The sequence below is a fragment of the Sulfurisphaera sp. genome, from assembly GCF_059755235.1.
Window position 1 is genome coordinate 55,510 of record NZ_DBPRYF010000031.1, and the last position, 44,767, is coordinate 100,276.

A 44,767-nucleotide genomic window follows, 5' to 3' on the forward strand; every position below is an offset into this window, starting at 1 on the left:
TAGTCCAGTATCCTATGCCGGGGTAATCAAATATGCTCTCTACAACTACAGTACCACCTAATAATGAAGCTATTGTATAGCCATAGAGGGTCAATACTGGAATTAGTGCATTTCTTCTGGCATGCAAATTTATCACTACTTTTTCTGGAACTCCTTTTGCTCTAGCTAACCTAACGTAATCTTGATCTAGGACTTCTAACATCGATGACCTTAAGATCCTTATTATTCCTGCAACAATTGCTAAAGCCAAGGTTAATGAGGGAAGTATTGCGTGGAGTAAAGCGTTCCAGAATACTGCAAGATCCCCGTGAATTAAAGCGTCTATAAGTACAATGTGCGTCGGATAAGATATTCCATGTTTGTACCATGGCAGGGTAGAGGCTAAAAGAGGATTTACAGGGTATGAATATGGGAGGATTTTTAATTCTACGCCAAAGATGATTATAAGGATAAACGCTATTAAATAAATTGGCATAGAATATAAAGTAAAAGAGAAGACTCTAACCGAATGGTCTAAAGCGCTATCTCTTCTTACCGCAGAATAAACACCTAGTGGAATCCCTATTATCCACACTAAGATTGCTGCTATAATTGTAAGCGTTATTGTATTAGGTAAGAATAATAAAATTGCTGAAGTCACTGGCCCGCTATATATTGGAGTATTAGTGTAACCTAAATTTCCAGAAAAAAGTGCTTCTAACCAGTAGAAGTATTGTATATAGATCGGGGCATTTAAATGAAACTTTTCTGTTAGCTCTTTTATCATCTCTTCTTTAGCAGGCCCATTAAGTCTAGGATTAAGATAAGCTGATAATAATAAATTATTTCCTCCTACGTGCAGCAAAGCAAATACTATAAAGGTAATTCCAATAATTGTGACAAAAGCAAAGATAAGCCTTTTCAAAATAAATACCCAAAGCTTCATACAATCACCTTATGCTTTAGATTCGAACAAGTCTTATATAAATATAAAAAAAATTATCCCTTTACCCACCAGTAGTATATAGAGTCTCCAGCTCCACCAATCATTGGATTCTCCTCATAAGCTATGTTATTATTATAGCCATGCATGTAAGGCTTAATTATCCAGAATGCATTCGGCTGTTGTGTGTAGACATACATGTATAGTTGCAAAGCAAGATTAGTTACATTTGCATATAACTGCTGAGCTAATACTGGGTTAGTTGCGGAATCTGCTTCAAGTATTAACTGGTTAAGGTTTGCATACATTTGAGCTTCTTGAGTATATCCTAATTGCTCTAGGTAAGATACATACCAACCATCTGCCGCTGGGTAAGTTCCATTCTCCAAGTACATAGCGTTTACAAAGTCTGAAGGATATGGATAATCAGCTATCCAACCTAGATAGAAGATTGGCATTGGATTTGCCCCAGGGACCATATAACCTATTATCTGAGAGAATGGCATATACATTGGTTGGGCGTTAATGTTTGGATCCATTTCATGCAAAGCTTGTGCCCACATCTCTGCAGCTGCATAGTCAACAGTGTCACCAGAAGACACAATTATTGGGAAGGATACCGAGACATTATACATTCCGGACTTTATCATTAATTCTCTAGCATAAGTCAAGTTGAATGTGGGAACTAAAGATGATGGTGGAGGAGTGTAATAAGGTAAACCTGGTATAATAACTCCAGCATAAGGACTGGCAAAGTCTAATCCATATTTTACATTTCCTACTATGTTATCTATATAATTAGTATAGTTAAAGGCATAAGCAAATGCTTCTCTTACGTATAAGTTTGCGAAATAGTTTGGAGGTATATTATAGCTTGGATTGATCTGCTTTAATCCATTAACACTAATGTTTAGATTAAATACGAAGAAGAACTCTGATAGTGTTGGGAATTGATACATTAAAGCTTGACCTTGAGCTATATAAGGCTTCAATGCAGCAATATAGTTCGTTGGAAGCTCAGTAACTATATCAGCTTGTCCACTGATGAACAAATCGTATGCTGTTTGCGGATCTTTAACCCATTCTATTACTACTGTATCATTAGGCTTTGGAATTACTACTTTACCATTTATCGTAATTCCAGGGAAATATGGATTTGGCACTAACACCACGTACTGGCCTGGGACATAATCCTTTATCATGTATGGACCAGAAGCTACTGGGTCATTCTCAACTTGCTGGTTATAATGTCCTTCATTAGCATATTGCTCATATTGTAAGAAGCCAGCTGGAGTGAAGTTTATTCCAGCCCCAACTTGCTCTAACCACTTAGCGTCTATTATTCCAGAGCCTAATGGATTAGCAAGCGCAGTAAAGAATAATTGAGGTGGGGTTGGTTTAACAAGGTGGAATGTTACAGTATCAGTCTGGTTATTGTAAGTTACAGCATTCATTATTAGGTTAAACGCTTCATTTTCATTTTGTGGGGTAACTATTGGAACTCCTGCAGTAGCATTAGGAATTAGATATTGGGCTAGAATCCAATCTGGAGTTCCAGGCTCTCCACCTACGAAGAGTAAAGCTCTTACAATAGAATACCACACATCGTAAGCAGTTATTGGATCTCCGTTAGAGAAGTATAAACCAGGTCTTATATGAAAAGTGTAAACGGTGTAGTTGTCACTAATCCCTCCATTTGAAGTGTTAGGTAATTCTTCAGCTACAAAAGGTATAAAGCTAGTAGTACTAGAGCCGTTGTAGACTAGTAAGGTTGCAAATATATTGCTGACAACCTCAAAACCAACACTTTCATAGTCTATCTGTGGGTCGAATGAATAAGGACCTCCAGGCACGTTCTCGGCCACAGTAATTGTACCAGGGTTAGGAACATTTCCAGTAAAATGATACAATGAGAAAGTCATGCTTGGGCCGGATACTGCAATAGTATATATAACAGAGAAGTTATATGTAGCTCCGCTTGATGCATTCTTCGTTACTAGAGTTAACATTACCGGATACAAACCTGGACTAGAATAAGAGACATTAACTGGGTTTACTTCCGGTAAGAAGTCATTACTAGCATTTGCCATTATAGTTAATGTCTTGCCATTTCCGAAGTTCCAAATATATTCATAAATTGTCATGTTTTGACCAGATGGTGGCTGTAAATAACCAGCATACAAATATAGGGTTTCACCTACATTAACTATGGGTGCAGTTGGATTTCTTGTTGAATTAAATGAAATTGTTGGTATGCTAACAAGGTCAGACAGATTGCTAGGTATTGAAGGCTGAACTGTGATTGGTAATGTTGAGTTTATATTTGATGAGACTAGTTTATTTCCTATATATTCCTCAACTAAAACTAGGTAATGTCCACCATATTTATATGTGTAAGTAACATTAGTTGATGTAGCATTAATTACGTTACCATCACCAAAATTTATTTCGAGTGTCGCACCTTTTTGAACGTTAAAGAAGGAGAAAGTTATTGGTGTTCCTTGAATTACTAAGAATGAAGTAGGTGCAACTGATATTGCTTGTGCTTGAACAGTGTGTTTGGGTAGCAAAAAGTATGCTGCTACTGCTGCTATTAGAATTATTACAATTATTATTCCTACTAAAAGTGTTTTAGCTATACCTAGATTTTTTTTATCTTTTCTTTTCATAATGGACCCCCCTTACGCAAGTTTATACTAAATTAATAATCCTATCTAGCAATATGTTTAAAAATTTTATTCTTTTATCTACATAATTCCTCGATTCTCTCAATTATAAAAATAGTCACTACTCTAAAATTATAATTTAACTTTGGAGCGTGTTTTAAAATTTTTTAATTTCATTAACTATTCTCTGATCTCCTAAAGATAATATTTATTTATTATTAAAAATAGTTTAAAAATAGTTAACTAAGAATTTATTTACAAGGAAGTCAAATATCAATATCTTCTCTAGTAAGGGTATTAACTTAGTTAACCGGGGAGTAAAAGTTAATAAATAGGAAAAGAGAATAAATAATATGCAACAATTAGTTCTTCAACAAAAAGAAGATAAAATACAATTAAAGGAACTTGACTCATTACCAGAGAGGTCTATATCCTTTACTTCGATAATAGATTCTACAAGAATGGACTAAAATAAGATAATAGTAGTCTTTTTTTATTCTTCTTCTTTTTCTTGCTTAGAAAACTTAAATGAGAGGGGAATTTATTTTAATTCATGAAGATAGTTAGCTGGAACGTCAATGGGTTAAAAGCAATAAATAGAAAAGGAGGTCTGGATGATGTCCTTATATACGACGCAATTTTACTTCAAGAAATAAGGAGTAATGACCTACCTTTAGACCTGCTTTTGAGAGGATTATCTCTTGTCCCTTTCCCTGCCAAGAAGAAAGGTTATAGTGGAGTAATGACAATACTAAAGGAAAAACCCAAGAATGTAATTAAAGGATTAGGAATACCAGAGTTCGATGAGGAAGGAAGAACAGTTACTGTAGAACTTGATAAATTTTATTTAATTAACGCTTACTTTCCGAGAGCTGGCGATGGGTTGTCAAGGTTGGATTTTAAGCTAAGTTTCGACAGTGAGATCGAAAAGTTTATGGATAAACTGAGGAAAGAAAAGCCAGTAATTATATGTGGGGATTTTAATGCTGTAACTGATAGAAGAGACTCAACTTTCTGGGACGAGTCTACTCCAGGGTTATCGCCTAAAGAAAGAGAGTGGATAAATCATATTTTACAAAAAGGGTATATAGATGCTTATAGGTTAATAAACCCTGATAAAACCGAGTATACTTGGAGAAGTTATAGGTTTAAAAATAGAGCAATGAGAATTGACTATTGTCTTGTATCTGAAGAACTTAAGAGCAATATAAAGGACTGCAAAGTTTTAAAAATACAAGGTTCAGATCATTACCCTATCCTTCTTGAAATAGAAGTCTGATAAATATTTTGTAAAATCGCTGCTAACTGTGTAGCGTAACTCTTAAACGCTTGATAGTTATTCTGTAATCTTTCTACAAACGCTTGTTGATAAAGGTAAAGTATCTGGGGATTTTGAGCTGATAAAGTTTGTATAACCCTATCTAAGTCCTCTTTTGTGTAATAAGGCATTCCCATTTTTATTGCATTAGCTATTATTAGGTCAATAACAGAAGACCATAAGTAATTAGTAGCTGAGCTTAAATCTCCTTGAGTCTCATACGCTATTGCTTTAGCCCAGTTCTCTCTATACTGATTAAAGTATTGGTAATCTAATGAGGTAAACTGAGGGGCTTGATACTGAGCGGTTTGGAAGCCTTGAGAGACTTGAGGAGCTTTTACGTATTTATCAGCAACTTTCTGTAAATACTCGTAAAAGAAAAACAACCCTACTAGTATTGGAGCTGATGCTGCCCACATTATATAAGGGTTAGAGACAAAGAATAGGCTCGCTTCCACCAGTGCAGCTAACAATAGTTCTACCGGTACTAATATGAACGTTATTATACCTCTCGTCCAATCATTTCTTTTAATTAATATATATAATCCAGATGCTGTAGCAATTGCATAAGAAGGTAGTTCAATAAATGAGTGAGGAAGTGTAAGTAAACCTAGAGCTAATGCAATGCCGGGCAAATTATGTGCTGTTGATACCGCACTTAGTAGCATCCCAGTGTTTACTATAGAAAATGCTAAAAATATAATACCTATAATTGGAATAAAGTCTAGTATTGCAACTTTAACATTATTAGTAAATATACTCATAACTATGCCTATATAAGGCTGGTTCCTTGTTGAGTTTTCGAGTCCGTTATACTGTTGAACCAATGCAGGAGAATTATATGGTATCCCTGCTGATATTAGAAATATTAGAACTTCCGCTACAAACAATGATATTATAAGTTTGCTTATTGATCTCATAAGATTAAAATTTAGCACGGTTAAATAAAAGCTTTCATAAGTTTATTTACACTACTTAAAAGTATCTCCTCTACCTCTCTAGGGGTCTTATTTAAAGCATAGCTTATGTGTGACCAGCTTCTTCCTTGAAGTACTCTACCAACTAACGTGGCCTCTTCTATTATATCAAGGTTTATTGGTCTTTCCCAGAAATACTTCTCTGTTAGTATATTGATTGCATCAGCAACTGAGTTATAAGGTAGAATTCCCTCTAAGAAAGCCTTAATTTTTTCTATGTAATATGAGTCAAGATCATTAACCTTTTGATATATTGGTATTGAGTCTAAGAGCTTTGCCAAAGTGATAGGAGATACATTAAAGTAAACTTGATGAGCAGTTTTTATTATTTTCATTTTGAGCTTAAATGAAAGAAGATTTACAATCTTTTTTGTTTTCTCGTTAAATGGATAAAGAACAATAACTGAATACCCATTTAGTCCCTCATTTTTCCTTGAAGCAAGATATACGGGATAGAACCCGTTTTTTGACCAAAAATTCAAGACTTTATAATCCATCACAAAAGATGAACCTAACCAGTCTAGGTTTTCTTTTTCAGCTTCTTTCTTTACTTCAGAAAGGAGTTTTGAGCCTATCCCTTTACTTTGAAACTCCGGTAAAACTGCAATCCTTATCACTCTCCATCCACTTAGTTTTCCAAATTCGCTTACTCTCTCATATTTTACTATCCGATGGGGTATTAGATTACCTAAATTACTCTCACCTTGCATTAGACTTCTTACTTTTTCATCTGATAGTCCTCCTTCATATACTATCTGTGATACTCCTAAATCATCTAAAGAGAAAATCTTTTGAAAATGTAAATCGCCCAACAACATCAGATCGTCTGGAGAATTCCTATAATGAGCAGAAACTAATATTCCGTAAATTTGTCTTAACTCGCTGTCATTCTTGAAAAGTTCTTCTCTGCTAATTTCTCTGAAAGATCCGGGATTTTGCTTTATTTTCGGCTCAGCATCTAACAGCATAACATCATAAATGAACCTCTCTATCGGATCACCCTTAGCATACCTTATTGGAAAATCTAGCGTAACATGTTTTAGAGTATATTTTTGTTTTAAGCTCATTAAGTACTTAAGAAAAGCTTTCCCAGATCCTTCATAACCGTGAATAGTTGAAATTAACACAACCTTGTTCCAACTATTAATTAAATATTCCAGAGTTTCCGTTCCAATAGCTGCTGCCTCATCGACAACTATCAAATACCCTTCATAATCTTTAGCTAGATCTGGGGCAAGCCATCTTACTATTACTTCCCCTGCTGAAACTTTCATGATTTTGCCGTCTTTCGATTTAGTTATCTTGTGTTTAACACCTAGCACCTCTAGACCTTTTATTAAAAACTTGAAAATTTCAGAGGAAGAGAAGTAAGATGGAGAAGTTATTATGATAATAGTTGGTTCTCTGTATTTTTTCTTCACTATGTAAGAGAGAAATAGACCTACGACTGCAGATTTTCCTCTTCCTCTAGGGGAAGTTATAGCTAAAATTCTTTTTTTAATATCATCATGAAGTATAAACGTGGATTCTTCTAAAGCCTTATTCTGGTCTTCACTTAAGCAAAGATTGTGAAGAGAAAGAGGAAGAGAAGGATTTTGAGGAATTTTAGGCTTAGGCTTACTTACGTCTTTTTCATTAAAAGTCTTAAAACTTACCTTACTATCCTTTACATAAATTATCCCCGGGTAGGACTTTAGTTTTCTTAAAAATCTATCTTCGAAATAACTGTCAATCATGCCGTCTTTTATCAGACTATTTCTATATAGTTTGTTTTGATATAAATTATCAGTATAAATTACTGTAAGTCCTCCACCCCTTGTCATATCAACTAGTCTTGATATATAGTTCGGCCTAAAATCGTCAACAGCGTCTAAAATTACTAAATCATATGTTTCTCCAAGGTATTTTTCTGAGGAAGAATAATCTATATCTATGACTGGTAAACCAATATTCTGCTTAAAAAAATTTAGTCTATCTTTTGAGCCAGAAACCCATGGATGAAAAGCATAAGCTATTCTAGGTTTTTTATTAATTTTGAGAAAAATATTTATAAATTCTAGGCTTTTATCTAAGTAATTTTCTCCTTCAATAAAAAGTAAATGTCGATAATAAAAATCTACTGCCTTTTTGAATTCACTGTCCACTGTGCTTTCTCCTACCTCTTAGTCCTATAACAAGAATTATTAAGATTATTATAATTATCACAATAATTATTGCTAGCCAACTTATCGTGTATTTGTTGTTGTTAACTTCAACTGTAATGCCTTGTGAGACTATGTTGCTAAACGCTGAAGGAGACACTTGCACAGTAAACTTATCATTCTGAACAAATGGGAATAAACCACCAGTCTGATTCCATAGTAGTGTTATTGGTATAGTGTAGTTACCTGGATTGGCACCACTGCTTACTTCTATATCGTAAGTTACATTTACTTCTTCTCCAGGTGCTATGTCACCTAGAAATACTTCAGATGCTGAAAGAGCCATTAAAGGATTGGAACTACTCACGTATGGATAGATCACGTTGCTAGTACCTATTATAGCTTTTACGTTCTTAGCTGTGGCATTACCAACGTTTTTAACTGTTACTGTAATAGGTACATTAGATGCTCCTGCACCGAGAGATGGGTAATATACATGAACAATTTGTAGGTTTGCTTTTGGATAGACTTCCATCTTGATACTTTTAACATATTTTCCACCATCATACTTTACTGTGAAATTAAAGTAATAGTAGCCTGGAGCTGTATTATTGGGGATATTCACAAGGAAAGTTATATTTGCAGGTACGCCTTGAGGTAATGCTCCTAAATCAAATGTATTTTGAGAGATAACTTGGAACGGAGAGGAAAGTGATACAGTAACATTATTAGCTAACGCGGAACCAAAATTCACTACTATTGCTTTTACTTCTACATCATAATATCCAGGGAAGAGCTGTGGAGGAATCGTAAATGCGTTAACTGTTATATTAGGTGAGTATATTATTACTGGAGTGTATACTGTAGTTTTTGTTTGGAAGTATTGAAGAGTAACTGGTATGTAATAAACTCCGGGAGTAGCATTTGAATAAACATTGACAGTAACTGTAACATAATTATATTCGCCAGCTGGAACTATTCCTATATACCCTGTTTTTTGTATAAATTGTATAGGATACTCTGAATTAAAGTTCAAGGACACATTTAAAGCATTAACATCTCCTAGGTTCCTTACTATAAATGTTAAAGGCACTTGTGTTTCCCCTGGAGATACTGTTATTGGAGAACTAATAGATCCCCATAGAGTTGAGATAGAGAAATTAGCATAACCGTTTATGTTAACTGTCATGTTAACTGTTTGTTTTACTCCGTTAAAGTACTCTACTTGAATCGGAATAGTATAGATTCCTTCCGAAGCATTTGGGTAAATACTTGCATATGTTGTTACTTCAACTGGTTGTCCTACTGGTAGATACCCAACACTTATCGAAGAAGACTCAAATTTAACCGGAAATTGAGATTTTAAGAGGACTGAGACGTTAGAAGCTACTACATTTCCAGTATTTACCAAGACAATAGTTAGCGGTAAATTGTTTTCCCCTCCTGCAACTACTAAAGGTGAACTCAACGAGCCCCAGACCGATTGCGCAGAGACTGAAACATAACCTAGAATTGGGATAACAGCAGATACATTTTTACTTACTATAGTTCCATTAGGTAGTTTGCCAGAGATTTTTATATAGGCTTTATAAACCCCGTCTGAGGCGCTAGGTGACACTTTATATAAGAAGGTTGCATTGACAGAACTTCCAGTAGAAAGTTCTGGGATTGTTATATTCTCTGTATTATTATAATATTCATAAAGTGAGAATGGGAATACTGAAAGAGGGGTTATGTTAACATCAAAGAGAGGGGACCCTAGATTTACTACAGTAAACGTAAGTGGGACTGGACTTTCTCCTGGTGCTATTAAGTGAGATGTATGGGAAAAAGCTGTGAGATCAACAGTAAGTGGTGTTTGTGAAAAAACTACTAGTGACAGAGATAGAACGAAAAGAGATGCTAGAACGATGCCTAAAATTTTATTTCCGAATTGCATATGCGAAATAGATATATCTAAACTAATAAAACTAACTGACCTAAAAATAGATATATCGAAATAAAAGATCAGCAAGGATCGAGTAAATCATCCATCATCCCTTGTAAGGCTCATCACCTTAGGCCACCAATTATATTTCTTCAATATTGCTAGTATAGCTGGCACAAATATAGGTCTAACTATGAAAGTATCGAAGAGGATTGTTATTCCCACACCGATTCCTATCTCCTGCAAAAACCTCATATTAGAAGCCCCTAAAGAGAGAAAAGCACCAGCTAATATTAGTCCAGCAGCGGTAACTACTAATCCAGTATTTTTAACAGCATTTACTATTCTATCTTCTTCACTTCCTTTCTCTTCTAAAATCCTTATTATTATAAACATATCATAATCTATCCCTAAACTGTACATAATTGCAAATACTATAAGTGGTGATAACCAATAAAGATTACCATAAATTAAATAAAGAATTGCGACACCGACTAAAGAACTTAATAACAACGTCAGACTAAGCCTCAATGGAACTATAATCGAACCTAAAGCTACTATTAAATAGACAGTAATTATAGCAATTGTTAAAGGAAGAACCTCTATATAATATAAGTGGACTGTGTTATCTACTATATCTACTCTTTCAGCATTACTTCCACCCACTAGATAACCTTGGTTAATTAACTGATTCGTAAAGTTGATTGCCCCCTTGCTAAATACTGGATAAGGTATATAGACTTCCAACAAAGAGTAGTTGTGTGAATAGTACAAATTAGTTATATAAGTTGGATTTTTAAATATCGTTTTGCCTATTGATGCCGGCCCATAGACTAATGCCCCCTCGTTAATAAGTTTTTGAGTCAAGTTGTATATTTTAGAATATGAGGCGTTTGGGTTTCCTTGAATTATAACATAGTCCACACTATAGTTGTAGAAATGAGCTAATTCTTCTTCTCCTACTACAACATTTGAAGACGAAGGAACAATCTCTCTTATTGAAACGTTAGTTGTGTGAGTAGTGAAGACATAGAAAGCTCCTATACCCAGAAGAACCATAGCTACCAATATAAAGTACCTCTTATTTATTGCAAAACGAGAAATCCTCTCCAAATATTTCTGTCTTACGTCTACCGGATTAGGTACTTCCTTCCTTGGGAAACTAAGCTTCTTTATATCTATGCTTCCTAGCATACTTCTCATGAAAAGAAGTGCTGGAATTAATGAGGATACAGAAGCTATAACTAAAGCAATACCAATATTCCTCAGTAAGGGAGAGGACGATATAATGAAAGATGAAAATCCTAGAGATATACTTAATCCACTCAATACAACAGCTTTCCCTGCTGTTTTAAAGGCTCTATTTAAAGGATATTGTGAACCTTTTCTCGCTTCCTCAAAATATCTATAAAGGAAAAGAATAGAATAGTCTACAGTAATTCCAAACACAATAGGAGGGATCACTAAACCAGAAATGTAATAAATGGAGTATCCAAAAAACGTCATTACATAAAGTAATGAATAAGCTATGACTAACCCTATAACAGCGCTTAATATTAATAGAATGATTGGGAGAACCGATCTTATTAAAACTATTAAGAGAACTGCTAAGATAGCTACAGTAACTACGTCAATTGTCTTTATATCTTGTTCTGTTACAACCGCTGACTCAGCATAAATAGGTAAATGTCCAGTTACTGTAGCATTAAGATTGCTCATGAAATTTTCTACATTTGTTAAACTCTCATTAGAAGGAACTTGAATAATAAACAACCACTTGTCTCCTTTGTGAAATTGATTTATACTAATAGGTTGAGGAGGAAACTCTTTTTCTATGAGGCTTACTGAGTAATTAAAAGGATCTTGAATCTCTTCAAATGTAACGTTTTCTCCCGTAATTTCGTGTATTAAATATACATAGTCAGAAGGAGAAAAGTTAGATAGTGTACTTGATATCAATGATGCATTTGTATAATTGTTAAAGGAAAACATGAGAATAAACGGATCTTTAAATAAGATAAGACTGGCATTTCTAGCTTTTTCTAATGTACTTCCATTTAAATGCGTATATATTCCTAAGAACTTAACTACAGTAGAGCTATTGCTCTGAACTTTACCTAATGGAGCACCATAGGTGACGTTTAATTGATATTGGAAATTCGTAAGGTTGCTAAGTATTATTTCTCTTTGCAATGTTAAGTTTTGATACAAGTTATGAAGTGGTAAAATTTGATTGTAAACTTTCTCAATTAGAGGTTTGACTGTCTTAAAATAAGTATTATTACTTTGGTTTAAGATATCGTAAGGGGTCAAAAGTTTGAAATTTTGAAGATATTTACTCGCTGTTATGTTAATTAAGTGAGAAGCAACCGAGTAGTTCCCTTGAATTAACACATAAATCTCATCTTCACTAGAGTAATTGAAATAATTAATTAGTATATTCTTAACTTTAACACTAGCGTATTGGTTGGTTAAGAAAGGGGAATCAGAATATACGAAAAGATGTTGAATATTTAATGCAATCGGAGCGAGCGCTAATAGAACTACAAACCATAAAATTATATAAGCTTTCATAATTTAAAGGTCATTGGGATTAAATAAAAAGGTTAGTCATAATTTTTATAACATACTAGATAGAGAACTTAAAGTTGAACCATAACAACTCTATTGATTATTTTCTTTGCCAATTGAGAAACTAAGTTATTCCAAATATCATTTAATGTTCTTCCTTTTGGCTTTGCTTTTAATTGTGAGGAAACATTTTTAATGCCATATCTGCACTCTGCTCTTAGTGGACATGTTTCGCATTCATATTTATGTGAGTTTAAATCCATTAGTACAATTCCATTTTTAGTAACACTGAGAAGCGCCTTATCTAATATTATTTTATTTTCCTCAACTACAAAAGGAATTACTATACCTTTTACTAACGCATTATCTTCTATCAAACCAAGATTTTTGAAGAAATCTAGAATACAATAGTAATAACTTTTGCTTACACTATCTCTTTTTTGAGAAGACAACACTTTTAAGTACTTTTCATCGAAAATCTTGTTAAATATCTCCCTACTTACTAGCAGGATCTTTTCTGAACTCTTTAAAGGTCTATCATACTTTATAAGCTTATAATCACACATCAATTATATATATTCATAAAGAATTATTATATTTTTCATCTTGGACTATTTTATCTTAAGAAGAAAAATACTCCCAAATTCAATTGATGTAAAACCTACGTGTAGTTCTCAAATTCTCTAATATACGCTAATATACTATAATAAAAAGCTCTAGTGCAGAGGAGAAATAAAATGTCATATGAAAATTATATCTCTTTCTAATATACTAAACTTGTTTATAATAATAGATTGTTTTTACAAATTCTGCATGGCTCCAAACTAACGGAGAAACAGATGGATATGTGTCTTTAGTGCTAATTTGTTCTGGTATTACTCCAGTGGGTAACATTTTTCTAATTACCCAATCAATATATCCTTTTGCTTTCTTTTTGTCTCCTTCCAAGATGTATTGTTGAACCAGCCATAGCGTTGAAATAAACCATGCGTTAGGTTTGTCGTCTTGCTTCAAGTACCAGTCATTTTCATATCTAGCTATTCCTCCATTTACGTTAAGCCTTTCTTCAATAACTTTTCTGTTGCTCAAAACTCTGGGATCTCGTGGATCAAATGCTCCTAGTAAAGAAGCAAATAAGGTACTCGAATCTATTGTTTTGTCCAAAGTCTTATCTTCATACATTGTGCGAGCAAAATGGTCGCCGACATAAAACTTCTCTAAACCTTTCTTTACCTCATTCGCTGCGGTCAGATATTTATCTTTCAAATTTTCATCACCGAAAAATTCAGCAAACTTATATGCAGCAATTAGACCGGCATATACAGCTAAAGACGTGAAAAAGTGAGTGCCATATCTTTCTTCCCATAAATCATAAGATGGAAGAGGTAATCCAGTTTCCTCATCCCTATAGTCAATAAGAAATTTTGCGATCCTTTTTACAAATGGTGCATATAAGGGTTTCACAAAATCTATATCTGTAAACCTACTAAAATGGATCCAGAGGGCATAAAGCATTAGTGCAGTCTCATCTTCTTGTATAGGTATGCTTCTAGTAGTCCAAGGGTGCCAAGTAGAGCCCCAATTTCCATCACAAGTATATTTTTGAAATAGAAATCCATTAAAGACAAGTGGTTTAGTGAAAAGAATTAGATTCCTAACTGGATCTTGATAACCATACAAAGTTAACGCCATAGACGTAATAGCCGCATCTCTGTGCCATACATAATTATAAGTGTCTTTGTTAAACCTCATAATGTCAGTATCTAAAGCAGCTGGCAAGGCTCCATTATTTTGCCAATGTGCCGCTATGACTAGTAAACTTCTCCTTACAAGATCATCATAATCTCTTGCTTTTACTAACCATGCTTTCCAATAGTTATCTGTCCTTCTTATTAACTCTCTAGGGGCCTTTCGTGCTACGTAGTTGTTTCTTTGGAAAACCTGATCATAGTTGTTTCCGCAGACAAGCCAGCAGTAGAAAACTGATGTTGATGTAACCCGGATACTACTTACAGAATCTACAGCTCCTTGTGCTATTGGATTTCCAGATAGTTCACCATCTTCAGCGTCTTTCCAAGTACCTAAATACCCCTCAGTCTCTTTATACCCTGTTGCGAATTGGTAAAATGGGATATCACATTTGAATAAAAACCACTTATCTCTCTTGTAATGAATAATTGAAGAAATAAATGGATCAAAAAGCGCAGTATCACCTATATCATTACCATTTATATGAAAGTCCCAGTGAAAGAAAATCCTTACTTCTTTGTCAGTAGTAATACTAAACTCCCTTACTAAGATAGGATAAGCCATATCTACGGTGTCTTTTATTTTTATCTTTACATCATTAAACTCCGTTTCCGCTATAGATGATAGTGAGTCTGCTTCATAGCTTATCTTCACTTGTAAGTCTTTTATCCAAGCAAATTTTCCATCTACCCATATCCCTATTTTACCTTCATGCAAATGGTTATCTAGAGGTAAAGGCCAGTACAACTCTCTGTAAGTAAGCTTACCATCAGAAAGAAGAGTTAAAGAACCATTACCTAAAATAATATGTCTGGTCATATAATGTTTTTAGAATAGCGTAAAAAATATTTTTGTTAAATAATTTTCTAATGGTGATGATATTCTCCGCGATGTTGTTCCTCATGTGTAGGTCTGTTTAATTCTGGCAATTCATTCTTTATCAATTTCTCTAAAGCTGTCTTTACATCTAGGCCTTCTGCTAAATACGCTTTAATTTTGTAGCTTTGTAATAATCTAATACCTGGTGGACCCATCTCAGCTACTATAAAAGCATTCACCCCTTTATCTATAGCAGACTTTAACATATGAGCACCTCTAGCTGCCATAGCTCTTAAAGCTGGATTCTCGTATTCCTCAATTAACTTATATTGACCGTTTTCTACATCATATATTTGAACACTTAATCCTTCTCCAGGGCCATCTACATATCCGTTTGTTACTGGTACGGCTACTCTCATCAATATCTATTTCGATATCAAAAATATAAAGTTAACTTCCTCTGAATAAAAAGAAATTAATCTATAAGACAACCAGTATATAGGTATGCTTAAAAGTTTTATACCTTTACGTTCACTTTATATTTATGTCAGTAAATTGGGCTCTTCCCTTCAACGAGCAAATAATTCCTAGTAAATATCAAAGTAAAACTATTTCTCCTTCTACTTATAAAGAGTTACATAAAATCGCAACAGAAAACTATAGAGACTTTTGGGCTTCAGTCGCATCTCAACTAGAATGGTTTAAACCATGGGAAAAAGTGATTGACGACTCTAATCCACCATTTTATAAATGGTTTTCTGGTGGAGAAATTAACTTATCTTATTTAGCAGTTGATAGGCATGCAAAAAGTTGGAGGAAGAATAAAGTCGCAATAATTTGGGAAGGAGAACCTGTAGATGAAAAGGGAAATCCAAGAGACGTAAAATATATAACTTATAACGACTTGTACAGAGAAGTTAATAGAGTCTCATACATTTTAAAAGAAGTATATGGATTAAAGAAAGGTGATGCTATATCACTGTACTTACCAATGATTCCAGAGCTACCAATATTTATGTTAGCCGCTGCTAGGTTAGGGATAATTTTTAGTGTTGTATTCTCTGGATTTAGTGCACAAGCATTAGCAGATAGAATGAATGATGCGAAAGCTAAGCTTCTAGTCACTGCAGACGGTGGATGGAGAAGGGGTAAAATAGTCCCATTAAAAGATATTGCAGACAAGGCACTAGAGAGTGCACCTTCAGTTCAGCATGTTTTAGTTGTTAGAAGAACCGGAAATAGCATAAATATGAAAGATGGAAGAGATGAATATTATGATAACGTGTATAAACAAGTACCATTGAATGTCCAAGTTGAGCCAGAAAGGACTAAGAGTGAAGACCCTCTATTCATTCTTTACACTTCTGGAACTACTGGAAAACCAAAAGGAATTGTGCATGATATTGGTGGTTATTCAACAATACTTCACGCAACAATGAACTGGGTATTTGACATAAAGGATAGTGACATAATGTGGACAAGCGCTGATATTGGCTGGATTACTGGACATTCTTACATAGTATTTGGACCATTGTTAGAAGGCGCTACGACAGTAATGTATGAAGGAGCCTTAGATTATCCTTCTCCAGATAGATGGGCATCAATAATAGAAAGGTATGGCGTTACAATACTTTATACTTCACCCACAGCTATAAGGTCATTTATGAAATTCGGAGAGGAGACATATAAGAATCATGACTTTTCTACAATCAGATTGATGCATTCCGTTGGAGAACCAATTAACCCAGAGGCATTTAGATGGTTCTTCAAGCTTGTTGGAAAAGAAAGCATTCCATTTGGGAGCACATGGTGGATGACGGAGACTGGTGGAATTATGATAAGTCATTTACCCGGATTGTACTTAATTCCACTTAAACCGGGTACTAATGGAATGCCGTTACCCGGTATTGACGCAGACGTTCTTGATGAGAATGGAAATCCAACAAAGCCAGAAGAGAGAGGATATTTAGTAATAAAGAAACCATGGCCTGGAATGCCGTTAACTATATGGGGAGACCCAGAAAGATATGTAAAAGTATATTGGAACAAGTTCCAAGGAATGTTTTATCCCGGAGATTTTGCTGTAAAAGATGCTGATGGTTACTTCTGGATATTAGGAAGAGCAGATGAAGTAATAAAGGTAGCTGGCCATAGACTAGGAACTTATGAGCTAGAATCAGCTCTTATTCATCATCCTGCAGTAGCTGAAGCAGCTGTAATAGGAGTTCCAGATCCAGTAAAAGGTGAGGTGCCAGTCGCCTTTGTAGTTCTAAGAGCTGGTCAAAAACCGTCAGAGGATTTAAAGAAGAGTCTAAATGACTGGGTAAGAGAGCAAGTAGGTGCTATTGCTGCATTTAGTGGAATATACTTTGTATCAAAACTTCCAAAGACAAGAAGTGGAAAGATAATGAGAAGAGTGATAAGAGCAGTGTTAACTAATCAATCCATCGGAGATGTGACCACGTTAGAAGATGAGGCATCAGTAGATGAAGTAAAGAAGGCTTATGAAGAATTAAAGAAAGAAATTTCATAACTCTTTTTTATGGATATCAAAATCTTACGTGTATCCAAAAAAGATAATTTTGAAGAAGTAGAAGGATTAGTTCCTGGTAGGTGTGCCGTAGGTTTTTATCACGTGAAGATAAGAATACAAGGGTTTAAACTAATTGATTCAGAGTGTGAATGTAAAGAAAAAATCTGTTCACATACAATAAAACTTCAAATGGCTTATATAAGAAAAAGATCATCTAGTTAACCAGTCTTGCCACCAAAACGTAAATATCGCGTATAGAGATGCTAAGTATTGGACAACCAAAGCGACAGAACCATAAATTAAGGTCTTTAGCCTATCTTCTGGTATTAGGTAGACGAAGGCAAGGATAAAGGGCAACACGGCTATTGTTCCAGCAAAATGAATAAAATAGAATAATAAATCTGGAGAGTGAAAACGTGAAGGAACAAATAATATTATATCAATAGTTTTCACAGAAAAATCTTTTAGTGAAAATAATAACTTGGCATATCTCTCAAATTCCATATACATGAAAAGAATGGTAAATAAAGGTAACAAATTAGTATAAATTGCATTGAAAACGTATAATGTTCCTCTCTTTCCTACGCTACCATCTATGATTTCTTTAATGAAATTGAGATAGTTAGCCCTTGTCCATCTTATAACTTGCCTAGTAAAAACTTTAATATCTTTGGGTGGTTTAGTGTAGGCTACAGCATCGAAGACTTTTACTGCTCTATAGCCATTCTTTATTACGTAATCCGTAAGATCTCTGTCATCAGATATTATAATATCCTTTCCAAACATTTTTGGCTCTAAAAATTCTTTAGAAGTGATATAAGGTTTGACTATTTCAGTTTTATAAATCACGCATTGCCCACTCAAAATTATACTGTTACCAAAATAACTTACTGCTCTATTTACGATTTCACTTAATCTCTCGAAGAATTCGCTATAGTAATATGCATATTTATTCTTTCCATACATAATTCTTATATTAGGCCCTATGCCCCCCACGTCTTCAGTAAAGTTACTTATAAGTTTTAATAGAGAGTCTTTTTCAATTATCGTATCACTATCTAAAAAGAGAACCAGAGGGGAATAGACATTTTTAATTCCCTCTGCTAACGCATATCTTTTACCTTTATGCTCTTTTACATAAATAAACTTACCATGATATTTTTCCGTAATAGATTTGTAAGGTTCTAAAGAACTGTCACCTACAACTATGAATTCAATCCCAATATCATGAACCGTTTTTATCACCTTTTCGAAGATTTTTGTGTCCTCATTGTAAACAGGGATTACTGCTGTTACATCTGATAAAGTATACTTGGATACTCCCCTAGTCATTTTTTTACCGCTTTGAACAGCAAATAAGGAGTTAAGAGAGAAATATAGAACAGTAATTAATGTAAAAGATAAAGAATAAATAAGATATGAAACGCCGTGAAATAAATGAAACATTACAATCACTTTTATTTATGATATCGAAATATATAACGGTTTCTCAAAATTACCAGTCGAATTCTCCGTTAATAAACGGATTTGTGATTTTCTCATATCCCAATGTTGTGAATAACCCATGACCTGGGTAAACAGTTAAACCGTCATCTAACTGCGTTAGTCTCTTTAAACTCTTCTTTAACAGTTCTTTATCTCCTCCTATATCATACCTTCCAATACTATTATTAAATAAGGTATCACCGGTAAAAATACCGTCATTCAGTAGATAACATACACTACCTAGTGTATGACCGGGTGTTTCTATTACTCTTAACTCTTCCTCACCAATTTTTACTACATCCCCTTCTTTCACAAATCCATCAATTTTTATCTCTTTAGTTCTTTCATCTTTTTTCATCAATTCCTCATCCTTTTCATGTATGTAGAAGGGAACGTCAAAGTAACTCTTAATTTGGGTAACACCTAACACATGATCAAAATGTCCATGTGTAGCATATATAGAATTTAACTTTATTTCATGTGCCTTTATATATTCTATTACCTCTACTGGGTTTTGCCCTGCATCTATTAAGATGGCGTCCTTACCAGATATTAGCAAATATGTGTTAGTTAAGTAATCACCAACAACGAATCGTCTGATTATCATCAATAAAAATCTCTTAGATATGCCTAAATAAGTTAACGCAAAAGTAATTAATCATTATTAACTTTTCTTATATAATGAAATACACTGAGACCGCCCCAAAACTTTTTATGAACACCGGAACGAGATTTCCTAGGAAGATAATTTGGGCTATGGGCTTAGTAAAATATGCCTGCGCAAAAGTAAATGCCGATCTTTCACTGCTAGATAAAGATATTGCAAAGGGAATAATGCAAGCTTCTAGGGAAGTAATGGAAGGTAAGCATGACGATAAAATAATTCTAGATGTATTTCAAACAGGTTCTGGCACTGGACTAAATATGAATGTAAATGAAGTAGTTGCAGAGAGAGCAACAGAATTAATAGGAAAGAAAGTCCATCCTAATGATCACGTAAATCTAGGCCAATCTTCAAATGATACCGCACCTACTGCTATGAGAATAGCTTCAGTATCAGCTGTTGAAGATAATCTAATTCCAGCACTTAGTAGATTAATTTCGCTTCTTAACAAGAAGAGTGAAGAATATAAAGATATTGTAAAATCTGGCAGAACCCATCTAAGAGATGCGCTCCCCGTAACACTAGGCCAAGAACTTTCTGCCTATGCAGATGCTTTTTCACATGACTTAGTGAGCTTACAAGAGATCTTGGAATATACAAAAGAGTTGCCGATAGGAGGCACTGCAGTAGGTACTGGACTAAATGCTCACCCCGAGTTCCAAGTAAGAGTTGTACAAGAAATTAACAATGAGACAAGCTTAGGATTTAAACCTGCAAATAAGTTCAGAGGATTAAGACTCCTAACAGATCTATTAACATTAAGTGGGATTTTAAGAACTATTGCAACAGACTTATATAGACTAGGACAAGATATTAGATTAATGTTCTCAGGGCCTATGACTGGACTTAATGAAATTGATTTACCTACTCAAGAGGAAATAGCTGGAAGTAGTATAATGCCCGGAAAAACAAATCCAGTGACTGTTGAGGCAACGCTTTTAGTATCTGCTCAAATAGTAGGTCTTGACCATGCTAACCAATTCGCCTCAATGTTAGGTGAATTTGAGTTAGCGATGGGTGTTCCACTGATTGGATATAATGTAGTCACTCAGGTAAACTTACTTAGCGAAGCATTAAACAAGTTTTCTGATTTAGTTATCGGAGGTATGGTGCCAAACGTAGAAAAGATGAAGAGATATGCAGAGAGCAGTCCTTCATTAATAACTGTTATCTCGCCACTTATAGGCTATGATAAAGCTAGTGAAATAGGAAAAAGGCTAAACAAGGGTATGTCAATTAGGGAAGCATTAAAAGAACTAGGGTTTAAGGATGAAGAGATAGATAAAATTCTCGATCTACAAAAGTTGGTTAAACCAGGGTTCCCAGCAAAGTAATTTTTTCTAGTTTGATTTAATTCCAAGTCTATAGAAAGAGACGGTAACCAAAGAGATTTAAGCAAATTTACATGATTTTTTTCTTGAATATAAAGTATTATAGATCTTACTTATACATGAATTCTCATCCTCTTTACATTCAAATAACTTGTACCCTTGACTAATTGCTTTTCTCATTTCTTCAGTGTTAAGTTCTTTCATGACAAGTATTTCAAATTTAGGCGAGTTATTTTGAATTTCAACTATTTTGTCTTCTTCTACCAAAAAAGTTCTTCCGTTGTAGAACCTAACTATAGTCATTACTAAACACCCTACTCACTAAAGAGAGCGATATGTCATATCTAGAAGATGTATTGAAGTGTCCACCATCAAATTCTTCATACTCATGTCTTATGTTATACTTTAACATTTTCCTATGGAGAATCTTGGATCCGTAGTTTATTTTAAATTCGTCCCTTGTCCCCGCATCTATATAAATTAATTTCAGTTTTTTTAAATTGTCAGCATATTTATCAATCAACCTTACAGGATCTTTCTCTAGCCATTTCTTCCATATGTCTTCAATTATTTCTCCAGTTTCAAGATCAAATGGTAAAAGAATTTTCTCTCCTTCTGGTGAATAAAAAGCAGCCATAGCAATAATATTTAGTGTATTTAGATCCTCTTTTTCTTTTTTGTTAACTTTACCCCAATATTTTCTAAGCCAATTATAATGATCTCCTTCTTTTTTTATTTGCCTTATTACGTATGGAAAATAAGGAAGATAAACGTACTCAAAGTAAGCATCACCAGAATGATCAACAATACCAGATATTATATCCGGGTATTTCATTCCAAGTACTAAGGATCCGTATCCACCTGAAGATTTGCCCATTAGCACTATGCTTCTTTGTCCATATAGATCCTTTAGTTGAGGAACAAGTTCTTTGATGAGAAAATCTTCATATAGTCCAACAGCCGTAGAATTAATATATTGGTTACCGCCTAACTTTGTGAAGAAGTCAGGCAAAACTACTATCATATTTTTTATGCTCTCTTGACGATAAAGTCTCTCCATTTTTTCTGTAATAGATTCCGAAAAAGGGTCGTAGTTCAGCAAAGCAATTGAGGAGGAAAGGAATCCACTTAAATAAATAACTATGGGAGCTTCAGAGACGTCATCAGAAGTTTGCAATATATATACTTTTCTCACATTAGGATCCTTTAATGGGTTGTCCTTTAGAACGTCACTTTCAATCTCATAACTTCTAATTATCATTTACGGAAATAATTATATTGTAAAAAAATATCTTTCTATTATGAATGAGCTAACGAGCCTTGCTGAATTACTAGTAATTGCTAGCTTCCTTGGGCTTCTACTGAGAAGAATTAATATTTCACCGGTTATTGCGTATTTAGTTTCTGGAATAATTGGAGTCTTGTTAGGAGTTAACTACAATGATTCAGCTTTTCAGTTCATCACATTTCTAGCTGTTAACTTATTATCGTTTGAGATGGGGGTCTCAGTTAACTTACTAGATTTGAAGAAAATGTTTGGAAAAATTATCTTTATAATCTTGACAGAGTTTATGATTGTTTTCACTATAGTTTTAGTTATTTCATTTATTTTAAAACTAAATATTCTTAGTACACTTCTCCTAACAATTATAGGATTTAATACTAGCTCTTCTATAGTTTATAAATTAGCAGAGAAAAGTTTAGATAAATCTGACTTAAAACTTATCTTGTCTGTAGCTTCTTTTGAAGACGCCTTAGCTTTCATAGTTTTTAGTTTCATAACTTCGCACACTTTTAATATAACTGAAATAATATTAGCCTCGATAATTTCACTCGTTCTAGGTTATTTAATCTCTAAACTACTGATAAATCCTACTGTTAGCTTTTCTGAAGACTCTATTATTCTTTCTGGGGTAGCCTCAATCTTCCTTTTTAATGTTTTAAGCCAAATTCTTAATATTCCATCCACCTTAGCCTCTTTTTTACTTGGAATGGGAACTTCAGTAGCCTCTAATGATAACGAAAAAATAGCTAATAGTCTAAAGCCATTAACAGACTTTACCTTAATCTTATTTTTCTTTGTTGCAGGCAGTTATATAAAGCTTTCAATCTACTTGATACTTGCAATTCCTATTGCAATAATTCTTATCTTGACAAAATATATAGCATTTAGTACTGCTTATTGGATATCCGGTGTTGAATTTATAAGGGCATTTAGAACGGGACTTTTCATGACAGCATTAAGCGAATTTGGAATAGTAATCTCGATTACTGCTCTTCAAGAGAATTTACCAGTAAGTATAGCTTATACTATTTCAACTGTAGTCGTAGCTCTATCCTCAACTATAGCTAGCATAGTTACATCAAGAGACAGAAGAATTATTCCATTATTAAACAGTATTTATATAAAAATGAACTTAACTAAAGTAGATAGCATAATTAAAAAATCTAATCTGTCAAATTTGAAAATACCTAATGTGATAAAATCTATTATAAGATATATTATAATAAGCATAGCAATAACTTTCTCTGGGACAACCATCGTTTATCTACTTTCAATCCTTAGTCCGTACCTAGTGTTCTTATCGTATTTCATTTTAGGGATCGTTCCCGTTATGCTTTATCTATTATTAACTAACACAATAAAAGAAATAAAAGGAAAGTATGGCGAATATGAACCTTTAATAAACCTCTTTCTTTCTGCTATATTTGTAATAATTAATGTTTTGTTTGATTTATTTCTCATAAAAACATTGCAAATAAGCTTTCTTCTTTCGATATTAGCAATAAGCATAGCCAGTCTAATATCAATCTTATTTATAAACAGAATTAGAAAGATACTCGAGGATTTAGAGAAGATATTTTGAAGCATTTGTTACCAAGTTTCTCGATTTCAAGTCTCCCTTTAGGTAATAAAAATATTTTTCCATCGTTTGCCGAAATTTCTACTGCCTTACCCTCATGATAGTGTAATGATACTAAAGCACACATTATTGCATCTACGACGTCCTTGCTGTTATCAATCTCCTTCCAATTAATATTAACATTTTTCATTGATGAAGTAGGATGAGTCTCTATAACAGTAGCGTTAGAAAACGTCTTCTGCAATGAAATAGCTTTATCAACTAAACTCTTCATCCATGAAGGTGGTAAGACTTTATACCCCCTTCTTTTCATTAACTTGTCTACTTCCCTATAACCAGATGAATGAGATAAAGGGGAGTCTATAGAAATGACTAAAGCGTCCTTACACTCTTCATAAATCTCTTCATTTGTCATTAACTCTTTAACACAAACTATGTCTCCTTCTAATACACCAACTGCTGATGGTCTTTTTACAGCTAAATCTATACCGCAAAACTTCAATACTTGATCTCCAAAAATAGATTATGAAACCTCCAATTATTTTAATTAACTACAAGGCGTATGAAGACTCTTATGGAGAAAAAGGAATTGATATATCTAAAAAAATAGAAAAAGTTAGCAAAGAGTATAATGTTCCTATAATTATTTCAGTTCCTGCTACTATGATCTACAGACTTTCCCAAGTAGTAGATTTGCCAATTTTCGCCCAACATGTAGATAGTGTCAAACATGGAGCTCATACTGGCTCGATACTACCAGAAATGATAAAAGACGCTAATGCGAAAGGTTCTTTACTTAATCATAGCGAGAAAAAAATTAGGTTAGATGAAATTCATGAAGCAGTGACAAGACTTAGAGATTTAAAAATGGAAAGCGTAGTCTGTATAGAAAGCTATGAATTAGTACACCCTATCGCACTTTTAAAACCGGATGCAGTACTCATAGAACCCCCAGAATTAATAGGTAGTGGAAAGGCTGTATCAAAAGAAAAACCTGAAGTCATAACTAGAGCAGTCGACGAAATTAAAAAAGTAGAAGGAGTATATTTACTTGCAGGCGCAGGCATAACAACGGGAGAGGATGTTTATAAATCAATTATTTTAGGTGCTGATGGAATAGGTGTAGCTAGCGCGGTAATGAAAGCAGAAAAACCAGAAAAGGTTGTTGAAGATTTTGTAGTTAACGCGTTAAAGGCTATCGATGAAAGAAAAAGTCATTGAAAGATCACCTCGATAAGCCTGTAAACCACCGAGTTTTCTCCGTAATATTTAGAAATAACATTTTTGATTTTTTCTACGTCATGCAAAAAGGCGTACAAGACCGCTATAAGGATAAAAGAGGAGTTTAACTCAGATTCCTTACTAGTCTGAACAGTAAAACTCTCATACTTTACTAAATTTATTTCGACTGTGTCCCCGTTAAGCCTTGAAAGAGTACTAAATGGTAGAGCCACAAAACTAATCTTAAAATCACCTTTATAGATTCCTTCTTGCTCCACGATTTTTTTAACGATTTCCTTTACACAGTTTATATTGTTACAATTTAACATCAGGCGAACAACCCGTCATCACTTTTCAGATAAGGTTGGTTTCCTCATTAATACATTTTTCGCAACCGCTATTTTTAAGTCTCGCGTTTTATGGAAAGGTGAACAAAAGCTCTTGTAATAGCAATAAGGATTAAGGAGAAGAGAATAAGTGTGGCTGCCTCTACTACTGATGCGTTAAAATATGTTAGGAATGTATTATAAACGGTTACTGATGCTACTGAATCTCCGTTAAATATCCAACCAGATACATAGGGAGCTACTATAACTACTGATCCAAATTCGCTAATCGCTCTTGACATAGAAGTTAATCCAGAAGATATTATTCCCCTAACTGAAGAGGGCAAAGCTACTCTAAAAAATGTTCTAAATTCTGACGCACCGAGACTCATTGCAAAATATTCATAACTCCTCGGCATACTTTCATAGAAGTTCTGCATTGATCTAATGTAAATAGGGGAGGAGACTATAGTCAAAGCTAAGAACACGCCTAGGTAAGTATAAAAGAAGTTTATGCCATGAGATTGCAGAAATCTTCCTATAGGGTTCAAAGGGCTATCAATAAAAAGTAAGGCTATTCCCACTACAGGGTGCGGGACTGAAGCAGGAATATCTACTAGAGCTTCGATAAAAGGGTTTTTATGCCTAGCTAAGTAGTATGCAAGAGGGGAAAATAATAAGATAATTATGATTACGCTTACCGCAGCTGAAAAAAATGTTAGTTCTATTGAACTTATAATATTTCCACCGAAAGCGTATTTTGCTGAGAAATAAGGACCAAAACCATAGTAAAGGATAGCCAAGATGGGGAAAATTAAAAGAAAAGCTAGGAAAAAAGAGAACATCTTGAAGAAGTTAAACTTGGCTGAAATTCCCGCCATATGATAGAACACCACTATTTAGCAAATTAAGTATTTGGGGTGGAACATCACTTTTGTTTTGATAGAAGAGTAATGGATGGGCTATTGGTGTTACTCCAAACTGTGATAACTCTTGTACGTGATCTATTACGAATTCAACAAACTCCATTGCAGCTTGCTCATTGGTTGCATTAACTGGAATTGTAATATATAGATACACCGAATTTCCATGAATCGTCAAGTTCTGACCATTTGCACTAATCACATAGGAGAACTGACTATACCAATTAGTCTCATTTGGATAATAGCCAAAGCTTAACCATGGTGGCAACTTTAGATACTCTAGACCTTGAGAAACTGCATATGAAATATAAGAGAAAGTGAAGTCTAAATCTCCAGATTTCAAAGCTGGAACATAGTTGGCAGTCGTAGGGGCGGGCTTTACATTATGAGCTAAGTCCACGAAATAACTTGTATTCCCATTAGCATATAGTTTACCAGCCATTTCGAGGATCAAGTAAGCATATAGACCTTCGGGATCGCTACTTGGATTTGCTATACCTAAGCTAAACTTAGTGGCTAGTAAATAGAAGAAATTGTGCCAATATGTTGTCTCGTTAGTCTCCATTGCCATTGTATAATTGCTGTATAACTCGTTCCAATATGGAGACTGAGTTGTGTAGTTGGAATATATAATTGCCATTTCACTTGAAATAAAAGCGATTGCCCAACCTGGGTCTCTATTACCTTCTAACTCAACAGCTTGAATATAGGCTACCGGAACAAAGACACTAACTGGCTGGCCATTCGCTATTTGAGATGCTAATTGAAATGATCCACCAGGTACTACGTCAACCTTAATCCCAGTCTTATTTTGAAACTGTGAAGCTAAGTAATTAAGTACTGCTAAATATGCACCAGCTACATAAACAGTTACGGGACCAGTTGATGTTACAGCAGACGTAGTAGATGTTGAAGTCGTCATGAGTGTTGACGTTGTAGGAGAAGTTGTGGTTGAAGGCGTCGTATGACTAGATGAAGGTTTAAGTAAAAGAAGAGCAGCAGCTATAGCTATTACAGCTATTACAACAATTGCTATAATGACATAAGAGGATATTGCCTTATAGGTCTTTTTACGAGAAGATCTACTCCTTGGCATTATTTATAGTTAGTAATATTCCTATATTTAAATATTTTCATAAACTCATAAAATAATTTTGAAATAATTATAGACAAAATCTTTTTAATTTTAAGACGTTAAATAGATTAAATGATTGAAACTGAAGCAGAAAAGCATTATCCTTCTTTTACGCTAAGTGTAAGATTTAAGGATAAAGGAATTATTTCCATTATAGGTAAAAATGGAAGCGGTAAAACTACTTTTTTAAGAATTATAGCTGGACTAATTAAACCTGACAGAGGTTATGTAAAGATTAACGGTGTAGATATAACTAATTTGCCCATAAATAAAAGAAACGTAATCTTAGTAAACCAAGAAACTTATATCCCTAATTTAAAGATAAGAAAGCATTTAGTATGAGGAGCGAAACTAAGAAATATACAAATTGACGATAAAGAGCTTGAAGAAATATCAAAAATCCTTGGAATACCAAGTGAGAACAAGAAAGTTGGCGAGTTAAGTTTGGGTAATAAAGAAAGAGTAGCACTAGCTACCGCTTTGCTTGCTAAACCGAAGTTAATACTAGTTGATGAGGGATTTAGTAATATAAATAACAAAAAAGAGTTTATAAAGAATTATATCTCTCTAGCAAAAGGCTTCAAGATTGAATTGATTTATGTTACGCAAGATATTGAGGACGCTAAATTAGGTGAAAAAGTCTACCAAATGGATAATGGAACAATAAACTTATTTGAAAACCTCTAACACGTACACATTGTTTACATTAGTAAACGTATAACCAGTCTTTATCACTTTTCCTTGTTTCTCTAAAATCTCATAAGAGGAGTGAGTTGATATATAGTAATCAATATCATCAATAACAACACTATCATCAACTATGCACCCAGCATACTCGCTGTTTCCATCAATGCCATCTGTGGCTATTGCGTATAACTTAGCTCTACCCTTTAACCATTTTAGAAAACCAAGACATACTTCCCCATTTCTTCCTCCTTTTCCAGCTTTACCTTGAATCTTGACCTCAGGTTCTCCACCGCTAAGCAGAATATATGGTGGAGTAAGCCCTAAACCAGATAATGAGGTATTTACAATTCCTGCAAGATTTTGACCGAAAGAAAATGCATCACCTCGCACTTCAGATGACAATATAAATGAACGATTTCCAAAGTACTCTTTCAAGTTCTTCAAAACGATACCTATATCAAGGATAAGAAAGTACTTAGAATTATCTACTTCCTTTTTAGTTTCCGTTAAGTAAACTGAATATTTTTCTAACCCTATTTTAGACAATATTTCTTTTGCTTTTTCTACTGAAGAGTGATCTGGTAAAGTAGGTCCGCTACCAACACTGCTTAGATCTCCACCCGGTACATCACTAACTATTAACGTAAGAATAGGAGCTTTAGCATAATCAGTTAACTTACCTCCCTTAATTGCAGATATATGCTTCCTTACAACGTTAATTTCATTTATGCTTAGCCCAGATTTTACGAGTCTCTCGTTAATTTCACTAACTATTTCAAAAGGTGCATTAGAATATTCCAATAAAGCAGAAGCTCCTCCAGAAAGTAAGAAGATAACTAAGTCGTAGTCTTCCTCTTTTAAGAACCTTATTACTTCTTCTCCTGCTTTAAAACTTTCTTCAGAGATTTGCGGATGTGTTGATTCTATTACTTTGATAGGAAGATCAACTTTAGATCCTTTTGGCACAACAGCTAAACCTTTAACATTTAGCCTGTCTGTAAAGAATTTTGCCATCTTGTAGGAAGCTTTTCCTACTGCAATAATTATTGGCTTTTTAAACTTAAATTTCTCATTATTGATGATAATTCCATTCCCATTTATCTTAACCTTTTCTTCTAATGCCTTGTAGGGATCAGAAAATTCCAGGATTTTTTCTACGACGTCATCCATTTTTGAAAAACTCCTTATAGAGATCTGAAGCTACTTTTTTTCCTTTTTTTGTTAAGTCATAATAAATTCCTTTAGGTTTATGATCAAGTTCTTTTGCCTTAACCTTAAGCCAGGGCTTTACTGAGGAAGTGACACTTCGCTTTAAGGCTCCTTGAAACCTTTGTAAAAATCCTTCATCTTCTAATTTCCTACATGCCTTATCTATCTCGTCTTCATTATATTTTGGAGCCCAACCACTTTCTCCCAATAACCTCCTTGCCATATACCAAGGGTTGTCTGGTCCGTATTTATAAATATGAACTAAAATTTTCTTTTCTAATTCAGAGAGATTCTCATCCATTTACTAACACCTCATCAGCTAACGATTTTGGTATTATCTTCTGTTTATTTTCTATTTCTATAATATAATTATTTTCATCTTTTTTTATTAACTTAATTGCACTACCTGGTCTAATCCCAGCTTCATCTGCTAAGGAAAGTATCCATTCTTCCTCCCTTATTATCATAATAACCTTGTATACCTTATTTGCTTCAGCCTCAGTCAGTTTTATCCCTTCAATCTTTATTTCCCTTCCGGGTATAGGATGACCATGAGGACATGTTAAAGGTCTGCCAAGTAATTGATCTATTTTATCAATTACATCATCTGGCCAAATGTGTTCTAACTTATGAGCTATTTGGTGCGCTCTAATCCAGTCAAGTCCTACTATATCAGTTAAAAGTCTTTCAGATAAGCGATGAGAACGGATAAGTCTTTCTGCGAGTTTTTTTCCTTCTTCTGTTAGCTTTATCCTCCTATTATCTCTTTCAATTAAGCCTAGCTTTTCTAATTTAGAAATAGCTTTGCTAACCGTACCCGGAGAAATGTTGAAAGAAAATATTAGATCTGTAACCCTAGCGTAACCCTTCATTAATTCTAACTCATAAATCTCTTTTAGATAATTCTCTAAGGGTTCAGAAAGTTCCATGAAATAAAAATTACTTAACTACAATTTTAGTTTTTACTGTTTGAATCAACCTTGGAGCCTCTTCATCTTCCTCTCTTACAAATACGTTTACATTTGCCTGGAATTTGCCCTCATAGCCATGGTTCTTAAGATAATCCTTGATCTGATCAATTGCCTCATCAATAGCTGATGAGATATGCTCGTGCATTTTAGAGGAAATTTGAGGAATATCTAAATCCGTTTCACTTATTGCGTAGTATTTTTTTCTTCCTCTAGGCTCCATGATTATCCATTATTAAACTTGATTTCATCAAATTAAAATCTAAGGTTTAAATTTCGTACTAGAAAAGTTAATATTATACGAATTGACATAAATAATCATATGCACAAGGTAGTTTTTAACGTAATTGGGAATAACACTTACTCAAGCTCCCTAAAAGAACTTAAAAGAGCTGGATTCGTTCCAATATACTTTAAGAGAGATAATGGAAAAGAGCAATATACTGCACTTTATAATAGTAATGATATAAATGAAGTAAAAGAGGCAATTACTGATTTTGCTTATTTTTTATCTAAACAAGGGAAGTACGGAAGTTATGATTTTGCTAAAATTTATAGGATTGACGATAAATACGTTGGTAAAGCAGCTGGCGGTGGATTGGGAGCTCTATTAGGCTATCAGTTTGGCGGAATTCCGGGGCTTCTTTTGGGTGTAATCGGAGGAATACTTTTAGGTGAGTTGGTGGATATACAATTGGGAGAAACTCTCGTAGGTGTGATGAATTGGCCAATCCAACTATTCAGCTGACAAAAAGAGGAGCAAGTATTCTTTTAGGAGTCCTAATGCTAATAACATCAGTTCTTCTAATAGCTAATGTAAATGTATCCCTTTCACAGATTTTGCTAACGTTTAACCCTTATCTTTTTTACTTTGTAGGAGTCTTATTTGGCTTCGAGCGAATATTTTATGGGATAACCGGGAGTTCAAAATTATTAAAATTGATAAATGGAGATTTCATGTTTGGTTACTTAGCCTTGTTCATGCTTTTCTTGACTTTTGGAATTTATATTATAGCTTACACAATATCTTATACAGAGTTCATGATACAAATACTAAATGCACTTAATGGAGCAAGTTATCTCCTCTACGCATTAATGATATTTAAGGCTTGGCACATGTAAAAAATGTCCAAGCCCCCATTTTTTCATAATTTGTCTCAAACCCTATTTCATCAAACATTTTCAAATAATAATCAACTGGATAAATATTTAATTTCCATATAGTCGCTAAAAAATTACTAATTGAATTATTTTTAGTAAGAATAATAGAAACGCATTTTCCCCCATGTTTCAACACCCTATTTATCTCTCTAGTTGCTGTTAAAGGAGAAGGAAGCATATGCAACACAAACATAGCGGAAACGCCGTCTATTGACTCGTCAGCCAAAGGAAGCTTTAGTGCGCTCCCTCTGACTGCAAAAACTTTAGGTCTTTTCTTTTTTAACATCTTTAGAAATTTAAATGAAACGTCAAGACCAATACATGAGTCACATTTCACATAATCAAAAATTTTACCTGGCCCAGTACCAATATCTAAAACATTAGTACCAGATATTATATCTCCAGCTTTTTTCATTATATAACTGTAACTTTTGCCAGATGTAATATACATTCCTATGGGTGCATATAAAGGCTCATATAAGGGGGCTACTATATCTAAAATCTTCTCAGTTTTTATATCCTCAGTTAACAAATCAAGGATTCCTTCATTTTCTGTAAACTTATGTCCTTTCTCGCAAACCCATTTTTCCACGAATTTGCTTCCATCTATAGGACATCTTAATATGTCGCTCATTTTGGAAATTGTTACTCTCCCTTAGTATATTAATCTTCTTAAAGCAAAAACTATCAAATCTTTTAAAGTAACTATTTCTACTCCTGTAGAATTAGATACTATAACGCTTCCTATATTTCTTTCCATTAAAGTGCTTACGACAGAAGAAATTGGCTCTTCTTTGCCTACCTTATATACCTCTACGATCATTATTTTTGTAACGTTAAGATTTAGGTCTTCATTATAGTTATAAACTAAATCTCTTGCAGAAATAATACCATGTAAATACTTTTCATAGACTGGCACATGCCTAATCTTATTCTTCAACATTAATTCGCCAGCCACTTTAATCTTTGTGTACGGTTCAACAGTAGTTGCTACTCTAGATATTTCCCCTATAGGTGTACTAACATTTGACCAATCAATAGTTTTAATTACATCTTTATAAGTTATTACTTTATTTTTGAAAATAACAGCATCGGCATTATATTTAATCATGGCTAAAACTACATCTTTCAAGTTATTAGACTCAATTACTACTGGCTCTTTCAGTTTAGCATCCTTAAGCTTGCACTCAATATCGTTATTAATTATATGATATAACGCTTCATCTACACTAAAGATTCCGAGAATATAATTCCCTCTGCTAACAATAATTCTTCTAATATTATTTCTCTTCATAAAATCTAAGGCATCAATCACATAAGCTTCTGGGTCAACGCTTATTATTTCATTACCTTCAATCAATTTTTACTTCCCTTATGTTTAGGAACTTCATCAAGTTATATAATACTAATATTAATGAATTATTACAAGCTATTTTTTTACCGTCAATAAAAACATAGCGTTCTTCTTTACACCCTTCAGCCTCTTTTACAATCTTCTCAGAGACCTCTTCTATTTCTGAAGGAGAACTTATCTCAATTTTTTTACCTAAGTTAAGTTCCTTATAACCTTCAATTATAACAACGTCGACTGGAAGAAGAAAAATTAAATCTAAGTTACATTTATAAAAAGCCACACATTTCGAGTCATTGAAAAATACAATATCTGCTCCAGCACTCCAAAACTTATATGTATCCTTTCCTTGCACGTCTATTTCGTGGTGAGAATGCTTTACAACTGCAACACTGTAGTTTTTTTCTTTTAGTTTCTTTACCGCTCTTTCAATAGAACTTGTTTTTCCAGTATCCTTTTTCCCTACAACTTGGATAATGCACGGCATATGATAATTTATACCGGTAAGTAATATTTTATAATGTGCTTATAAGCCTAGAAGAAGCAAGAAAACTTATTGAAGAGAATGTTCCACAAAGAGATAATTATACTAGAACTGAAAGCATTTATAATTCTATAGGTAAAATTATCATAGAAGATATTTACGCTATAAAAAGTATCCCCGAAGTAAACTTGTCTGCAATGGATGGGTTTGCTTTTAGAGTTGCTGACTATAAAAAATATGGTAAGCTGAAAATTGTAGGAAGACTATTTCCTTCATCAAAAGAGATACCAGAACTTAAGGAAGGAGAAGCCTATTATGTAGCAACGGGTTCTCCAATACCAAAAGGTGCTGATGCTGTAGTAAGAATAGAAGCTTGTAGAGTAGAAGATAACTACCTAATTATTGGAGAGGAAGTATTTGAAGGAAAAGACATAAAATATAAGGGGGAAGACATAAGAGAAGGAGAACTCATAATAAGAAAAGGAGATATCCTCACTCCTTATCATTTAGGAATATTAACTTATCAAGGTATAAGAGAAGTAAAAGTTGGAAACATAAACTCTTGTATAATAGCATCCGGAGATGAGATAGCTCCATTCACAAATCCAGATAAAAACTTGATCTCAGACTCAATTTCACCTATACTTATACCCCTATTGGAGAAAGTGGGTAAGGTAACTTATTATGGAGTAGTGAGAGATGAGAAAGAGGAAATTAGAAAAGTTTTAACAGAAGCAAAAGAAAAATTTGATCTAATATTCTTTATAGGAGGATCTTCCGTTGGAGAAAGGGACTATGTTAAAAGGCTAGTTAGTGAATTAGGAAGATTATTGTTCGAGGGAGTGAGTACAAACATAGTAAAGAGAGGTGGCGTTGGTTTAATAGAAAATAAACCAATAGTAAGTTTGCCCGGGCAAGTAGTATCTGCATTAACAGTTTTCCACGAACATGGGCTACATGTAATATCCAGAATGCTTAACAGTGAGATAAGAAAGTTTACAAAAGCGCTCTTAGGTACCGATATTGAGGTTGAACATAAAATGGATTCTACTTATTTATTTAAGTTAGAAGGAGATAAGGCATTTCCCTTGAGATGGGGTACGGGATTGTATAGTGAACTTATAAAAGCTGATGGATTTGGTTATTTAAAAAGGGGTAAAAATTACAGAAAGGGAGAAGAGATTGAAATTCAAAAATTCCTTTTTTGATGTCATAATTTTAGCAGGTGGAGAGTCAAAAAGATTCGGTTCAGACAAATGCTGTTTTGAGTTTAACAATAAAAAATTTCTGGAAAGAATTATTGAGAACTTTGATAATCCAGTGGTGGTAACAAACAAGAAGAGAAACATAAAAAGAGGAATAGAAGTAATTGATGATGAAAGAAAAGGCCCAGTAAATGCAGTAAAACTAGCTTTGCCTTTTATAAAAAGAGAAAAAGTATTTCTCACTGGATGTGATTTCCCCTTTATAACAAGAAAATTAGCTGAGTTTATTTGTAATAAAGGAGCAGAAATAAGCATAGTTGAGGAGGAAGAACTACAACCATTGTTAGCTTGCTATTCAACTTCCTTACTCAGAGAAAAAATAGAAAAAGTGAAAACACTATATGACTTAATAAACCACGCTAGGAGTGTATATTTCATAGGAACTTATGAATTAAAACTAAACGGCTTTTCTCTTAACGAATTAAGAAACATTAATTCATGGAAAGATTTTTACGCAATTCAAGATAAATATACGTTAAGTAAATATGTTATAAAGTGAGTAAAAATTGTTAGTCCCTTTTGTACCATCTCCAGATGAAGTTATCACAGAAATGTTAAAGTGTGCTAAAGCTGGGAAAGATGATATAGTCCTTGATTTAGGTGCAGGAAACGCAAGACCTCTGCATATTGCCAAAAAAGACTTTGGAGTAAAACTTGCTCTAGGAGTCGAAATAGATAAGAAACTTTGTAAAGAGGCCTATGCAGACAGAGAAGTCGAGATAATATGTGGTGATATGCTTACACTTGCCCCAATATTATTACCAAAAGTTACAATACTCCTTTCTTATCTATCTACAAGAACAAACGAACTCATAGAACCATACATTTTAAATTATGGTAAAAAGGGATTGAGAATTATCTCTCATGATTTTAGATTTGATCATCTTACTTTGTATGATGTAAAAAGAGTGAGAGCAATGGGATTATTAGGAGAGACAGATCATACTATTTATTGTTACAAGCTATGAAAGTTTGTGTGCTTTATTCCGGGGGAAAAGATAGCACATATTCCTTGCACTGGGCCATTTTCAAAGGATTTGAAGTCCAATGTTTAATTACATTGATCCCTAGAAGAGAGGACTCTTGGATGTTTCAAGTCCCCAACGTAGAGTTAACCAAATACCAAGGGGAAGTCCTAGGAATAGACGTTATTCAAATACCGACGAGCGGAGAAAAAGATAAAGAACTAGAAGACTTAAAAAAAGCATTTCAAATGGTAAAGACTGAAGGTATAGTTACTGGTGCGTTGCTTTCAGACTATCAAAGATTAAATATAAACTTAATAGCAGAAGAGGTTGGTCTAAAGACTTACTCTCCACTCTGGAGAAAAAACCAAGAAGAATACATGAGAGAATTAGTTGAAGAAGGGTTTAAGTTTATTATAACATCTGCTACCGCATATGGTTTTCCATTTCACTTACTAGGTAAAGTAATAACAAAAGAAGACGTTGAAGAAATAATTGAAAGAGCAAGAAAATACGGATTTAATTCAGCCTTTGAAGGAGGAGAAGCTGAGACTTTCGTAGTCTACGCACCACTCTTTAAAAGGGAATTAAAAGTTGAAGGATATAAAAAGAAAATTAGTGAGTACGAATGGAAATACATAATAACACATATACATTGAAAAATTGTAGTTACCTTGTTAACCATGACAGTGTGATAGAAAATAAAAACATCATTGTTGAAAATGGCAAGATAAAAGATATAGGAAATTATATTGAAGGAGACGAAATAGATTGTAAGGAGTATGTTGTACTCCCTGGTCTAGTAAATGCACATACTCATACACCGATGGTTGTACTTAGAGGGTACTATGACGATGCTGAACTAAGCGAATGGTTGAATAAGATGTGGGAATTTGAGAAGAGTTTTAACAGGGATTTGATGAAACTTGGTAGCGAAATTTCAATTTTAGAAATGTTACTAAATGGTACAACGGCCTTTGTAGACATGTACTTTAACCCTGAGGATGTAAAAGAGCTCTCAGAGAAATATAAAATAAGGGGAAATGCAGGTTATACTTTTCTTGATCTCCTTTTTGATCCATATGAGATTGATAAAAAACAAAGAAGTCTAAAGCCAACAGAATATTTTAGCCCGATAATAAATGTACATAGTTTATACAGCGTAGAAGAAAAAACCCTCAAGTTAGCAAAACAATTAAAAGAAGAATTAAACCAGAGGTTACATATCCACGTCTCAGAAACCAGAAAGGAAATTTATGAGATAAAAAAGAAACATGGGCTTTTCCCAGTAGAATACCTAAATAGCTTAGGTTTACTTGAAAATACGCAACTGGTTCATTTAGGTTGGGTTGCAAGTTGGGAAATACAACTGCTCAAAGACTCTTCAGTTACATATTGCCCCACATCTAACATGAAATTAGCTACAGGTGGCTCTTTTCCTTTAAAAGAACTTAGCGAGAAAACTAATGTAACTCTGGGGACTGACAGTGCTGCTAGTAATAACTCTCTTGACGTTTTTAGAGAAATGAAAAACGGTGTATTATTACAAAGACAAATGTATTGGAATACTGAGATTAAGGCCTTTGACATACTTAAAATTTCGACCCTAAACGGCTATAAACTCTTAGGAATTAGTGGTGGTTACGTAGCAAAAGGAAAAGTAGCTGATTTAGTTTTGCTAGATAAAAAAAGACTTTATCCCTTGACGAAGGAAAGGCTCATTTCTAATATAGTTTATTTAGCTACTGGAGACTTTGTAAAAGGAGTAATCGTCAACGGAAATATACATTGGAGAAAAGATTTAGAAATGACATTGGAGGAAAAAGTCAGAAGACTTCAAGATATGGTTAATTCTCGATCGACTAGTTGACCCATCTTATCTGCACAGTCTTTTATGTCATTAAGTATCTTTTGTTTCAATTCATTATAGTCCTTAGTCTTATATAGGTATCTTGGTCTGCCAGCTTTGTTCCCGGGCTCTTTAATCCTCATCACAAGACCCATTTCAAGGAGTTTATTTAAGCTTCTATTAATTGAGGCCTTTGAAAGCTTTAAGTCAGTCTCTAAGTCTTCTGTACCTTTAGCACCTGCTTTTGCCAAAGCTATTAATACTTGTACATCAGTTTCTGATAGTCCATAACAAAATGACAATATGTCAACTAACCCAGCATCTTTGCCAGAAGGTAATTTTATTCTAGTTCCACTAAACTGAGTTTGAGACATTTGTATCACAAATAAAGATTCTATTATTACCTCTATTTATATTTTTTCATTATAATTAATGAGACCTTTACTAATCAGTTAAACTTACATATTGATAATTATTACATAACTAATTGAAACCGATGGTTTGTATAAAAGGAGAATTGCTATTTGCACTACTATTTTTGCATTGTCTATTTAAATCTGACTTTTAACTACTATAGTAAAGTTTTAATTATATGGCACAATATACATTTATGGTAGATAAAAAATGGCAGTAGAAGAAATTGTTAAGGTATCTAGGAATTATCAAGTCACTATACCAGCTAAAATAAGACAAAAATTCCAGATAAGAGAAGGAGATCTTGTAAAAGTTATATTTGACGAGAACGAAAATGTAATAAAAATTCAAGTACTTAGAGAACCATGGAAATGAGCCATAGATAGTTTTTCAAAAAAGTTAAAAACATTTTTACAGTCTCTTTTTATATGCTAGTAGATGCACATGCACATATAGATGTGAAAGATTTTGATAATGATAGAGAAGAAGTATTAAAGAAATGCGACATAGTCGTGGTTAATGCAGGAGTTGATTTAGAGAGTAATTTAAAGTCACTTGAGCTAGAAAAGAAATACAGCAATGTAATTGCCGCTATAGGATTTCACCCTGAATTTATCAAAGATAAATTTAGTGAAGTAGATAAATGTCTAGAATTAACTAAGAAAGCAAGGATAATAAGTGAAATAGGGTTAGATTACTTTTGGATAAAAGAAGAAGAGTTGAGGAAAAAACAAAAAGAAGTGCTTTCTAAATTTCTGGAGATAGCAGAAAAAGATAGAAAACCCACTTTAATACATGTAAGAGGGGGTTTTTCAGATCTAATATCATTACTCTCCTCTTACAAGGTTAAATTTGCTATACACGGATTTGAAGGTAGTTTAAAAAATGCAAACAAAGTAATTGATCTAGGTGGACTTATTTCAATTCCTCCAATCCTTGTAAGAGATAAGAACAGACAAGAAGTAGTAAAAAACGTTGATATTCAGTATTTGCTAACGGAAACAGATTCTCCTTTTATGGGACCAGAAAAAATGAAAAGAAATGAACCTTGTAATGTTAAACTCACAATAGAAAAAATTGCAGAGTTGAAAGGAATGGAAAAAGTAGAAGTAGAAGAAAAAATTTTAAATAACTTTACTCTGTTTTCTGGTGTTCTTCTTCAGTAGGTGCAAAATATACGAATAGGAAATACGCTATAAATCCTATGAAAGCAGATATAGTAAATGGCAAAACGTATGGTACAGCAGCAGCATGGAGTGTTATTTCCGCTAATTCCCATACTAATCCTGCTATTGCTAAAACATATCCGACTCCTAATAGCCTAAAGAAACTGACCATTTCTACCTCACCCCTCAACTAATATAGTTCCCCATAAAGACATTAAATATCCAGCATCTTCTCCAGTTAGTGTGTTTGACATTCCATCTAAGTTGTATACGTTATAGGTTGGTGTAATTATCCCATATACGTATGCTGGAGCTTTAGCATTGAATGCAAATGTCATGTAAGAGTTGTATGTAGAGGCATTTAGCATTTGATATGCTACTGGAGTTATAGTACCATTCCACCATACAGCATATACACCCACATATAACCCGGTCACAGCTTGAGGAGTACCAGCAGAGGTGTAGTTCTGCAGCCAGTTGTGGTCATTAGTTGGTTCTGCTATATACAATTTCAAAGTTGCAGTTGAGTTAGCGTTTATAACAAATGTTGGCCCTGGAACAGAGTCATTGAATAGAGCATATTTGTCGGATACAGCGTAAAGTACTGGATGAGATCCATTTTCAACAACTATTGGTGGATTATAGGGATCACCAACTAGACCAGATGAGTGTGCTGCATTAGATGAACTAATGTAATTTGATATGTCAGTCGGAGAGAAATAGCCAGATGTTGGAATAACTAATATTTCTCCTGCATCATAAGCAAACCATGGACCATTATATTCACCAGATATAAATACATATGCACCTTCGGCTATAGGAGAACCACTAGTTGTTCCAGCATACCATACAGCATATTGTGTTAACCCTGGCACTATCTGTGTATCTACAACATACTTTGAGTTATATACTGGGATATACATGTTCTCTGTAGCTGTTTTACCATTAACAGCATACATTGTCATATTCAAGTATTGACCTGGATGTACTACCATTAAATTGTAATAGTATGGAAGAGTGGTTCCGTTAGGCAATACTAATTCGGAATTTATTCCACCACCACTTTCATGAACCATAAAAACATACTGTTCTGCACTTACATTAGTTTGGATAACCATAGAAGAAGGTGTATTAGCAGGAATATCAGATTGGAATACTTGAGCTGTTCCACCTATTGTGAAAACTTCTGGTAAAGTAGCTACAACTACGACAGCTAATAATAAAATTGCAAATCCAGTCCACATCCATTCCCAAGTTTCTTTTTTCATCTTTTATCACCTATATTTACAAGTTTTAAATTTAAGTTCATATAAGAAAAAATTAACTAACTTCAAATAGTTTTAGCCCCCTTAAGAGCTCCTACTGCAGATAAAATTATACCTAGAGTAAGTAATGCAAGCCATGCCCATTCTGACAAATCTGATGGATTAGAGGGATTTCCAAGTATCGCCAATGGGATTGCACTAACAATGATGAAGATAGCGCCGAGTATAGCCAATCCCCACCAAGCAGCTAAAGCTTTTTTATTATTAGCAGTTTTCAAGTGATTGAACTTAACCTCGATATTTTTAAGGCTAAATCCGGTATTGCTCCAGTCTAACTGCATCGCTACAGTATTAATTAACTGGCCTAATGATAATCCCTCAGCCTTTAACACCCTACCTTTTACTAATGTCATAACCAGGTTAACTAACCATACCAGAGTAGCTAATTCTGCAATTAATGCACCAACAGTAGCTAAGTTTTCGGCGTTTATTATATAGGGAACTCTGGGCACAATCTCAGCTCTTCTTACTATACCATCTAAGCCTAAGAGTTCAAATCCTATAATTAATAATGATGCTCCTATTAAATAACCCCAGAAGTGTATCCATGCAGCCTTAATAGAATACCATGTTCTTCCAGTCATCATTGGCAACATGAAGTATAATACGGCCATTGCCGCTGGCACTATAGCAATTAATATCATAGCATGGAAGTGACCAACTACCCACATTGTATTGTGAACTACAGCGTCAAATGATATTGTCCCATTTGATATTCCAGTGACTCCAGCAAATATTGATCCTGCAAAAGATGTAGCAGTAAAGGCACTAATTACATTCCATGAGATATTAGCACCTTTTGCAGTAGCCCATAAGTTTAAAAATGTCATAAATGTTGGGACTGTAACAGCATATGTTAATAATTCTTGTAACACTTTTAAGTCAACAGGGAGATTGACTATATATATAAGTGGTGAATTGGGATATTGTTAGAGAAAATTACATAAAGAACAGCAGCAATTCTCCCCATCTTATCACTATATAATGGCTTATTTGCCAACGTTGGTATTAACAAATACATTGAAGCCACTGCAGGTAGCCAAGCCATGTATACTACCGCATGACCGAATATCCAAAACGCGATTTGATTTGCTATGACGTTTAGTCCTACTACACCATAGATAGCTAGTATATCCCATACATCAGCTACAGTAACGCCAGAATAACCTATCATGAATAATAAGATAATCATTAAGAAGAACACTAATGGTACTGGAAGCTTTTCTTTAATTTGTTTTGATGCTAGATAATAGTGATAGACAATCCATATTCCTGCTCCATATACGAAGAAATCATTAAGTATCCATCCTATGAAGAATAATGGAGAGATTACATAAAGCGAATAACCTGAATTCCAATTGGTGATAAATAGTACCATGAACCACCTGAGAAATAGTTATCAAACCCTTGCTGAGATGTAATTAATATTGGGCCCTCCATGAACATCATAGATATGTTAAGTGCAATAAATGAGATGTTTAGTAGCCATTTAGCTCTAGGTTGTAGATTTAAAAGTTTAATAGTAAAGAAGATAATAATTGCATAAATTACTTGCTGAGCAAAACCGAATAAGTCTCTTTCAGCGTGAAGCGTTATTGATGCATAGTATTCTTGTGGAGTGAGTGGTAAAGCACCAAAAGTACTCCACATTGTCTCTTGTAGTCTAACCATTAAAGAGTCAATAACACCTAATAAGCCCCATATCACACCTAAAACTAGCATCCCCATAACAATTCTAGTAGTCCAATCTTTATCTAATTGGAATAAAGCGACTATAAGATCCTTAAGTCCCACTTACTTTCACCAATCTCACTGTACTCATACCCTTTTAAAAATCTTTTTTTTAATAAAAGTTGTGTTTATTTTGATTAACTGAGTTTAATAATATTTATTTGCTTTAATAAAAAGAGGAATGTAAAAATAGATAAGCTTAAATAAATAAAATTAAATAAAAATAGGTTATTGAATTAATAAAAACAATACGTTCATAATTAATTCATTTGACTAGATAACACTAAACTTTCTCACATTTGTTAATTTCATAACATCAATTTGATGACCTAAATAGTTTTATATCGCTTACTCGAACCTAAGTTTGACTTCCTAATTAAATTTTCAGTATGACTAAGTGAAAGAATTTATTGTAATGAAAAACATTCACCACATAGCGGTGGTTCAAGCTATTTTACGATAATTCAACATAAACCACTACAATCTGGCTTATTACGATGAACACTCCAGATTCCTCACAGCAGTAGCTCTACATCTGTCACCAAAGGTTTCATAACCATTCTGGCCTTGGACTCTGGAGCACACAAACGACAACACACTCAAAGAATGTATAACTCTAGCATTAAAGTATCTAAAATCGTCATAATTTAAAACAATTTAGCATAGAACTGAAACAGTTTCCCAACGCTATTATAATCATTGTTCAATTTCTTTGTCCAAATATTGTAGTTTTGAATCCTCGACTATTTGAATAGAACTTATCATATCTTGTGCAGTTAAAACTATAACGTATACAATACTAGACAGATAATTAGAACAAAAATGGGAAATCAAGAATTAAATTTTCTCTCAAATTTTTATGAAGAAGCTCTCTGCTTCAACAATTTAGTATAAATAATGATTCCACTATTAATATAGATGCTTAAGTGACCTACTATAAGCAAAACCTTTAACTTCACTTAAGATTCATTGATGAAACATAGAGCTCCTATTAGGTTTAACATTATTACCTAGCTGATGAATATAATTTATAACTCTAGAGACTAGACCTAGTATAACATAAAGAAAATTTCAGTTCTAATAAGATTTTTATAGAAGATCTTCACAATTCCATTAAAAATTTTGTTGAATTAGTTCTTAAACAATTAATAGGTAAGAAGTGATAACATTGAAATAGTAAAATAACGCCGGGGGCGGGACTTGAACCCGCGTGGGGTGAAACCCCAGCGGCTTAGCAGGCCGCCGCCCTACCATGCTAGGCGACCCCGGCACTAATAATTATGATTTAGGAGTATATGAATTTTTTTGATGGTTCGACTTCTTAAGATAATTTTTCTATTGTGCTATTGAGCTTTATGAGTATAAGGGAGTCATATAGATAAAACTAAGGGTTCAATGCATGGAAACAAGAAGTCGATTAAGCATTTTCACAACCTTTCTAAAAATCATTAATCAACATTTATCACTAAATGGTCGGCCCCCTTATACCATAACCCCCGCCTCTGTAGATTTAACCCTAGCCTTCCTCACACCGGAGACCGGTGAACGCGGACGGCCGGGCACGGTTGCTCCCTTCCGGACCTGGCCGATTCCCCCGGTTAACTCGATATCCCCTCTCCCTCCAGAGAGGAGATTCGAGACCGTCTCGCCCCACCGGGCGGTGCTCATAGTTAGGCTAGGATCTACAGAGGTAGGTATTATGGTATAAGGGTTACTGGTGCCCCATTACGCCATGGGGTTATAGGGGATGGCGAGACCCCCCACCCTTCCCGACCAATTAATAAATCCTCTTTTAGGCTAATTAGTTTAACTCCTCTAATATTTCGCATAAAGAATTCACTATCTTAACTCCCATACTTCTCACTCTTTCCTCATTTATTGGTACCTCAGATTTTACTAGATAGATCTTACCTAACTTAGCATTCTTAAAAGCTACTATATCAACTTCTGTATCTCCAACACCTATGGAAGAATGAGGATCTAAATTAAGTCTATTGAGAGCGAAAATAACTCCTTCCGGATCCGGTTTTCCGTTCTTGACTTCATCACTGGTTATTAAAAGATCTGGATATAGTTGTATAGTATTAAGTACCTCTCTAGCAGAAATAGAGTTTGAGGATGTAACTATAGCTATTTTATATCCTTTTTCTTTTGCTTTGTCTATTAACTCTTTCGCACACTCAGTTCTTTTTGCTTTTCCTTTAACAAGTTCTAAATAAATCTGGTTTTTAACTTCCATTAATTCCTTCCATTTATCACCAGCTAAAATCTTTGCAATTTCAGCTGTTTTCCTGCCTAAAAGTGTCTCAATTTTTACTTCGCTCTTTATACCTAGTTTGTTTAACGCAATTTCCCATGCTTCCTTATGGATAAAAGCTGTATCAGCTAAAGTGCCATCTAAATCAAAATTAATTCCTTTCAAGGTATTATCAAGCTTCTTATTGCTTCCCCTTCCACTAATAACTTTACTGCATAGTTAATTTCTTCTAGTTTAAATCTGCCAGTAACTAGCATACCTAGATCATATTTACCAGTCTTAACCAATTCTAATAAGCTCAGCATATCAACTCTTGGTCTTCCACCATAATTTCCTATGATAGTTATTCCATTTCTTACATCC

The 44,767-nt window shown here is 34.0% G+C and carries 43 protein-coding genes, 1 tRNA gene, 1 other RNA gene and 3 pseudogenes (1 of these 48 cut by a window edge); 16 read left to right on the forward strand and 32 right to left on the reverse strand.

Features of this window, described 5'->3' with window-relative positions; translation table 11 throughout:
- Positions 1-925, reverse strand: partial view of an ABC transporter permease gene (locus tag AC3OCB_RS04885; RefSeq protein WP_498341127.1) — the 5' portion only. The gene continues 131 nt to the left of window position 1, outside the view; the window shows 925 of its 1,056 coding nt (coding positions 1-925); it begins with the start codon at positions 923-925; its stop codon lies off the left edge, out of view.
- A gap of 53 nt (positions 926-978) precedes the next feature.
- Entirely contained in the window at positions 979-3,591 is a 2,613-nt protein-coding gene (locus AC3OCB_RS04890) for an ABC transporter substrate-binding protein (RefSeq protein ID WP_498341128.1), read from the reverse strand.
- Between the two features lie 550 nt (positions 3,592-4,141).
- Between AC3OCB_RS04890 and AC3OCB_RS04895 the strand changes: the two genes are divergently transcribed.
- The gene (locus AC3OCB_RS04895) at positions 4,142-4,867 is read left to right on the forward strand and encodes an exodeoxyribonuclease III (protein WP_498341129.1); all 726 of its coding nucleotides are present in this window, start codon (positions 4,142-4,144) and stop codon (positions 4,865-4,867) included.
- On the opposite strand, the gene AC3OCB_RS04900 is transcribed toward AC3OCB_RS04895, so the two are convergent.
- From AC3OCB_RS04900 to AC3OCB_RS04930, 7 genes are all read right to left on the reverse strand, one after another.
- Complete coding sequence (locus AC3OCB_RS04900) at positions 4,837-5,826, reverse strand: stage II sporulation protein M (protein ID WP_498341130.1); 990 nt, start codon at positions 5,824-5,826, stop codon at positions 4,837-4,839. The genes AC3OCB_RS04895 and AC3OCB_RS04900 overlap by 31 nt on opposite strands.
- Positions 5,827-5,846: 20 nt before the next feature.
- On the reverse strand, positions 5,847-8,027 hold the full coding sequence (locus AC3OCB_RS04905) for a tRNA(Met) cytidine acetyltransferase TmcA (protein ID WP_498341131.1): 2,181 nt from the start codon (positions 8,025-8,027) through the stop codon (positions 5,847-5,849).
- On the reverse strand, positions 8,017-9,963 hold the full coding sequence (locus tag AC3OCB_RS04910; protein WP_498341132.1) for a COG1361 S-layer family protein: 1,947 nt from the start codon (positions 9,961-9,963) through the stop codon (positions 8,017-8,019). The genes AC3OCB_RS04905 and AC3OCB_RS04910 overlap by 11 nt, the downstream gene beginning before the upstream one ends.
- An 87-nt stretch (positions 9,964-10,050) precedes the next feature.
- The gene (locus tag AC3OCB_RS04915; RefSeq protein WP_498341133.1) at positions 10,051-12,525 is read right to left on the reverse strand and encodes an MMPL family transporter; all 2,475 of its coding nucleotides are present in this window, start codon (positions 12,523-12,525) and stop codon (positions 10,051-10,053) included.
- A 68-nt stretch (positions 12,526-12,593) separates the two neighbouring features.
- A complete protein-coding gene (locus AC3OCB_RS04920) occupies positions 12,594-13,088 on the reverse strand; it encodes a hypothetical protein (protein WP_498341135.1) in 495 nt (164 codons plus the stop codon).
- A gap of 205 nt (positions 13,089-13,293) precedes the next feature.
- The gene (locus AC3OCB_RS04925; RefSeq protein WP_498341136.1) at positions 13,294-15,090 is read right to left on the reverse strand and encodes a glycoside hydrolase family 15 protein; all 1,797 of its coding nucleotides are present in this window, start codon (positions 15,088-15,090) and stop codon (positions 13,294-13,296) included.
- 47 nt (positions 15,091-15,137) lie between these two features.
- Positions 15,138-15,509 carry a NifB/NifX family molybdenum-iron cluster-binding protein gene (locus AC3OCB_RS04930; RefSeq protein WP_498341137.1) on the reverse strand — a complete coding sequence of 124 codons (372 nt, stop codon included), beginning with the start codon at positions 15,507-15,509 and terminating at the stop codon, positions 15,138-15,140.
- 125 nt (positions 15,510-15,634) lie between these two features.
- On the opposite strand from AC3OCB_RS04930, the gene acs reads away from it, so the two are divergent.
- Entirely contained in the window at positions 15,635-17,623 is a 1,989-nt protein-coding gene (acs, locus tag AC3OCB_RS04935; RefSeq protein WP_498341138.1) for an acetate--CoA ligase, read from the forward strand.
- A gap of 9 nt (positions 17,624-17,632) precedes the next feature.
- A complete protein-coding gene (locus tag AC3OCB_RS04940) occupies positions 17,633-17,845 on the forward strand; it encodes a hypothetical protein (RefSeq protein ID WP_498341139.1) in 213 nt (70 codons plus the stop codon).
- Here the strand turns inward: AC3OCB_RS04940 and AC3OCB_RS04945 are convergent.
- Together AC3OCB_RS04945 and AC3OCB_RS04950 are read right to left on the reverse strand one after the other, a co-directional pair.
- On the reverse strand, positions 17,834-18,955 hold the full coding sequence (locus tag AC3OCB_RS04945; protein ID WP_498341140.1) for a glycosyltransferase family 2 protein: 1,122 nt from the start codon (positions 18,953-18,955) through the stop codon (positions 17,834-17,836). The genes AC3OCB_RS04940 and AC3OCB_RS04945 overlap by 12 nt on opposite strands.
- A 163-nt stretch (positions 18,956-19,118) precedes the next feature.
- Entirely contained in the window at positions 19,119-19,715 is a 597-nt protein-coding gene (locus AC3OCB_RS04950) for an MBL fold metallo-hydrolase (protein ID WP_498341141.1), read from the reverse strand.
- A 74-nt stretch (positions 19,716-19,789) separates the two neighbouring features.
- On the opposite strand from AC3OCB_RS04950, the gene AC3OCB_RS04955 reads away from it, so the two are divergent.
- A complete protein-coding gene (locus tag AC3OCB_RS04955) occupies positions 19,790-21,106 on the forward strand; it encodes a class II fumarate hydratase (RefSeq protein WP_498341142.1) in 1,317 nt (438 codons plus the stop codon).
- Positions 21,107-21,163: 57 nt separating this feature from the next.
- On the opposite strand, the gene AC3OCB_RS04960 is transcribed toward AC3OCB_RS04955, so the two are convergent.
- Together AC3OCB_RS04960 and AC3OCB_RS04965 are read right to left on the reverse strand one after the other, a co-directional pair.
- The gene (locus AC3OCB_RS04960) at positions 21,164-21,406 is read right to left on the reverse strand and encodes a hypothetical protein (RefSeq protein WP_498341143.1); all 243 of its coding nucleotides are present in this window, start codon (positions 21,404-21,406) and stop codon (positions 21,164-21,166) included.
- Positions 21,393-22,364: an alpha/beta hydrolase gene (locus AC3OCB_RS04965; RefSeq protein ID WP_498341144.1), complete on the reverse strand. Its 972-nt coding sequence runs from the start codon at positions 22,362-22,364 to the stop codon at positions 21,393-21,395. Before AC3OCB_RS04965 ends, AC3OCB_RS04960 begins: the two co-directional genes overlap by 14 nt.
- A gap of 40 nt (positions 22,365-22,404) precedes the next feature.
- On the opposite strand from AC3OCB_RS04965, the gene AC3OCB_RS04970 reads away from it, so the two are divergent.
- A complete protein-coding gene (locus AC3OCB_RS04970) occupies positions 22,405-23,970 on the forward strand; it encodes a cation:proton antiporter (protein WP_498341145.1) in 1,566 nt (521 codons plus the stop codon).
- On the opposite strand, the gene AC3OCB_RS04975 is transcribed toward AC3OCB_RS04970, so the two are convergent.
- Complete coding sequence (locus AC3OCB_RS04975; protein ID WP_498341146.1) at positions 23,933-24,469, reverse strand: DUF429 domain-containing protein; 537 nt, start codon at positions 24,467-24,469, stop codon at positions 23,933-23,935. The genes AC3OCB_RS04970 and AC3OCB_RS04975 overlap by 38 nt on opposite strands.
- A gap of 23 nt (positions 24,470-24,492) precedes the next feature.
- Here AC3OCB_RS04975 and tpiA point away from each other — a divergent pair, with 23 nt between their 5' ends.
- Positions 24,493-25,188 (forward strand): triose-phosphate isomerase, encoded by a 696-nt coding sequence (gene tpiA / locus AC3OCB_RS04980; RefSeq protein ID WP_498341147.1) that lies wholly within the window; start codon positions 24,493-24,495, stop codon positions 25,186-25,188.
- On the opposite strand, the gene AC3OCB_RS04985 is transcribed toward tpiA, so the two are convergent.
- From AC3OCB_RS04985 to AC3OCB_RS04995, 3 genes are all read right to left on the reverse strand, one after another.
- Positions 25,182-25,517, reverse strand: coding sequence for a hypothetical protein (locus AC3OCB_RS04985; RefSeq protein ID WP_498341148.1), 336 nt, complete (start codon positions 25,515-25,517; stop codon positions 25,182-25,184). The two genes, tpiA and AC3OCB_RS04985, sit on opposite strands and share 7 nt — an antisense overlap.
- 74 nt (positions 25,518-25,591) lie before the next feature.
- Entirely contained in the window at positions 25,592-26,395 is an 804-nt protein-coding gene (locus AC3OCB_RS04990) for an ABC transporter permease (RefSeq protein ID WP_498341149.1), read from the reverse strand.
- Complete coding sequence (locus AC3OCB_RS04995) at positions 26,370-27,533, reverse strand: extracellular solute-binding protein (RefSeq protein ID WP_498341150.1); 1,164 nt, start codon at positions 27,531-27,533, stop codon at positions 26,370-26,372. Before AC3OCB_RS04995 ends, AC3OCB_RS04990 begins: the two co-directional genes overlap by 26 nt.
- A gap of 111 nt (positions 27,534-27,644) precedes the next feature.
- Between AC3OCB_RS04995 and AC3OCB_RS05000 the strand changes: the two are divergent.
- Positions 27,645-28,259 (forward strand): annotated as a pseudogene (locus tag AC3OCB_RS05000) (ATP-binding cassette domain-containing protein).
- Here AC3OCB_RS05000 and AC3OCB_RS05005 read toward each other — a convergent pair.
- The 4 genes from AC3OCB_RS05005 to AC3OCB_RS05020 are packed head-to-tail and all read right to left on the reverse strand — an operon-like array spanning position 28,242 to position 30,659.
- Positions 28,242-29,429 carry a glycerate 2-kinase gene (locus tag AC3OCB_RS05005; protein ID WP_498341151.1) on the reverse strand — a complete coding sequence of 396 codons (1,188 nt, stop codon included), beginning with the start codon at positions 29,427-29,429 and terminating at the stop codon, positions 28,242-28,244. The pseudogene AC3OCB_RS05000 and the gene AC3OCB_RS05005 sit on opposite strands and share 18 nt — an antisense overlap.
- A complete protein-coding gene (locus AC3OCB_RS05010) occupies positions 29,422-29,769 on the reverse strand; it encodes a hypothetical protein (protein ID WP_498341152.1) in 348 nt (115 codons plus the stop codon). Before AC3OCB_RS05010 ends, AC3OCB_RS05005 begins: the two co-directional genes overlap by 8 nt.
- The gene (locus AC3OCB_RS05015; RefSeq protein ID WP_498341153.1) at positions 29,762-30,397 is read right to left on the reverse strand and encodes a metal-dependent transcriptional regulator; all 636 of its coding nucleotides are present in this window, start codon (positions 30,395-30,397) and stop codon (positions 29,762-29,764) included. The genes AC3OCB_RS05010 and AC3OCB_RS05015 overlap by 8 nt, the downstream gene beginning before the upstream one ends.
- 10 nt (positions 30,398-30,407) lie before the next feature.
- Positions 30,408-30,659 (reverse strand): hypothetical protein, encoded by a 252-nt coding sequence (locus tag AC3OCB_RS05020; RefSeq protein WP_498341154.1) that lies wholly within the window; start codon positions 30,657-30,659, stop codon positions 30,408-30,410.
- Between the two features lie 99 nt (positions 30,660-30,758).
- Here AC3OCB_RS05020 and AC3OCB_RS05025 point away from each other — a divergent pair, with 99 nt between their 5' ends.
- Positions 30,759-31,184: a hypothetical protein gene (locus tag AC3OCB_RS05025; RefSeq protein WP_498341155.1), complete on the forward strand. Its 426-nt coding sequence runs from the start codon at positions 30,759-30,761 to the stop codon at positions 31,182-31,184.
- Positions 31,160-31,558, forward strand: coding sequence for a hypothetical protein (locus AC3OCB_RS05030; RefSeq protein ID WP_498341156.1), 399 nt, complete (start codon positions 31,160-31,162; stop codon positions 31,556-31,558). Before AC3OCB_RS05025 ends, AC3OCB_RS05030 begins: the two co-directional genes overlap by 25 nt.
- Here the strand turns inward: AC3OCB_RS05030 and AC3OCB_RS05035 are convergent.
- Genes AC3OCB_RS05035 through mobB form a run of 3 tightly spaced genes read right to left on the reverse strand, consistent with a single transcriptional unit; the run spans position 31,539 to position 33,435 of the window.
- The gene (locus AC3OCB_RS05035; protein WP_498341157.1) at positions 31,539-32,231 is read right to left on the reverse strand and encodes a class I SAM-dependent methyltransferase; all 693 of its coding nucleotides are present in this window, start codon (positions 32,229-32,231) and stop codon (positions 31,539-31,541) included. The genes AC3OCB_RS05030 and AC3OCB_RS05035 overlap by 20 nt on opposite strands.
- Before the next feature lie 21 nt (positions 32,232-32,252).
- The gene (locus AC3OCB_RS05040; RefSeq protein WP_498341158.1) at positions 32,253-32,957 is read right to left on the reverse strand and encodes a CBS domain-containing protein; all 705 of its coding nucleotides are present in this window, start codon (positions 32,955-32,957) and stop codon (positions 32,253-32,255) included.
- Positions 32,950-33,435, reverse strand: coding sequence for a molybdopterin-guanine dinucleotide biosynthesis protein B (gene mobB / locus AC3OCB_RS05045; RefSeq protein WP_498341159.1), 486 nt, complete (start codon positions 33,433-33,435; stop codon positions 32,950-32,952). Before mobB ends, AC3OCB_RS05040 begins: the two co-directional genes overlap by 8 nt.
- A gap of 35 nt (positions 33,436-33,470) precedes the next feature.
- On the opposite strand from mobB, the gene AC3OCB_RS05050 reads away from it, so the two are divergent.
- Genes AC3OCB_RS05050 through AC3OCB_RS05070 form a run of 5 tightly spaced genes read left to right on the forward strand, consistent with a single transcriptional unit; the run spans position 33,471 to position 37,532 of the window.
- Positions 33,471-34,640, forward strand: a complete 1,170-nt coding sequence (locus tag AC3OCB_RS05050; RefSeq protein WP_498341160.1) for a molybdopterin molybdotransferase MoeA — start codon at positions 33,471-33,473, stop codon at positions 34,638-34,640.
- Positions 34,615-35,196, forward strand: a complete 582-nt coding sequence (locus AC3OCB_RS05055) for a molybdenum cofactor guanylyltransferase (RefSeq protein ID WP_498341162.1) — start codon at positions 34,615-34,617, stop codon at positions 35,194-35,196. Before AC3OCB_RS05050 ends, AC3OCB_RS05055 begins: the two co-directional genes overlap by 26 nt.
- Positions 35,197-35,203: 7 nt before the next feature.
- The gene (locus tag AC3OCB_RS05060) at positions 35,204-35,665 is read left to right on the forward strand and encodes a hypothetical protein (RefSeq protein ID WP_498341163.1); all 462 of its coding nucleotides are present in this window, start codon (positions 35,204-35,206) and stop codon (positions 35,663-35,665) included.
- Complete coding sequence (locus AC3OCB_RS05065; protein ID WP_498341165.1) at positions 35,662-36,321, forward strand: diphthine--ammonia ligase; 660 nt, start codon at positions 35,662-35,664, stop codon at positions 36,319-36,321. The genes AC3OCB_RS05060 and AC3OCB_RS05065 overlap by 4 nt, the downstream gene beginning before the upstream one ends.
- On the forward strand, positions 36,291-37,532 hold the full coding sequence (locus AC3OCB_RS05070; RefSeq protein ID WP_498341166.1) for an amidohydrolase: 1,242 nt from the start codon (positions 36,291-36,293) through the stop codon (positions 37,530-37,532). Before AC3OCB_RS05065 ends, AC3OCB_RS05070 begins: the two co-directional genes overlap by 31 nt.
- On the opposite strand, the gene lrs14 is transcribed toward AC3OCB_RS05070, so the two are convergent.
- Positions 37,499-37,885, reverse strand: a complete 387-nt coding sequence (gene lrs14, locus AC3OCB_RS05075) for an Lrs14 family HTH-type transcriptional regulator (RefSeq protein WP_498341167.1) — start codon at positions 37,883-37,885, stop codon at positions 37,499-37,501. The two genes, AC3OCB_RS05070 and lrs14, sit on opposite strands and share 34 nt — an antisense overlap.
- Positions 37,886-38,135: 250 nt before the next feature.
- Between lrs14 and AC3OCB_RS05080 the strand changes: the two genes are divergently transcribed.
- Entirely contained in the window at positions 38,136-38,300 is a 165-nt protein-coding gene (locus AC3OCB_RS05080; protein WP_498341169.1) for an AbrB/MazE/SpoVT family DNA-binding domain-containing protein, read from the forward strand.
- Positions 38,301-38,353: 53 nt separating this feature from the next.
- Complete coding sequence (locus AC3OCB_RS05085) at positions 38,354-39,091, forward strand: TatD family hydrolase (RefSeq protein WP_498341170.1); 738 nt, start codon at positions 38,354-38,356, stop codon at positions 39,089-39,091.
- Here the strand turns inward: AC3OCB_RS05085 and AC3OCB_RS05090 are convergent.
- The 7 genes and pseudogenes from AC3OCB_RS05090 to AC3OCB_RS05120 all read right to left on the reverse strand — a co-directional run.
- Positions 39,060-39,263, reverse strand: a complete 204-nt coding sequence (locus tag AC3OCB_RS05090) for a hypothetical protein (RefSeq protein WP_498341171.1) — start codon at positions 39,261-39,263, stop codon at positions 39,060-39,062. The two genes, AC3OCB_RS05085 and AC3OCB_RS05090, sit on opposite strands and share 32 nt — an antisense overlap.
- Before the next feature lie 7 nt (positions 39,264-39,270).
- Positions 39,271-40,359, reverse strand: a complete 1,089-nt coding sequence (locus AC3OCB_RS05095; protein ID WP_498341172.1) for an oxidase — start codon at positions 40,357-40,359, stop codon at positions 39,271-39,273.
- Positions 40,360-40,421: 62 nt separating this feature from the next.
- Positions 40,422-42,210 (reverse strand): annotated as a pseudogene (locus AC3OCB_RS05100) (cbb3-type cytochrome c oxidase subunit I).
- 1,122 nt (positions 42,211-43,332) lie between these two features.
- Positions 43,333-43,417, reverse strand: a tRNA-Ser gene (locus AC3OCB_RS05105).
- Positions 43,418-43,617: 200 nt separating this feature from the next.
- Positions 43,618-43,923: signal recognition particle sRNA (ffs, locus tag AC3OCB_RS05110), an RNA gene on the reverse strand.
- 25 nt (positions 43,924-43,948) lie between these two features.
- The gene (locus AC3OCB_RS05115) at positions 43,949-44,569 is read right to left on the reverse strand and encodes an HAD family hydrolase (RefSeq protein WP_498341173.1); all 621 of its coding nucleotides are present in this window, start codon (positions 44,567-44,569) and stop codon (positions 43,949-43,951) included.
- Positions 44,566-44,767 (reverse strand): annotated as a pseudogene (locus tag AC3OCB_RS05120) (succinate-semialdehyde dehydrogenase); the annotation flags it as partial. The pseudogene AC3OCB_RS05120 and the gene AC3OCB_RS05115, both read right to left, overlap by 4 nt.

Coding starts and splice junctions, on each gene's coding strand:
- tpiA (WP_498341147.1), top strand. CDS start 24,493: ATGAAACCTCCAATTATTTTAATTAACTACAAGGCGTATGAAGACTCT.
- AC3OCB_RS04925 (WP_498341136.1), bottom strand. CDS start 15,090: ATGACCAGACATATTATTTTAGGTAATGGTTCTTTAACTCTTCTTTCT.
- AC3OCB_RS04955 (WP_498341142.1), top strand. CDS start 19,790: ATGAAATACACTGAGACCGCCCCAAAACTTTTTATGAACACCGGAACG.
- AC3OCB_RS04960 (WP_498341143.1), bottom strand. CDS start 21,406: ATGACTATAGTTAGGTTCTACAACGGAAGAACTTTTTTGGTAGAAGAA.
- AC3OCB_RS04920 (WP_498341135.1), bottom strand. CDS start 13,088: ATGTGTGATTATAAGCTTATAAAGTATGATAGACCTTTAAAGAGTTCA.
- AC3OCB_RS04915 (WP_498341133.1), bottom strand. CDS start 12,525: ATGAAAGCTTATATAATTTTATGGTTTGTAGTTCTATTAGCGCTCGCT.
- AC3OCB_RS05015 (WP_498341153.1), bottom strand. CDS start 30,397: ATGGAACTTTCTGAACCCTTAGAGAATTATCTAAAAGAGATTTATGAG.
- mobB (WP_498341159.1), bottom strand. CDS start 33,435: ATGCCGTGCATTATCCAAGTTGTAGGGAAAAAGGATACTGGAAAAACA.
- AC3OCB_RS04930 (WP_498341137.1), bottom strand. CDS start 15,509: ATGAGAGTAGCCGTACCAGTAACAAACGGATATGTAGATGGCCCTGGA.
- AC3OCB_RS04985 (WP_498341148.1), bottom strand. CDS start 25,517: ATGTTAAATTGTAACAATATAAACTGTGTAAAGGAAATCGTTAAAAAA.
- AC3OCB_RS04890 (WP_498341128.1), bottom strand. CDS start 3,591: ATGAAAAGAAAAGATAAAAAAAATCTAGGTATAGCTAAAACACTTTTA.
- AC3OCB_RS04910 (WP_498341132.1), bottom strand. CDS start 9,963: ATGCAATTCGGAAATAAAATTTTAGGCATCGTTCTAGCATCTCTTTTC.
- AC3OCB_RS05025 (WP_498341155.1), top strand. CDS start 30,759: ATGCACAAGGTAGTTTTTAACGTAATTGGGAATAACACTTACTCAAGC.
- AC3OCB_RS04995 (WP_498341150.1), bottom strand. CDS start 27,533: ATGCCAAGGAGTAGATCTTCTCGTAAAAAGACCTATAAGGCAATATCC.
- AC3OCB_RS04895 (WP_498341129.1), top strand. CDS start 4,142: ATGAAGATAGTTAGCTGGAACGTCAATGGGTTAAAAGCAATAAATAGA.
- AC3OCB_RS04990 (WP_498341149.1), bottom strand. CDS start 26,395: ATGGCGGGAATTTCAGCCAAGTTTAACTTCTTCAAGATGTTCTCTTTT.
- AC3OCB_RS05010 (WP_498341152.1), bottom strand. CDS start 29,769: ATGGATGAGAATCTCTCTGAATTAGAAAAGAAAATTTTAGTTCATATT.
- AC3OCB_RS04900 (WP_498341130.1), bottom strand. CDS start 5,826: ATGAGATCAATAAGCAAACTTATAATATCATTGTTTGTAGCGGAAGTT.
- AC3OCB_RS05005 (WP_498341151.1), bottom strand. CDS start 29,429: ATGGATGACGTCGTAGAAAAAATCCTGGAATTTTCTGATCCCTACAAG.
- AC3OCB_RS05065 (WP_498341165.1), top strand. CDS start 35,662: ATGAAAGTTTGTGTGCTTTATTCCGGGGGAAAAGATAGCACATATTCC.
- AC3OCB_RS05085 (WP_498341170.1), top strand. CDS start 38,354: ATGCTAGTAGATGCACATGCACATATAGATGTGAAAGATTTTGATAAT.
- acs (WP_498341138.1), top strand. CDS start 15,635: ATGTCAGTAAATTGGGCTCTTCCCTTCAACGAGCAAATAATTCCTAGT.
- lrs14 (WP_498341167.1), bottom strand. CDS start 37,885: ATGTCTCAAACTCAGTTTAGTGGAACTAGAATAAAATTACCTTCTGGC.
- AC3OCB_RS04970 (WP_498341145.1), top strand. CDS start 22,405: ATGAATGAGCTAACGAGCCTTGCTGAATTACTAGTAATTGCTAGCTTC.
- AC3OCB_RS05020 (WP_498341154.1), bottom strand. CDS start 30,659: ATGGAGCCTAGAGGAAGAAAAAAATACTACGCAATAAGTGAAACGGAT.
- AC3OCB_RS05070 (WP_498341166.1), top strand. CDS start 36,291: ATGGAAATACATAATAACACATATACATTGAAAAATTGTAGTTACCTT.
- AC3OCB_RS04940 (WP_498341139.1), top strand. CDS start 17,633: ATGGATATCAAAATCTTACGTGTATCCAAAAAAGATAATTTTGAAGAA.
- AC3OCB_RS04945 (WP_498341140.1), bottom strand. CDS start 18,955: ATGACTAGGGGAGTATCCAAGTATACTTTATCAGATGTAACAGCAGTA.
- AC3OCB_RS05095 (WP_498341172.1), bottom strand. CDS start 40,359: ATGAAAAAAGAAACTTGGGAATGGATGTGGACTGGATTTGCAATTTTA.
- AC3OCB_RS04950 (WP_498341141.1), bottom strand. CDS start 19,715: ATGATAATCAGACGATTCGTTGTTGGTGATTACTTAACTAACACATAT.
- AC3OCB_RS05080 (WP_498341169.1), top strand. CDS start 38,136: ATGGCAGTAGAAGAAATTGTTAAGGTATCTAGGAATTATCAAGTCACT.
- AC3OCB_RS05035 (WP_498341157.1), bottom strand. CDS start 32,231: ATGAGCGACATATTAAGATGTCCTATAGATGGAAGCAAATTCGTGGAA.
- AC3OCB_RS05090 (WP_498341171.1), bottom strand. CDS start 39,263: ATGGTCAGTTTCTTTAGGCTATTAGGAGTCGGATATGTTTTAGCAATA.
- AC3OCB_RS04965 (WP_498341144.1), bottom strand. CDS start 22,364: ATGATAATTAGAAGTTATGAGATTGAAAGTGACGTTCTAAAGGACAAC.